We start from the raw sequence: 48,730 nt of genomic DNA, 5'->3' as shown, positions 1-48,730 counted from the left end.
CCACCACCGGCGCACTGTCCGCCAGCATGAACCGCAACCGCTCCACCGGGTACTCCGGATCCAGCGGCACATACGCCCCACCCGCCTTCAACACCGCCAGCACCGCCACCATCAGATCCAGACCACGCTCCAGGCACACCGCCACCCGCACATCCGGACCCACACCCACCGACCGCAGATACCGCGCCAGCCGGTTCGCCGCCGCATTCAACTCCCGATAACTCAGCTCACCACCCTCGGCAACCACCGCCACCGCATCCCCGCCCACAGCGACCCGGCGCTCAATCAACTCGTGCAGGCACACCTGGTCAGGGAACGCGACCGCCGTGTCGTTCCAGCCGCGCACCACCCGGTGCTCCTCCACCGCATCCAGCAACGGCACATCCCCCACCAACCGCCCCTCATCGGCCACCATCGCCGACAACACCGCACGGAAATACCCCGCGAACCGCTCCACCGTCGACGCGTCGAACAGCGCCGAGGCGAACTCAACGCCGCCGGCGACGGTGTCGCCCTCCTCGTAGAGGCGTAGCGACAGGTCGAACTGGGCGGTGGCGGCGGGGGTGGGAACCTCGCTCAGTTCGAGTCCGGGCAGGTGGGCGGTGCCTGCCGGGGTGTTCTGCCACGCGAACATCACCTGGAACACCGGCGTGTGCGCGAGACTTCGCGGCGGTTGCACGGCGTCCACGACCTGCTCGAAGGGGAGCAGTTGATGCTCCTGCGCGGCCAGTACGCGTGCCCCGACCCGGTGCAGCAGCTCACCCACCGTGACGGGTCCGCCGAGGTCGACGCGCACCGGGACGGTGTTGACGAACAGGCCGATCAGCGGCTCCAGTTCGTTCTGCATCCGGTTCGCCACCGGGGTGCCGATGACGATGTCCTGCGTGCCGGACAGCCGGGACAGCACCGCAGCCCATGCCGACAGCAGCGTGGTGAACACAGTCGTGTGGTGCCGCAACGCCAGTTCCCGGATGCCTTGCACGAGTTCGGCGTCGAGAGCGAACCGCACGACACCGCCGGCGTGGTCCTGCATCGGGGGGCGAGGACGGTCGGTCGGCAGTTCGAGCAACACCGGAGCGTCTCGCAGTTCCTCTCGCCAGTATCCGATCTCGCGCTCGACGCTGTCTCCGGTCAGCCGCTCCCGCTGCCACAGCGCGTAGTCGGCGTACTGGATGGTCAGTGGCGGCAGCGGGTCGGGCTCGCCTTTGCTGAAGGCCGCGTAGAGGGTGCTGAGTTCGGAGACGAACAGGCCGATCGACCAGCCGTCGGAGACGATGTGGTGCATCGTCACCAACAGCACGTGCTCATCGGCGGCGGACCGGATCAGCCGACCGCGGATCAGTGGGCCCGACCGCAGGTCGAAGGGCTGCTCGGCCTCGTGCTCGACCAGCTGTACGACGTCCGTGGCGCCCGTGCCCTCGTCCGTGGCCGTGTCATGCTCCACCAGCAGGAACGTGCTCTGCTCGGCGTCCAGGACGCGCTGCCGCGGCTCGCCGTCGATCAGCTCGAAGACCGTCCGCAGGACCGCGTGCCGGGCGACGATCCGGTCCAGTGCCGCCCGCAGTGCCGTGCGGTCCAGGTCTCCGCTCAGGCGCACCGCGAGGCGCAGGTGGTACGCGCGACTTGCCTCGGGGTTGAGTCGCGCCAGGAACCACAGGCGCTGCTGGGCGTACGACAGCGGCACGTCCGTGCCGGGATCGCGCGCCACCACGGCCGGTACGACGACGGCGCCGGCCGCCTCGATCTCCCGGGCCAGGTCTGCCAGCACCGGCCGGGAGAACACGGCCGCGAGCGGCAACTCGACGCGCAGCCTTACCCGTATGCGTGACACGACCCGCATCGCCAGGAGCGAGTGCCCGCCGAGCTCCCAGAAGTGGCTTCGACGGCCGACGTTTTCGGCGTCGAGCAGTTCCGTCCAGATCTCCGCCAGGGTCTGCTCCACCACGCCGACCGGTTCTTCGTACTCCTGGTGCGCGAGCGGCTCCGCCTCGGGAGCGGACGGCTCCCCGGGTTCGGTGTCCGGGTTCGCCCAGCGGTCCATTCGGCCGAGGAACTCGACGGTGCCGTCGTCCAGGCGCCGGCCTGCTGTTCCGGTCCGGTACATCCGGGTGCCCGGGTGGAGCGGATCCTCGACGAACCGTTCGGCAGTGAGGTCGGGACGGTCGAGGTAGCCGCGGGCGAGGTGCACCCCGGCTACATGGATCTCGCCGGTGGCGCCGACGGGCACCGGACGGCCCCGGTCGTCCAGCACGTGGATCCGCGTGGGTGCGACAGGGCGCCCGACCGGAGCGCGCTCCCCACCGGCGGCGCTCGTCCACGCGATCACGTCGGTCGTGGCCTCTGTCGGCCCGTAGGAAACATGCAACTCCACTGTGGGCAGCTGCTTTTCGAAGCGTCTCAGCAGGGTCGCCGGGAGGGGGTCACCGGTGGTGTGCACGCTGCGCAGACCGGCGCACCGGGCATCGGCGTGGTACAGGAAGAGCGAGAGCTCCGACGGTTCGAAGTGCGCCACCGTGACCCCGTGACGTGCGACAAGGTCGACGAGGAGGGAAGGATCCCGGTGCCCGTCCGGAGGAGCCATCACCGACCGGGCTCCGGCCAGGACCGGCCAGAGCAGTTGCCACACAGCCGTGGCATGGGCCACCGGCGCCTTCTGCAATACCGCGTCCGACGGGGACAGACCGTGGCTCTGCTGCGTCCACGTCAGCCGGTCGTTCACCGACCGGTGTTCGATCATGATGCCGGTGGGGGTGCCGGTCGGGTCGGAGGTGTACACGACGTAGGCGAGGTGACCGGGCGTCAGACCGTTCCGGTCGAGGTCGTCGGCCGCGTCGGCCGCGTCGGCCGCGTCGGCCGGGAGAGCGGCCCATGCCCCGCCGTCACGGTCCAGGCACACCACGTCCCCGCCCAGCAGACCGGCGAAGGAGCTGTGGGTCAGCACCACCACCGGTGAGCTGTCGGCGAGCATGAACCGCAGTCGTTCCTCCGGACGGCCGGGGTCCAACGGCACATACGCCCCACCCGCCTTCAGCACCGCCAGCACCGCCACCATCAGATCCAGACCACGCTCCAGGCACACCGCCACCCGCGCATCCGGCCCCACGCCCAGCGACCGCAGATACCGCGCCAGCCGGTTCGCCGCCGCATTCAACTCCCGATAGCTCAGCTCACCCCCCTCGGCGACCACCGCCACCGCGTCCCCACGCACCGCGACCTGCCGCTCGAACAACTCGGACACGCACGCGGACTGTTCCTCACCGGTGTCGGGCAACAGCGGTACCCGGCCGACCAGTCGGCGGTCATCGGTCACCATCGCCGCCAGCGCCGTCCGGAAGTACCCCGCGAACGCCTCGACGGTCGACCGGTCGAACAGCGCTGAGGCGAATTCGAGGGCTCCGGTGATGCGTCCGTCGTCCTCCGCCAGGTGGAGGGAGAGGTCGAACTGTGCGGTGTCGGAGGGGAGCGGGACCTGGCTCAGTTCCAGGCCCGGCAGGTCCACCGTGCCCGCCGGGGTGTTCTGCCAGGTGAACATCGTCTGGAAGACCGGCGCGTGGGCCAGGCTGCGAGGCGGCTGGACGATCTCCACGACCTGTTCGAAGGGAAGCTGCTGGTTCTCCTGCGCGGCCAGCACCCGCTCCCCCACGGAACGCAGCAGTTCGGCCACCGTCGCCGACGGGGGCACCTCGACGCGCAGAGCCACCGTGTTGACGAAGAAGCCGATCAGCGGCTCCACTTCGGCCTGCGAACGGTTGGCCACCGGCGTGCCCACCACGAGATCGTGGGCGCCGGACAGCCGGGACAGCACTGTGGCCCATGCCGACAGCAGTGCGGTGAACAGGGTCGTGTCGTGGTGCAGCGCGAGCTTCTTCAGGGCCGCTGCCAGGTCGGCGTCCACGTCGAACTCGACGACGTCACCGGCGTAGTCCTGGCGTGCCGGCCGCGGGCGGTCGGTCGGCAACTCCAGGAGGGGTGGAGCGTCGCGCAGGGTCTCGCGCCAGTACCGGCTCTCCCGCTCGGCCGCCTCGCCGGCGAGCCACCGCCGTTGCCAGGCCGCGTAGTCGGTGTAGCCGATCTCCAGGGACGGCAGGGGGTCCGGGTCGCCCCGGTGGAACGCCGCGTAGAGACCGCTGAGTTCGGACACCAGGACGCCTGTGGACCAGCCGTCGGAGACGATGTGGTGCATCGTCACGAGCAGCACGTGTTCGTCCGTGGCCGACCGGATCAGCCGGCCGCGGATGAGCGGGCCCGTCGACAGGTCGAAGGGCTGGTTCAGTTCCCGGTCCATCGCCGAGAACAGGGCCTCGGTGTCGCCGTCCTCGACGGTGTCCTCCGCGAGGGTGAACCGGGCCTGGGACGCGGGGAGGATCCTCGGCCTCGGCTCGCCGTCGACCTCGTCGAAGACCGTGCGCAGCGTCTCGTGCCGGGCCACGATCCGGTCGAGGGCCGCTCCCAACGCCCCCCGGTCCAGCCGGCCCTTCATCCGCACCGCCACCCGGACGTGGTAGGCGCGGCTCGCCCTGTTCTCCAACTGGGCCAGGAACCAGAGCCGTTGCTGGGCGAAGGAGACCGTCACCGGGCCCTGGCGGTCGCCCGCGACGATCGCCGGTGCGGCCCGGCCGCCGGACCGCGCCGCCACCTCCTGGGCCATGTCCAGCAGCGACGGCCGCGCGAACACCGCCGACAGGGGCAACTCGGCGCCGAACACGGACCGTACGCGGGAGACGACCTGCACCGCCGTCAGCGAGTGCCCGCCGAGTTCGAAGAAGTGGTCGCGGCGACCGACCTGCTCCACCCCGAGCACCTCGGCCCAGATGGCGGCCAGGCCCTGCTCCACCTCACCTTCGGGGGGCGCGTACGCCCGGTGCGCGTAGGCGTCGGCGTCCGGGGCGGGCAGCGCCTGACGGTCGACCTTGCCGTTGTGGCTCAGCGGCAGGGCGTCGAGCCGGACGAACGCCGCCGGCACCATGTAGTCCGGCAGGACCTGCCCGAGGTGGTCACGGAGCGCGTCGGCGTCCAGTTCCTCGTCGGTGCCACTGAAGTACGCGACCAGGCGCGGGGCTCCCGTGTCGCGCCGGTCGGCCACGACGGCCGCCTCACGGACTCCCGGCACGCGGGCCAGCCGGGCCTCGATCTCCTCCAGCTCGATGCGCAGGCCACGGACCTTGACCTGGAAGTCGTTGCGGCCCAGGAACTCGACCGAACCGTCCGGCAGCCACCGGCCCACGTCCCCCGAGCGGTACATGCGCGCGCCCGGCACGAACGGGTCGTCGAGGAACCGTTCCCGTGTCAGCTCCGGCCGGTTCAGATAGCCGCGGGCCACCTGGACGCCGGCGACGTGGATCTCGCCGGCGGCCCCGGCGGGCAGCGGGCGCCCCCACTGGTCGAGGACGTAGATCCGGGTGTTGGAGACGGGCCTGCCGAGGGAGGGCTGGTGGTGCCCGCCGTTCCACGCCCAGTACGTCACGTGCACGGTGGTCTCGGTCGGCCCGTAGAAGCTGCACAGCTCCACGCCGGGCAGCCGCTCGGCGAACTGCTCGACCAGGGTGCCCGGCAGGGCCTCCCCGCCGAGGAAGACGCGTCGCAGGCTCCCGCAGCGTTCCTGGTCGGCTTCGTCGAGGAACACCCGCAGCATCGACGGAACGAAGTGGATGGTCGTCACCTGATGGCGCCGGACCGTGTCGAGCAGGTACCCCGGGTCCCGGTGTCCCCCGGGACGGGCCATCACCAGCCGGGCCCCGGCGAGCAGCGGCCAGAACAGCTCCTCCACCGACGCGTCGAAGACGAGGGGCGCCTTGTGCAGGTAGACGTCCGCGGCCGTCAGCTCGTACGCCTTCTGCTGCCAGGCGAGCACGTTGACCACGGAGCGGTGCTCGACCATGACGCCCTTGGGGGTGCCGGTCGACCCGGAGGTGTACATGACGTAGGCGAGGTGACCGGGTGTCAGACCGTCCCGGTCGAGGTCGTCGGCCGCGTCGGCCGGGAGAGCGGCCCATGCCCCGCCGTCACGGTCCAGGCACACCACGTCCCCGCCCAGCAGACCGGCGAAGGAGCTGTGGGTCAGCACCACCACCGGTGAGCTGTCGGCGAGCATCAGCCGCAGCCGCTCCTCCGGATGGCCGGGGTCCAACGGCACATACGCCCCACCCGCCTTCAGCACCCCCAGCACCGCCACCATCAGATCCAGACCACGCTCCAGGCACACCGCCACCCGCGCATCCGGACCCACACCCAACGACCGCAGATACCGCGCCAGCCGATTCGCCGCCGCGTTCAACTCCCGATAACTCAGCTCACCACCCTCGGCGACCACCGCCACCGCGTCCCCACGCACCGCGACCTGCCGCTCGAACAACTCGTGCAGGCAGTCCTGGTCCGGAAAGGCGACCGTCGTGTCGTTCCAGCCGCTCACCACCTGGTGCCGGTGCCGCGGCGGAAGCACCTCAAGTCGCTGCAGCGGGGTCTGCGGGGCGTCCTCCAGCGCGTCGACCAGGCTCTCCAGCGCGGTGTGCATCATCGCGCACACCGCCTCGGGGTCCACCGCGTCGACGGTCTTGACGGTCAGGTGAAAGCCGGTGCCGAGGTCGTCGACGGAGAGCGTCAGCGGGTAGTTGGTGCGCTCGGAGTCGAGGACGACCTCGATCTCGTCGCTCCAGCGTGCGGTCTTGTCGCCCCGTGCGGTCTCGTCGTCGCCCCGTCCGGTCTCCTCGGCCACGGAGTGGCGGTAGTTGAGCAGTGAGGTGAACAGCGGCGAGGGGGCCTGGACCCCGCTGCGGCGCTGGGCCAGGGACAGGGGGGCGTGCTCGTGGCGGAGCAGGTCGGCGAGGAGGGCGTGGGTGCGCTCGACCGTGTCGCGTACGCCCTGGTCGGCCGTGGTGATCCTGACGGGGAGGGTGTTGATGAACATGCCCAGGGCGCGGTCGGAGCCGGCACCGGAGTTCATACGGCCGAAGAGCACCGTGCCGAACACGACGTCCGGGCGGTCGCAGATCCGGCCGAGGACCTGGGCCCACGCCACGTGGCAGAGTGCCGCGGCGCTGACTCCCGCGGCCCGTGCCCGTTCCCGGATCCGCCGGGCCAGCCCCTCGTCCACGGCCCGGTCCGTCTCCACGACCTGTGAGCCGTCGCCGTGCACGTCGACCAGCCCGAAGGGTGCCGTCGGCTCGGTGACGTCCCCCAGCAGTCCGGTGAAGAACTCCTCGTGCTCGGCCCGACCGATGCCGAGGCGGGCCTGTGCGACGAAGTTCCGGAAGGGCAGCGGCGGGGGCAGGGAGTCCGCCCTGCCGCCCAGGACGGCTCCGACCTCCTCCAGCAGCACGTCACGCGTGGTGTGGTCGAGGACCAGGTGGTGCGCCAGCAGAAGGAGCAGCCACCGGTCGTGGCGGGTGTCGGCCGTGACGGCCACCCGCATCAGGGGCGCCCGGGTGATGTCCATGCGATAGGTCGCAGGGTCGTACGAGGACTGCAGCCGTGCCACCGCGTCGGTGGCGCCGTCCGCTTCGATCTCGTCGACGGGAATCGCGGCCGTACGCCACACGACCTGCACGGGCTCGGGCACGCCCTGCCACACCACCGCGGTACGGAGGATGTCGTGGCGGTCGACCACCGCCTGAAGTGCCCCGACGAACGCGTCGAGTCGTGACCGGCTGTCGAAGGCGAGCAGCGCCGACTGGACGTACGGGTCGCCCTGGCCGTCCATCAGATGGTGGAAGAAGACGCCTTCCTGGAGCGGTGCGAGCGGATAGGCGTCCTGCACGTTGGCGGCGCCACCGGGGACCTGCGCGACCACCTCGTCGATCTCGCCCTGGTCGAGGTCGAGCAGCGGCAGCAGGTCCGCCGTGATCTCCGAGCAGCCGGGCGGTATCAGGTTCGGCGGTGCGGCGAGCTGTTCGTCGCCCGCGGTGGCCGCGGCGAAGTCGGCCAGCACGGGGTGTCTGAACAGGGCCCGTACGTCGGCGTTCAGTCCGGCCCGCCGCATGCGTTCGACGAGCGACACGGCGAGCAGCGAGTGCCCGCCGAGCGCGAAGAAGTGGTCCCGTCGGCCCACCCGGTCGACGGGCAGCAGGTCGGTCCAGATCTCCGCCAGGGTCTGCTCGGTCGCGCCTCGCGGGGCCTCGTACTCGCCGTGGGCGTATGCGTCGGCCCGCGGTGCGGGCAGCGCCTTCCGGTCGATCTTTCCGTTGGGGGTCAACGGCAGCTCGTCCAGCAGCAGGAATCCGGACGGGACCATGTGGTCGGGCAGCACGCGTCCCAGGTGCACTCGCGCGGTCTCGGCCGTGACCTCGTCGGTGGCGGTGCAGTAGGCGACCAGGCGCCGGTCACCGTCGTGGCCGTGGGCGACGACGACCGCCTCGCGGACGCCGGGGATCTCGCGGAGCCGGGCCTCGATCTCGCCGAGTTCCACGCGGAAGCCCCGGATCTTCACCTGGAAGTCGTCGCGTCCCAGGAACTCCAGCCGCCCGTCAGGCAGTCGTCGGCCCAGGTCGCCGGTGCGGTACATGCGGTCCCCGGGGACGAAGGGATCCTCGGTGAACCGCTCCCGCGTCAGCTCGGGCCGGTTCAGATAGCCGCGCGCGACTCCGGCGCCCGCGATGTGGATCTCGCCGGGGACGCCCACGGGGGCGGGACGGCCGCTGTCGTCCAGGAGGTGGATCCGGGTGTTGGCGACCGGCAGGCCGATCGGGGGATCGCTGTCCGCGCCGGGCGCACAACGGAAGACGGATGCCCACACGGTCGTCTCGGTGGGGCCGTACGCGTTGAAGACCTGCCGGCCCGCGCCGCCCCAGCGGTCGACCAGGGACTGCGGCACGGCCTCGCCCGCCAGGACCAGGGTGCGCAGCGGGGCGAGCGACGCGTGCTCGGGCACCGTCTCCAGGACCGCGGGGGGCAGCACGGCGTGCGTGACGGACCGCCGTACGACGGTCTCGGCCAGCGCCGCACCGGCCAGGACGGCGCCGGCCGGGGCGAGGCACAGGGTGGCGCCGTTGGCCAGCGCCATCACCATCTCGAAGGCGCACGCGTCGAAGCTGAGCGCGGCGAACTGGAGCACACGGTCGCCCGGCCCGGGCCGGAACACCGCCCGCTGGGCCTCGATCATGTTGGCGACACCGCGGTGCTCGATCATCACGCCCTTGGGCCGGCCGGTCGAGCCGGAGGTGTAGATGACGTAGGCCAGGTGTTCCGGGGTGAGGTCCTCGCGGTCGAGGTCGGTGTCGGCGAGGTCGGCCCACTGGTGGGCGTCCGTGTCCAGGCAGACGGCCGCGCCGTGGTCGCCGGCCAGGTGGACGAGCCGCTCCTGGGTGAGGACCACCGCGGGCGCGCTGTCCGCGAGCATGAACTCCAGCCGCTCCACCGGGTATTCGGGGTCCAGGGGCACATACGCCCCGCCCGCCTTGAGCACGGCCAGCGCGGCCGTCACCATGTCCGGTCCGCGTTCGAGGCAGATCGCGACCCGGGCGTCGGGGCGCACTCCCAGCGAACGCAGGTGCCGGGCCAGGCGGTTGGCCGCCGCGTTCAGCTCCCGATAGCTCAACTCCCGGTAGCTCAGCTCACCGTCCTCGGCCTCGACCGCCGTCGCCTCGCCGGACGCGGCGGCCTGCCGCTGGAACAGCTCGTGCACGCACTGCTGCTCCGGGAAGGGGGCCGTCGTGTCGTTCCAGCGGTGGACGACGAGTTCACGGTGAGCGGCCGGCAGTACGTCCAGCTTCGCGAGCGGCGTCTCGGGGGCCCGGTCGAGGGTGTCGACCAGTTCTTCGAGGGCGGTGTGCATGAGGGCGCAGACGAGTTCCGCGTCGGCCGCACCCGTGGTCTGGGCGGTGAGGGTGAAGCCGACACCCAGGTCGTCGACGGACAGGGCGACGGGGTAGTTGGACCGCTCCTGGCCTTCGACCACCTCCACGCCCTCCCACGGGCGCGCGCTCTCGGGCTCCTCCATGGGTGTGTGCCGGTAGTTGAGGAGGGAGGTGAACAGGGGTGCGGGGGCCTGAACGCCGCTGCAGCGCTGGGCCAGGGTGAGCGGGGCGTGCTCGTGCCGCAGCAGGTCCGTCAGCAGGGTGTGGGTGCCGTGTACGGCCTCGCGCGCGCCGCCGGTGACGTCCACGCGGACGGGCAGGGTGTTGATGAACATGCCAAGGGCCCGGTCGGACCCGGCCCCGGAGTTCATACGGCCGAACAACACCGTCCCGAACACCACGTCCGTGCGCCCGGACAACCGCGCCAGCACCTGCGCCCACGCCACATGGCACAGCGCCGCCGCGCTCACCCCGGCCGCACGGGAGCGGTCCCGCATGCGCTGGGCCAGCCCGGCGTCCACGGCCCGACTCGTCTCGACCACCTGGGAGCCGTCGCCGTGCACGTCCAGCAGCCCGAACGGCGCGGTCGGCTCGGTGACATCCCCCAGCAGCCCGGTGAAGAACTCCTCGTGCTCGGCCCGGCTCACCCCCAGCCGGGCCTGCGCCACGAAGTCCCGGAAGGGCATGCTCGGCGGGAGGGCGTCGGTGTCGCCGCGGACGATGCGGCGGACCTCGTCCAGCAGCACCTCCATGGTGGTGTGGTCGAGGACGAGGTGATGGGTCAGCAGGAGCAGCAGCCAACGATCCGAGGCCCGGTCCCGGGCGACCATCGCCCGTACCAGCGGAGCCTGCGAGACATCCATCCGGTACCGGGCCGGCCCGAAACGCTCCCGCAACCACGCCACCGGATCCCCGGCCGCCCCGTCCGGCTCGACCTCGACCACCGGAACCCGAACCGACCGCGACACCACCTGAACCGGCTCCCGAACCCCCTCCCACACCACCCCCGTCCGCAACACGTCATGCCGGTCCACCACCGCCTGCAACGCCGCCAGGAACCCGTCCAACCGAGCCCGCGAATCAAACGCCAACACCGCGGGCAGCACATACGGATCCCCCTCACCACCCGCCACGTGATGAAAGAAAACCCCCTCCTGCAACGGCGCCAGCGGATACACGTCCTGCACATTGCCGACGCCCCCCGTCACCCGGCCCACCACCGCGTCCACCTCACCCTGATCCAACTCGACCAGCGGCAGCATGTCGGGGGTGATCCGTTCGCAGCCCGCGGGGATCAGGTTGGGCGGCACCACGGCCCGCTCGTTCCGGTCGCCGGTGACAGCGGCGGCGAAGTCGGCCAGTACGGGATGCGTGAACAGGGTGCGCACGTCGGTGGGCAGGCCGGCCCGTCGCATGCGCTCGACGAGCGCCATGGCCAGCAGGGAGTGTCCGCCGAGTTCGAAGAAGTGGTCGTGGCGGCCGATCCGCTCCGCGGCGAGCAGGTCGGTCCAGACGGCCGCGACGGTCTGCTCCGTACCGTCCATGGGCGGCACGAACCCGCGGTGCGAGAAGGCGTTCCCGTCCGGGGTCGGCAGTGCCTTGCGGTCCACCTTGCCGTTCGGCGTCAGCGGAAGTTCCGCCAGCTCGACGAAGGCGGCGGGCACCATGTACTCGGGGAGAACGCCGGTCAGGTGCGCCCGGAGCGTTCCGGCGTCGACCTGCTCGCTGCCGGTCCGCGTGTAGTAGGCGAACAGGCGCTTGTCGCCGTCCTGCTCGACGGCGGCCACGACGGCGTCACCGACGCCCGGCACCTCGCCGAGGCGGGCCTCGATCTCGCCGAGTTCGATGCGGAAGCCCCGGACCTTGACCTGGAAGTCGTCGCGTCCCAGGAACTCGATCGTCCCGTCCGGCAGCCGGCGGCCCAGGTCACCGGTGCGGTACATCCGGCCGCCCGGCACGAAGGGGTCGGGGAGGAAGCGCTCCTCGGTCAGCTCCGGTCGGCCCCAGTAGCCGCGGGCGACGCCGGCGCCACCGATGTGGATCTCCCCGATGACGCCGACCGGCACCGGCCGGCCCCGTCCGTCGAGGAGGTGGACGCTGGTGTTCGCGAGCGGGCGGCCGATGTGCGCCGCGAAGCCCTCGTCCCGGGTCATGCGCACCCAGGTGGAGTAGGTGGTGGTCTCCGAGGGGGCGTACAGGTTGCAGACCGTCGTCACCTCGGTGTGTGCGAAGACGCGCTCCACCAGGGCGCGGGGCAGCGGCTCACCGGCCAGGTTGACGGTACGGACGGTCGGCGGCACGCGGTCCGCGGCGAGCAGCGCGCTCAGCGCCGGCGGCACGGTGTTGACCAGGGTGGGCTGCGCGGCGGACGCCTCGGGCACGCTGAGCACGTCGCGTGCCACGACGACCCTGGCTCCGACGGTCAGGGGGACCAGGCACTCGAAGACCGACAGGTCGAAGTTGAGTGACGTGGCGAAGAGCGTGCTTTCCAGTTCCGCGGCGGTGAAGGCCGACCGCGCCCATGCGAGGAGGTTGACCGCGTTGCGGTGCTCGATCATCACGCCCTTGGGCCGGCCGGTCGAGCCCGAGGTGTAGATGAGGTAGGCCAGGTTCTCGGCGGTGAGCGACCCGCGGTCGAGATGGTCGGCGGGCAGCGCGGACCATGAGGGGCGGTCGCTGTCCACGCACACCACCTGGTCACGGTCGCCGAACAGGTGGGCGAGCCGATCCTGTGTCAGGACGACCGTGGGCGCGCTGTCGGCGAGCATGAACTCCCGCCGCTCCGACGGGTATCCGGGGTCCAGGGGCACATACGCCCCACCGGCCTTGAGGACGGCCAGCACGGCGACCACCATGTCCAGTCCGCGTTCGAGGCAGATCGCCACCCGGGACTCCGGCTCGACGCCCAGGGAGCGCAGATGGCGGGCCAGGCGACTGGCCGCCGCGTCGAGCTCGCGGTAGGTCAGTTCGCCGTCCTCGGCGACCACGGCCGTGGCGTCCGGCGACGCCGCGACCTGCCGCTGGACCAGCTCGTGCACGCACGCCCGGTCGTCGTAGGTGACCGCGGTGTCGTTCCAGCCGTACAGCACCTGCTGTCGGTGCGAGGCCGGCAGCACGTCGACCTCGGCGGCGTCCAGGTCCGGGGTCTCCTCCAGGGCGCCCACCAGCCCGTCCAGGGCGGTGTGCATCAGGTCGCACAGCAGGGCCGGGTCGACCCCGGCCGCCACCTGCGCGGTCAGCTCGAACCGGTCGCCCAGGTCGTCGACGGAGAAGGTCAGCGGGTAGTTCGTGCGTTCCTCGTCGACCAGGACCTCGATCCCGTCGCGCCACATCAGGACCGGCTCGTCGACGGGCGTGTCGGCGGCGGAATGACGGTAGTTGAGGAGGGAGGTGAACAGGGGGGCGGGGGCGGGGACTCCGCTGCAGCGCTGGGCCAGGGAGAGCGGGGCGTGCTCGTGCCGCAGCAGGTCCGCCAGCAGGGCATGGGTGCCGCGTACGACCTCCTGTACCGGGCCGGTGACGTCCACGCGGACGGGCAGGGTGTTGATGAACATGCCCAGAGCCCGGTCGGACCCGGCCCCGGAGTTCATACGGCCGAACAACACCGTCCCGAACACCACGTCCGTGCGCCCGGACAACCGCGCCAGCACCTGCGCCCACGCCACATGGCACAGCGCCGCCGCACTCACCCCGACCGCACGGGAGCGCTCCCGAAGTCTCGCCGCCAGTCCCGCGTCGAGCCACCGCCGCGCCTCCACGACGTCCGCCCCGTCGCCGTGCACGTCCAGCAGCCCGAACGGCGCCGTCGGCTCGGTGACATCCCCCAGCAGCCCGGTGAAGAACTCCTCGTGCTCGGCCCGGCTCACCCCCAGCCGGGCCTGCGCCACATAGTCGCGGTACGGCAGCGGCCGGGGAAGACCGTCTTCTGTGCCGTCCAGGAAGGCGTGCACCTCGCCGAGCAGGACGTCACGGGTGGTGTGGTCGAGGACGAGGTGGTGGGTCAGCAGGAGCAGCAGCCACCGGTCGGACGCCGGGTCCCGGGCGACCATCGCCCGTACCAGCGGAGCCTGCGAGACATCCATCCGGTACCGGGCCGGCCCGAAACGATCCCGCAACCACGCCACCGCGTCCCCGGCCGCCGCGTCCGGCTCGACCTCGACCTCGACGACCGGAACCCGAACCGACCGCGACACCACCTGAACCGGCTCCCGAACCCCCTCCCACACCACCCCCGTCCGCAACACGTCATGCCGGTCCACCACCGCCTGCAACGCCGCCACGAACCCGTCCAACCGAGCCCGCGAATCAAACGCCAACACCGCGGGCAGCACATACGGATCCCCCTCACCACCCGCCACGTGATGGAAGAAAACCCCCTCCTGCAACGGCGCCAGCGGATACACGTCCTGCACATTGCCGACGCCCCCCGTCACCCGGCCCACCACCGCGTCCACCTCACCCTGATCCAACTCGACCAGCGGCAGGGTCTGATGGGTGGCCGCAGCCGACCGCAGGGCCGTGACCAGCGCGGGCTTGTTCTCCCGTACGGCGGTCACCAGCGCGGGATCGAGCGCGGTCCTGGTTCCCCGAAGGACAAGCTCGTCGCCGTCCACCGCGAGGGTGATGTGGGCCTGCGCCAGCTTGAGGTATACCGAGGTGAGATCCACGCCTGTCTCCGGCTGTGATGTGCGGTGAATGCAGGAAAAGCGGCGCGTGGGCGCGCGTCGGCACCCTTTCGCGGCGGAATTGTTTCAGGGAGCTGCCGGGAAGCAGTCAGGAAGCAGTCAGGAAGTCGTCTTCGCCAGACAGTCGTCCAGATGTGCCGCAAGAGCGCGGACACTGGGATGGTCGAAGAAGACGGGCGGATCGATGATAAGGCCCGTGATTTCCTCCAGGGCCTTGACGAGTCTGATTCCTGTCAGGGAATCGAGTCCCAGGTCATGAAAAGTGTCGTCGATGGAAACGTCCTGGGGACTGCGCGCGAGTTGTCGTGCGAGTTCCTCGCGCACCGTACTTTCCATAGGGGTCATCCCGGTGAACTCCTGCCAACGAATGGGAACGCGCACAGCTTTCTGGTGCGCATGACGACGCGGAAAGGGCCTGCTTCGAGAAGGCGCGTTCAGCGGTGTGCGGTCAGGCGGACGTCCCGACCCGGTCGGCCGGACATCGCGTCGAGGCGAGCATGACGTCGCCGATCCTGCCCACGGTGTCGCTCCACTCGTCCTGGGACATCGTGAGCGGGGGCAGGAACTTCAGCACGTGGCCTTGACCTGCGGTTTCCGCGATGACCGAGGCGTCGAACAGCCCGCTGCGGACCCGCTCGGCCAGGTCGGCGTCGGCGAACCGGAAACCGCTCAGCGTGCCCCGGCCGACGAGCCGCGCCACTCCGTCGGGCAGGGCCGTCAGGATCTCGCTCAGCGTGGCCCTGACGGCCTCGCCGAGGTCGGCCACGTGGGTGGCGAAGTGCGGATCGGCCCAGTGGTCCAGGGCGGCCTCGCCGGCCACGAAGGCGAGGTTGTGGCCACGGAAGGTGCCGTTGTGCTCCCCCGGCGTCCACTGGTCGAACTCCGGGCGGATGAGCAGGGCGGCCATCGGCAGGCCCATCCCGCTCAGCGACTTGGACAGGCAGACCAGGTCGGGCCGCAGCTCGGGAACGTCGTCGAAGCTGAAGAAGGTCCCGGTGCGTCCGCACCCGGCCTGGATGTCGTCGACGATCACCAGAGCCCCCACGGCGTCGGCCGCGCGCCGCACCCGGGCCAGCCACGACCGGCCGGCGGTGTTGAGCCCGCCTTCCGCCTGGACCGTCTCCAGCAGGATCGCCGCCGGCCGGGTGCGGGCCGCCGCCGCGGCGACCGCGGCCTCGAGAACCGCCGGGGAGTCCTGCCCGCCGTCGTCGTAGGGCAGGAAGGTGACGTCCCGCAGCTCGGTTCCGGCCGCTCCGCGCAGCAGCGGGGACGTCGTCGCCGCCAGCGACCCGAGGGACGCCCCGTGGAAGCCGCCGCGGAACGCCAGGACATCGCTGCGCCCCGTCACCTTGCGCGCGAGCTTCAGGGCCGCCTCGACGGCCAGCGTCCCCGCCGGTCCCGGGAACTGGACCCGGTAGTCGCCGAGTCCGCGAGGAGACAGCACGACGTCGGCGAACCGGGCGAGGAACGCCGCCTTGGCCGTGGTGTGCAGGTCGAGCGACTGCACGGGGCCGGCGTCGGAGAGGTAGCCGATGACCCGCTCGACGATCTTCGGGGGGTTGTGTCCGTAGTTGAGGGCGCCCGCGCCGCACAGCAGGTCGACATAGCGCCGTCCGTCGACGTCCCACAGATGGGACCCGCGGGCGCGCTGGAAGACGACGGGAAATGCGCGGCAGTAACTGCGCACCTGTGACTCGTGGCGCTCGAACACCGCGGCCAACTCCTGGTCAGCCATTCGGAAAGTACCTCTCACTTACTACGGTCAGGCGTAAGCTAGCGGACGCCGGCCGGGTACGGCCGAGTAACAAAGCGGGAAGCAGGAAATTCACAGAACGATCACGACCGTTCGCCAGGGATTCACCCGGCGTTTACCGGACAATTTCCGAGGCCGATCGCCGCGCTCAGAATGACTGAAAAGAGCCCGTCATGCCATGTGGCTTACGCCACAGAATTACGGCTACATGGTGATGCTCAGCCGGTGCTAGCGTTTTTCGAGTCGCCGCTCTTCTCTGCTGTCGACATAGCTTGATTCATCTTTTTTCCTCCCCCTGTAGTCGTGCGTTCGCACCCGCCGAAAGCGGTGACTTCACGTTGAGCCACACGACGCTCGTCTGCCTGCCTTTCGCGGGCTCCGGCGCCTCCTTCTTCCGTCCCTGGCGCGATCTCGCACCTTCGGCCCTCCACGTCGTGGCGCCGCAACTGCCCGGCCGGGAGTGGCGCATCGGCGAGGAACCGGCCAAGGACGTCGACTCGGCCGTCACGGCACTGCTCGACGACGTCCTCGACCAGGGCGTCGAGGGACGTGTCGCGCTGTTCGGGCACAGTTTCGGCGGCGTCCTCGCCTTCGAGCTGGCGCGCAGACTGCTGACCGTGGGAGATCTGGAACTCGTCCATCTGTTCCCCAGCGGCTCCCCCGACCCCTGGACCCCCAGGACCCGGCGAGCCGCCGGCCTCGCCGACGAGGACTTCCTGCGCAGGGTCGAGGAGTTCGCCGGCTACAGCCATGAGGCGCTCGCCGCCCCGGAGATGCGGGAGCTCATCCTCCCGACGCTGCGGGGCGACGTGGAGATGCACGAGAGCTACGTCGCCGACACCGCGCAACCCCTCCCCGTCCCGGTCACCGCACTGCGCGGCCGTACGGACCATCTGGTGAGCGCGGCCGAGACCGCCGGCTGGTCACGCGCGACGACCGCGGAGTTCACCGTGACCGAGTTCGACGGCGGCCACATGTACGTCACCGACGGGGCCGGGCAGTTGCTCACCCTGATCGAGCACGTCACGGCCCCTTCCTGACCGGCCCGCAGCCCACTTGGACGACGACCACCAGGAGTTCCCATGCGACTGGCCGACAAGACGGCCGTCATCACCGGCGCCGCCCGAGGGCTCGGCCGGGCATGTGCCGTGGCCTTCGCCCGCGAGGGCGCGGATCTCCTGCTCGTCGACATCTGCGGGGACACTCCCGGTGTCCCCTACCCGCTCGGGACGGCAAGCCAGTTGGCGCACACGGAGCGGCTGTGCCGTGACCTCGGTGCGGCCGTGTCCGTCTCCGAGGCCGACGTCCGCGACCCGGCGTCCGTCGCTGCGGCCGTGGACCTCGCTCAGGAACGGTTCGGCCGGATCGACGTACTGGTGAACAACGCGGGGATCGTGGCCCCGTCGGGCAAGTCCGCCGACCGACTCAGCGAGGCGGAATGGTCGTTGATGATCGACGTCAACCTGACCGGTGCCTGGCGGGTGATGCGGGCCGTGGCCCCGCGGATGGTCGGGAGGCGGGCGGGCAGCATCATCAACATCGCCTCCACGGCGGGCCTGGTCGGCTACCGGCACTTCGCCGGATACGTCGCCTCCAAGCACGGTCTGATCGGGCTGACCAAGGCCGCCGCCCTCGACTACGCACCGTCAGGCGTCCGGGTCAACGCGGTGTGCCCCGGGTCGGTCCGCGACGACGAGGCGGCCGAGGGCCGGATGCTCGCCGAGATCAGCCGCGCGCTGGACATACCGGTGGAGGGCCACGAGGAGGTCTTCCGGCAGCAGCAGCCGATGGACCGACTGATCGAGCCGGACGATGTCGCCGCCGCCGCACTCTGGTTCGCCTCCGACGAGTCGCGCCACGTCACCGGTTCCCTCCTCACGGTCGACGCGGGCTTCACCGCACGCTGACCTGCCCGACGGCCCTTTCGGAGATGACCTCGGCATGACGACCCCGCCCCCCGGCACCCCACTCCACCGCGAGGACGAGCGCGCCCTCTGCCACGCCCTGTGCGTACGGACGGCCACGCCCCTCGACGCCGGCACGCTGCGACGACGGCTGACCGACGCGGTCGGCTCCGACGAACGGGTGTGGGAGGAACACGTACCCGCCCCGGCCGCCGACTCCGAGCGCCACCGGACGCGCGAGGCGACCAGGCCGCTCGCTCCCGGACAGTCCCTACGGACGGTCCTTCTCCGTTACGGCGACGGGCTGCACGACCTGATACTCGTCACGCGCCGGACGGTCCTCGACCGTGCCGGGCTGCACCGACTGGCAGCGGTACTACTCGGCGACTCTCCCAGCGCACCCGTCTCCCTCGTGGCCCGGGACGGGACGGCCCACGGAAAGCCCGGCTCCACCGACTTCCCGGCACCCGTGAGCACCGAGCCCGCGCCCTGGTGGGTGAGCGACTCCTCCGCACCCCCCGGCCTGATCGCAGAACAGACCATGACCGGCGCCATGACCGGCGCCACGACCGGTTCGCCGGCCCAAGCCAACGTCCGGGACCTCGCGGCCAGTTGGCTCGCTGCGACAGCCGTCACGCTGGCGCGTCACGGCGTCCGCCGGCCCGCGCTCGCTGTCCTGGACGCTCCCGGCGCCGCGTCAGGCGGGACGGGCCCGGCTGCCGCGAGACTCGTCGAGACCGAGCCGGCCTCGTCGGCGACCCTGGCGGACCTCACCACCCGTGTCGGCGCGACGCTGGCGGAAGCGCACGCGGTGGAGCGCCAGGTGGACGCGGCTGTCGTCCTGGACATGGGGATGCCTGAAGCACCGCCGTCCGACGCGACCCTCGTCGAGTACGTTCCGTACCAGACCCCACCGTGCCCTCTGACGTTCTCGGTGCAGGCGTCCGCCGACGGCACGTGCACGGTCCGTCTGCGGCACCGGCCGTACGATCTGGCACCGGCGTCGGCCCGCGCACTCCTCGAACGGGTCGTAGGTGTGCACGAGCGGCTGCTCGCCGAGCCGTCCAGCGATCCGGACACGGTCGACGTTCTCGACGAGGCCGGCCGTCAGGACCTTCTGCGGATCGGCCGCACCGAACGCCTCCGCCCCCGACGGCACTTGCGTATCGAGCAGCTCTTCGCCCAGTGGGTCGCCGCACAACCGGACGCCGTGGCGCTGACGTCACAGGGCAAGCGGTTGAGCTATCGCGACCTGGACCGCTGGTCCGACGTACTGGCGCAAGGCCTGCGCGAACGGGGCGTGCGCCCGGGTGACCGCGTCGGGGTCTGCTGCGAGCGGTCCGCCGAACTCGTGGCGGTCCTGATCTCGGTCCTCAAGGCGGGCGCCTGCCATGTACCCGTCGACGTACGGCATCCGGTGGACCGGCGGGCGTACGTGGCCGCCGACGCGGAGCTCGCCCTGGTGGTCACCACGCTGACGGACTTCGGTGCCGGGCCGGACGTCCGGACGCTGACGCCCGGCGAACTGGAGGAGGCGGGACGGAACTCCACAGCGTCGCCCGGGTCGGCCACCACCACGGGTCAGGCCGCCGACCCCGCGTACGTCATCTACACCTCCGGCACCACCGGCCGGCCGAAGGGCGTGACCGTCCCGCACCAGAACGTCGTCGACCTGGTCGACGCCACCGCCCCGCTCTTCGGGCTGGGGCCGGCCGACGTGTGGACGCTGTTCCATTCCAGCGCCTTCGACTTCTCCGTCTGGGAGATCTGGGGCTGCCTGCTGACGGGCGGCCACCTGGTCGTGGTGCCGTACTGGGGCACCCGGTCGCCGGAGCAGTTCCACGACGTGCTGCGCGCCGAGCGGGTCACTGTCCTGAGCCAGACTCCGTCGGCCTTCGGACAGTTGGTGGAGGCTCAGCGTGAGCGTGCCGAGGACCTGTCGGTCAGGCTCGTCGTACTCGGCGGTGAGTCCCTGGACGCGCGCCTGCTCCTGCCGTGGTTCGACCGGTACCCGGAGACCGTCTGCCGGGTGGTCAACATGTTCGGCATCACCGAGACGACGGTGCATGTGACCGCCGAGGGCATGACCCGCGCCGCGGCCCTGGCCCGCTCCAGGGTGGTGGGCAGGGCCCTGCCCGGGTGGTCCGTCCGCGTGCTCGACGAACACGGGCGGATGGTGCCGGCGGGTGTGCCCGGCGAGATTCACGTGGCCGGAGCCGGAGTCACGCTGGGCTACCTCCACCGGCCGGAGCTGACCGGGCAGCGATTCCTGCCCGACCCCTACGGCGAAGACCGCCTGTATCGCAGCGGCGATCGCGGACGGCTGCTCCCGGACGGCCGGCTGGAGCACCTCGGCCGCCTCGACGACCAGGTCAAAGTGCGCGGCTTCCGCATCGAACTCGGCGAGATCCGGGCGGTCCTGCTGGAGGCACCGGGGGTGGTCGCCGCTGCCGCGGTGGTCTCGACACCGCCCGGGCAGACGGCCGATTCCCGGATCGACGCCTACGTCGTGCTCGAACCCACCGCGTCGGAGACCGGCCTGCGCGACCGGGTCGCCCGCGTACTCCCGGACTACATGGTGCCCGCCACCATCACCCGCCTTCCGGCGCTGCCCCTGACCGTCAACGGCAAGCTCGACGTGGCCGCGCTGCCCGCGCCGGCGGCGCGGCCCACCGCCGTGGCCGAGGGCGGCACCGGCGACGACGCCCTCGACGATCTCCTCACCGTGTGGCGTGAGGTGCTCGGTGCGGCTGTCGGACCGGACGACGACTTCTTCGAACAGGGCGGCAACTCGCTCGTGGCGGTCCGGCTCGGGGCGGCGCTGCGCGAACGCGGCTATCCGCCCCTGCATCCCCGCACGCTGTATCTCAACCCGACACCCCGGCGGGTCGTACGGGCCCTGCTGCCGGACGGCCGGTGAGCGCCGTGAGCGCCCCTTCACCCTCCACTCCGCCCGGGCCGGCGCAGGCACCGCCCGAGGCGGAACGCCCCGCACGGTCGGACATCCCGAACGGACCCACAGCAATGGCCGTGCCCCCCGCACGTCGTGAAACCCGGCCCATGGTGGAGGTCCGGGACCTGGCGAAGACGTACCGCCACAACCCGGCCCTGGCAGGAGTCGACCTCGACATCGCCGCCGGCGAGATCCACGCGCTGCTCGGCCCGAACGGTGCCGGCAAGACCACCTTGGTGCACGTGCTGGCGACGCTCCTTCGACCCGACTCCGGTCGCGCCGTGGTCAACGGTTTCGACGTGGCGGCCGAACCGGACAGGGTGCGCTCCGCCCTCGGCCTGGCCGGCCAGTACTCCACGGTGGACGGCATGCTCACGGGATACGAGAACATCCGCCTCATCGCCAGGTTGCGCGGCATGGACCGCGGAACGGCACGCACCGTCGCCGACGAACTTCTCTCCCGTTTCCGCCTCACCGGCGCCGCCTCCCGGCTGGCACGCACGTACTCCGGTGGCATGCGCCGTCGTCTCGACCTGGCGGCCGCGCTGGTCGGCTCCCCGCCCCTGGTCATCCTGGACGAGCCCACCACCGGTCTGGACCCGGAGAGCCGCTTCGACACCTGGGACGCGGTCAGCGAGCTGGCGGCCGGCGGCACCACGATCCTGCTGACGACGCAGTACCTGGAGGAGGCGGACCGGCTGGCCGACCGGATCACCGTGATCGACCGGGGAAGAGTCGTCGCGGCCGGTACGGGCGACGAGCTCAAGGCCTCCGCGGGAGCGAGCAGGCTGGTCCTCCGGGTGGCCGAGGACCAGCATCTCGACGCCGCCGCCCGTGCCGCGACAGACGCCGGCGATGCGACACCGACGGTCGATCGGCGGGCCCGTCGCATCGAGGTCCCCGTCACCGACGGCCCCATGGCACTGAGGAAGGTGCTCTCGGCCCTGGAGCGCGAGGGAGTCGAAGTCCTCGACCTCAGCCTGAGCCGGGCGACCCTCGACGACGTCTTCCTGGATCTGACCGCACGAGCGCGCGGAGCCGCCGCATGAACGCGACCCTCCGTATCGCCGGTGAGAGCGCCGAACTGGCCCGCCGCAACCTGCTCTACCTGAAGCGCACGCCCAGCCTGCTGGTGTCGAGCCTCGTCGAGCCGGTCCTGCTGGCCATGCTCATCGGCTACGTGTTCGGTGGCAGCCTGGGCGGGGCGGTGTACCGCGAGTACCTGGTGGCCGGACTGCTGTCCCAGACCGTCGCCTTCACCGCGTCGTTCACCGCCATCGGACTGTCCAGGGACCTGCAGGAGGGCATGGTCGACCGGCTGCGCACGCTGCCGATCTCCCGCGTCGCCCTGCTGATCGCCCGGACCACCTCGGACCTGTCCGGCTGCGTGGCGAGCGTCTCGGTCACGACCGTCTGCGGGCTGGTGCTGGGCTGGCGGCCGCACACCGGCCCCGCCGACGTCGTCGCCGGCTACCTGCTCCTCCTGCTGTTCGCCTTCGCGATGTCGTGGATCGGCGCGTTCGTCGCCCTCGTCACTCCGAACGTCCAGGTGGCGGCCAGTGTCGGAATGATCTGGCTCTTCCCCGCGACCTTCGTCTCCTCCGCGTTCGTCTCCCCCGCGACCCTGCCCGGCCCGCTGTCCGCCATCGCGGAATGGAACCCGCTCAGCGCCCTGGCCAACGCCCTGCGCGCCCTGTACGGCAACACCGCACCGCGAAACTTCCCCGCACAGCACGGCTGGGCCTCAGCGCATCCGGTGTCCTACGCGGTGGCGTGCGCCGTACTCCTTGTCGCCGTCTTCACCACGCTTTCCACCTGGCGCTACCGCACTCGGACCACGCGGTGACCGTGGGCCGGCCCGTCCCTCGTTCGTGCTGGGCGTCGCCTTCACATGGTCTTCGAGGGTGACTCACGGTCGGGTGACAGGTCACCGTGAACTGTCCCCGAATCGTTGCGGGGCGCACGCAGTTGGACAACCGGATGGCCCTCAACGAGTTCGCGTCGCCGCCGGACGCCGATGCGACGCCCCCACGCCCGGGGCCCTGGACGCGTGGAGCGCGAAGTTTCCTCCAAGCCCGGTAGTCGAGCGGCAGATCTCGCCTACGATGCCCGGCCTTGGACGTTGGGATGGTGTCCGGTGACATGTACGGGATGAGTTCCCGGCTGACGGCGTATCACGCCGGGCCATAGTGGGCGCCAGTGCAGCGGTTGGTGTTCTTCGACCTGGACAACACCCTGGTGGACCGGCAGTCGGTGTTCGCGGCGTGTGCGACGGAGTTCGCCGAGGAAGGCGGGCTCGGATGCGAGGCGGTGCCCTGGTTGACGGCCGCTGACGGCCAAGGCCACGGACCTCGTGATCAGTTCTTCCGTGCGGTCACTTTGGGCCGGCAGAGCCCGCCGAGGAGTTGTGGGCGGGATTCCGGGCCCGGCTGCCGGAACTCGTTCGGTGTGCCCCGGCGCTGCTGGAGGGTCTGTCCCAGCTCCGGACGTCGGACTGGCGGGTGAGTATCGTCAGCAACGGGATGCCCGACAACCAGCTGGCGAAGATCGAGCGGGCGGGTGTGGGCGAGAGGGTGGACGCCTGCTGCACCTCCGGCGAGGTCGGCATCCGCAAGCCCGACGTCCGGATCTTCGAGCTGGCCGCCGAACGGTGTGGGGCGGATCTGGCTGCTGGGGGATGGATGATCGGCGACAGTCCCGAGCACGACGTCGCGGATGGACGGGCGGCCGGGCTGCGGACGGTATGGATCGGCAGGCAACAGGCGTGGCCGAGAGCCGAGCCGCAGGCCGTTCGGACGGTTCCCGATGCCGTTCGAGTCTACGTAGACCTGCCGACCGCGATCGCGGCTGCGACGGCCACCCGACTGACGACACTCCGAACAATCCAGCCCGCGCCAACGTCTATGGCTGTCACAAAACCACAACCAGGACGACGCCCACCCTCCTCCCCCGGCCGCTGAAGCTCCCGGCGCAGGCTGGGAGTCATTGGTGCACTCCTGACAGAGCATCAAGCACGCCCGTCCACCGGCTGTCCACCGGGGCCACGGAAAACAAGACCAACCCGACAACGCAATGTACCAAACCAGCAGGTCAAAGCCTTGCGATGGGCCGCTGGCGACAGATGGTGAACCTGCGACCCACGCATTGCGATGCGTAGACCACGAGTGTCCGAATAGCCCGGATTCCAAGGTCAACGATACAAAGAAACCCCAGGTCAGAGGCCCGACCTGGGGTTCACCACAGAGCCGCCTTCGGGATTCGAACCCGAGACCTACGCATTACGAGTGCGTTGCTCTGGCCATCTGAGCTAAGGCGGCGCGCCGTCCGCACCATGGTGCGATCAGCAACGACGGTAAGTCTACACAGTTTCGGAGGGTGCTCCGTACCGGCCCCGGAGGCGGGCCTTCCGGGGCCGGTGACCGGGCTATGAGCAGCGCTTTCCCTGCGTGGGAGGGGTGCCGCGCAGGAGATAGGCGTTGATCGTCCTGTCGATGCAGGAGCTGCCGCGGCCGAAGGCGGTGTGGCCGTCGCCCTCGTAGGTGAGCAGGCGCGCCGAGGACAGCTGGCCGGCCAGGGCCCGTGCCCAGCGATAGGGGGTCGCCGGGTCCCGGGTGGTGCCGACCACGACGATGGGCGCCGCGCCCTTCGCCTCGATGCGGTGCGGCTCACCCGTGGCGTGCACCGGCCAGTAGGCGCAGTTCAGGGAAGCCCAGGCGAGGCCCTCGCCGAAGACCGGCGACGCCTTCTCGAACTCGGGCAGGGCCGCGCGCACCTGTTCCGGGGTGTCGAAGGCAGCCGGCAGGTCCAGGCAGTTCACCGCCGCGTTGGCGAACATCAGGTTGCTGTAGGCGCCGTCGGCGTCGCGTTCGTAGTAGCTGTCGGACAGTACGAGGAGTCCGGATCCGTCGTTCTGCTTCATCGCGGACGCCAGCGCCTCGCGCAGCTGCTCCCAGGAGCCCTCGTCGTACATCGCGGCGATCACACCGGTCGTGGCGAGCGACTCGGTGAGCCTGCGGCCACCTGCGTCCCCGGTGCGCAGGGGCCGAGTGTCCAGCTCCTCGAAGAACGACTTGAGGTTCGCGCCCACCCGCTCGGGCGACGTGCCCTTGTCGCCCAGCGGGCAATCGGCCTGCTGCACGCAGTCCTTCGCGAACGACCGGAACGCCGTCTCGAAGCCCGCCGTCTGTTCCAGGTTCAGCCGCCGGGCAGGCAGCGACGGGTCCATCGCGCCGTCCAGCACCAGCCGGCCCGCCCGCTCGGGGAACAGCCCGGCGTACGTCGCCCCGAGGAACGTGCCGTACGAGGCCCCGACGAAGTTCAGCTTCTCGTCGCCGAGCGCCGCCCGCACGATGTCCATGTCCCGGGCCGCCTCCACGGTGGACACATGACGCAGCAGCCGGGGCGCGTCCGCGCCGCAGCCCTCGGCGAACGTCCGGTACGCCGCGACCAGCCCGCCCGTCTCCCTCGCGTCGTCGGGCGTGGTGTCCGTCCGCGTGTACCTGTCCATCCCCGGCCCGTCCAGGCACTTCACGGGCTCGCTGCGGGCCACGCCGCGCGGGTCGACCGCCACCATGTCGTAGCGGGCCCGCACCTCGGCCGGGTAGCCGATGCCCGCGTACTGCTGCACGTAGCCGATCGCCGAGCCGCCCGGCCCGCCCGGGTTCACGAGCAGCGAGCCCAGCCGCTTGCCCGGGCCGGTGGCCTTCTTGCGGGTGAGGGCGAGCCGGACATCGCCGGCGGACGGCTCGGCGTAGTCGAGCGGCGCCTTGAGGGTGGCGCACTCGAAACCGGCACCGCAGGCGCGCCAGGCCGGCTTCTGCCCGTAGTACGACGTAAGCGCCGCGGGCGTGGCCTTCGGCAGCGCGGCCAGGGCCGCCTCCTGCGCCGCGGAGGCGGAGGTCGTCGCGCTCCCGGAGGAGCAGGCGGAGACGAGCAGCGCGGCCGTGGCGAGGAGACCGGCGGCGGTCTCGGCCCGGTTGCGTGTCCTGCGGTGGAGACCCCCGGAGACGGAGGCGGAACGGGGGGTACGCCGTGTGTCCATCCAGCGATCGTAACTCTGGGCGACGAGATGGGTGCCCTGTGTGCACGTCGTGCCTCGTACGAGTTACGACGCCGACGGCCTGCCCGACCCGGGTGGTCCTGCCGGTCTCTCAGCCCGCTCTGAGCGCCATCGTCATCGCCTCCACCGCGAGCAGCGGCGCCACGTTGCGGTCGAGGGCGTCACGGCAGGCCGCGATCGCCTCGATACGGCGGAGCGTGGCCTCCGGGGAGCTGCCGCGGGCGAGGCGCTCCAGGGCGTCCTCGGCGTCCGCGTTGGCGATGGCCACGCGCGAGCCGAGCTGGAGGGCGAGGACGTCGCGGTAGAAGGCCGTGAGGTCGGTGAGGGCGAGGTCGAGGCTGTCACGCTGCGTGCGCGTCCTGCGGCGCTTCTGCTTGTCCTCCAGGTCCTTCATCACGCCGGCGGTGCCGCGCGGCATGCGGCCGCCCTGGGCGGCGCCGAGAGCGGCCTTCAGCTCCTCGGTCTCCTTGGCGTCCGTCTCCTCCGCGAGCTGCTTGGCGTCCTCTGCGGCCGCGTCGACGAGCTCCTGGGCGGCCCTCAGCGCGGCGCCGATCTCCTCGACGCGCAGCGGCAGCCGGAGCACGGCGGCGCGGCGTTCACGCGCGGCCGGGTCGGTGGCCAGGCGGCGCGCCCGGTCGACGTGGCCCTGGGTGGCGCGGGCCGCCGCGGCGGCGACGTCCGGCTCGATGCCCTCGCGGCGCACGAGCATGTCTGCGATGGCGTCGACCCTCGGCGTGCTCAGGTTCAGGTGGCGGCAGCGGGAGCGGATGGTCGGCAGGACGTCCTCGATGGAGGGGGCGCACAGCAGCCAGACCGTACGCGGGGCGGGTTCCTCCACGGCCTTGAGGACGGCGTTGGCCGATTTCTCGTTCAGCCGCTCGGCGTCCTCGACGAGGATGATCTGCCAGCGGCCGTTCGCCGGCGACGTGAACGACTTGCGGACGGTGTCGCGCATGTCGTCGGCGAGGATCTGCGTGCCGACGGCGGCGACGGTGGTGACGTCGGCGTGCGTGCCGACGAGTGCCGTGTGGCATCCGTCGCAGAAGCCGCAGCCCGGGGAGCCGCCGAGGGCCCGGTCGGGGCTGACGCATTGCAGCGCCGCCGCGAACGCACGCGCCGCCTGGTTCCGTCCGGCCCCGGGCGGGCCCGTGAACAGCCAGGCGTGCGTCATCTTCGACGCCTCGGGCGGCGGGGCGCCGGTGGCGGCCGCGGTGACCAGCGCGTCGGCGTCCCGGGCGGCAGCGGCCAGCTGCTCGCTCACCCTCTCCTGCCCGACGAGGTCGTCCCACACGGTCATGGGTCACGCCGCCCTTCCGTCACGTTCCGCTTTGCGAGACCCATTGTGGGGGCGACCACTGACAACGCCCGCCGCCCCGTCCGGTGCACCCCAGGCTCCCGCGCCGGTCCGACGGAGGCCCCAGCACCCCGGCCGAAACCACAACCCCGGGCTCCCACATCCGCCCGCCGGAGGCCCCAGCACCCCGGCCGAAACCACAACCCCGGGCTCCCGTATCGGCCCGCCGGAGGCCTCAGCGCCCCCGGCCGCCCCTCCCCCGGCGTCCGCGGCCCTGGTCCGGCTCGTCGTCGTGCGGTCCCAGCAGCTCGTCCGCGAGCGAGGGCAGGTCGTCGAGCGGCGTCTCCTCGGCCCACTCGGACCGGCGACGGCGTGGCGTCTCCTCGGCGTCGATCCGGGGCATCTCCCGCGTACGGTCCTCGGTGCCGTCGGGCCGGGCGGCCGGGGCGTCCTCCCGGAAGTACCCGGGCGGAACCCGGTCCGCCGGTCCGTCCCGGCGCACCGGCGGGAGCACGGCCGTCTCCTCGGCGTCCTCGGACCGGACGGGAGGCAGCACGGCCGTCTCCTCGCCATCCCCGGGCCGGACCGGAGGCAGCACCGCCGTCTCGTCGGCTGCGCCGAAGGCGTCGGCTTCGCGTACCTGCGGCAGCACCTCGGTCTCGTCCCCGGCTCGGGGCGAGAACGGCGGCAGGGCGTTGGTCTCCTCCCCGGCCACGGGCGGAACCGGCGGCTTCGGCAGCTCGGCCGTCACCTCGGCGTCGGATTCACCGGAGGTCCGGCCCAGGTCCGAAGGCGGCTCCTCGTCCCGCACGGGGCGCAGCACGGTCGTGTCGTCGGCCGCACCGCCCGGTGTCACCACCGGCGTGGGCACGGTCGCCGCGTCCTGAGCGGCCGCCGATCCCGCGGCACTCCGCTTCGGGGCGGAGCTCTTCGGGCCGACCTCGGCCGCCGCGGCAGCCGCCTCCGCGAGCCGCCGGGCCTCCTCGGCCCGCAGCAGCGCCGCCTCGGCCTTGCGCTGCTTCTCCAGGCGGAGCGCCTCGGCCTCGGCACGCAGTCGCGCCTCCTCCTCGGCCTGCTTGCGGCGCCGCTCCTCGTCGGCCTTGCGGCGGGCCTCCTCCTCGGCGCGGGCCTTCTCCTCCGCGAGAAGCCGGGCCCGCTCCTCCTCGGCCTTCCTGCGCGCTTCCTCGGCCCGTCGCCGGGCCTCCTCCGCCTGCCGTTCGGCCTCGCGGCGCTGCGCCTCCTCCAGCTCCCGGCGCTTGCGCTCCTCCTCCTCGGCGCGCAGCTTGGCGAGCTGCTCCTGGCGCTCACGCTCCAGGCGCTCCTCCTCGGCCTTGCGGGCGGCCTCTTCCTCGGCCTTGCGGCGGGCCTCCTCCTCGGCCTTCTTCCGTGCCTCCTCCTGGGCCTTGATCTCGGCCTCGGAGAGCGGCAGCACCTGGTCGAGGCGGTGCCGGATGACGGTCGTGACGGCCTCGGGCTCCTGGCCGGCGTCCACCACCAGGTACCGCCCGGCGTCGGCCGCGGCCAGGGTCAGGAAACCGGCCCGCACGCGCGCGTGGAACTCGGCGGGCTCCGACTCCAGCCGGTCCGGCGCCTCGGTGAACCGCTCGCGCGCGGTCTCCGGGGCGACGTCGAGCAGCACGGTCAGATGCGGCACCAGTCCGTTCGTCGCCCAGCGGTTGATCCGGGCGATCTCGGTCGGCGACAGGTCGCGGCCGGCGCCCTGGTAGGCGACCGACGAGTCGATGTACCGGTCGGAGATGACGACCGCGCCGCGCTCCAGGGCGGGGCGTACGACGGTGTCGATGTGCTCGGCCCGGTCGGCGGCGTACAGCAGCGCCTCGGCGCGGTGCGACAGGCCCGCGCTCGACACGTCCAGCAGGATCGACCGCAGCCGCTTGCCCACGGGCGTGGCGCCCGGCTCGCGCGTCAGCACCACCTCGTGGCCCTTGGCGCGGATCCACTCGGCGAGCGCCTCGGCCTGGGTGGACTTCCCGGCCCCGTCGCCGCCCTCCAGGGCGATGAAGAAGCCGGAGGCCGCGGCCCCCTGCTCCGGGTCGTCGCCGCCGAGCAGCGCGTCCCTCAGGTCCTGCCGCAGCGGCACACCGGAACGGTCGTCGACCTTCGCCAGCACGAGCGCGGCGACGGGCAGCAGCAGGGCGCCGGTGAGCATCAGCGTGAAGGCCGCGCCGCCGTGCGCGAAGACGAACTTGCCGCTCTCCAGCCGGTGCGGTCCGATCGCCGCCGCCACCAGCGGGGCGATCACCGCGCCGAGCGCGACACAGACCCGGACGACCGCGTGCAGGTGCTCCGTGGTGCGGGCGCGACGGCTCTCCTCGGTCTCCTGGTCGAGCAGGGTGTGCCCGATGTTGGCGGACAGGCCCGCGCCGACACCGGCCAGCGCGAGGATCAGCAGCACGCTGGTGACGTCCGGGACCAGGCCGGCGGCCAGCAGGGCGACACCGGTGAAGGCGATCGTCAGCGCGAGCAGCCGGCGACGCGACAGGGCGGGCACGAGGGCGGGCGCCGTACGGATGCCGACGACCACGCCGCCGGTGAGCGCGGCCACGAACAGGCCGTAGAGCACCGGGCCGCCGCCCAGGTCCTTGGCGTGCAGCACGGCCACGGCGACAGCGGCCGACACCGCCGCGGCGACGGCCGCGCAGGACAGGACCAGCAGCGGCAGCGCGCCGGTGCGGCCCTTGTCGGCGCCGGTGGTGGTCTTCGGGCGGCGCAGTCCCTCCAGCGGCGACCGCGCGCGGGGGGTGCGTGTGCCGGGCAGTTCCAGGAAGGTCAGCACGGACAGGGACGCGGCGAACAGTCCGGCGGCCACGTAGGAGGCGAGGGCCGCCTGGTGCTGGCCGAACCAGTCGATGCCGGCGCCCAGCAGGTTGTTGAACAGGGACGCGACGACGAGCACGACGGCCGCCAGGGGGATCGCCGCGAAGCCGGTGCGCAGCGAGAGGCGGCGCAGGGCGTCCATGTGGTCGGGCAGCGGCCGGACCGTCGCCCCCTCCGGCGGCGGGGCGGGGAGCAGCGCGGGGGCCGCGCTCTCGCGGCACACCGTCCAGAACCGCTCGGCGACTCCCGTCACGAACGCCGTGACGAGGAGGAGGGCCGGTGCGTTGCCGGGTGTCCAGTCGATCCACAGGGGCGCGACGATGAGCAGCGCCGCGCGCAGCCCGTCGGCACCCACCATGGTCCAGCGGCGGTCGAGGGGGCCGTCCTGCGAGGTGAGGGCGGTGAGCGGGCCGAGCAGAACGGCGCCGAACAGGAGCGTCGCGAGGATGCGCACCCCGAAAACGGTCGCCACTGCGAACGCCACGCCCCGGTAGCCGCCCCCGAAAGTACCTTCGGCGACGGCCGCCTGGAGTGCCAGCAGGACCAGCACGAGAAGGGCGAGGGTGTCTCCCACTCCGCCCACGAGCTGTGCGCTCCACAACCGCTTCAGCTGCGGTCGTCGCAGCAGGGCGCGGACGGCACGCTCGCGGGAGTCCGCGACCAGGGCGTCGTCGGGGGCGGGCTGAGGGGCCGTTGAGTGGTCGGCTCGCGTCATGCGTTCAGCCTATCGGGAGCCACCGACACCCCGGAGGGCGCGGGCTGGCATGCGCACGCCCCGACACCGAAGTGTTGCCGGGGCGTTCGCTTTCCGAACCCTGGGCGAATAACCGGACGCGACGGTCCGGTTTCCGGACAGGCTCGAACGGCCTCAGTCCTTGGCGGACTTGGCGGCGAATCCGTCGCCCACTCCTTCGCCGACTCGGCGGCGATCCGCCGCTCAGTCCTCCGTGGACTGGGCGGCGGTCGCCGTCTTGGCGGCCGTCTTCTTCGCGGTGGTGGTCTTCTTCGCCGTCGTCTTCTTCGCGGTGGTGGTCTTCTTCGCCGCGGTCTTCTTGGCCGTCGTCGTCTTCTTGGCCGGCGCCTTCTTGGCCGCCTTCTTCGCGGTCTTCTTCGCCGGCCCCTTGGCGCGCTTCTCGGCGAGCAGCTCGAAACCGCGCTCCGGGGTGATCTCCTCGACGCTGTCGCCGGAGCGCAGGGTCGCGTTGGTCTCCCCGTCGGTGACGTACGGGCCGAAGCGGCCGTCCTTGACCACGACCGGCTTCTCGCTCACCGGGTCGTTGCCGAGCTCCTTCAGCGGCGGCTTGGCGGCCGCCCGGCCACGCTGCTTGGGCTGGGCGTAGATCGCCAGCGCCTCCTCCAGCGTGATCGTGAAGAGCTGCTCCTCGGCCTGCAGCGAGCGCGAGTCCGTGCCCTTCTTCAGGTACGGGCCGTAGCGGCCGTTCTGCGCGGTGATCTCCTGGCCCTCGGCGTCGGCGCCGACGACACGGGGCAGCGACATCAGCTTCAGGGCCTCGTCGAGGGTGACCGTGTCCAGGGACATCGTCTTGAACAGGGACGCGGTGCGCGGCTTGACCGCGTTCTTGCCCGTCTTCGGGGTGCCCTCGGGAAGGACCTCCGTCACATACGGGCCGTAGCGGCCGTCCTTGGCGACGATCGTGCGGCCGGTGGCCGGGTCCGTGCCCAGCTCGAAGTCGCCGCTCGGCTTGGCGAGCAGCTCCTCCGCGAGGTCGACGGTCAGCTCGTCGGGCGCCAGGTCGTCGGGGATGTCGGCGCGCTGGTGCTGCTCGGTGTCCTTCTCGCCGCGCTCGATGTACGGCCCGTAGCGGCCGACCCGCAGCACGATGTCGTTGGCCACCGGGAACGACGACACCTCGCGCGCGTCGATCGCGCCCAGGTCCGTCACCAGCTCCTTGAGGCCGCCGAGGTGGTCCCCGTCGCCGTTGCCCGCGTCGGCCGCGGCTCCGCTGACTCCCGCGGCGGAGCCGCTGTCGGGCCCTGTCTCACCGAAGTAGAACCGCTTCAGCCACGGCACGGACTGCGCCTCGCCGCGGGCGATGCGGTCGAGGTCGTCCTCCATCTTGGCGGTGAAGTCGTAGTCGACGAGCCGCCCGAAGTGCTTCTCCAGGAGGTTGACCACGGCGAAGGACAGGAAGGACGGCACCAGGGCCGTGCCCTTCTTGAACACGTAGCCGCGGTCGAGGATCGTGCCGATGATCGAGGCGTAGGTCGACGGGCGGCCGATCTCGCGCTCTTCCAGCTCCTTGACCAGGGAGGCCTCGGTGTAGCGGGCCGGGGGCTTGGTGGCGTGCCCGTCGACCGTGATCTCCTGGGCGCTCAGGGCGTCGCCCTCGGAGACCTGCGGCAGCCGGCGCTCGCGGTCGTCCAGCTCGGCGTTCGGGTCGTCGGCACCCTCGACGTAGGCCTTGAGGAAGCCGTGGAAGGTGATCGTCTTGCCGGACGCGCTGAACTCGACGTCCCGGCCGTCGGCCGCCGTGCCGCCGATCTTCACCGTGACGCTGTTGCCGGTCGCGTCCTTCATCTGGGAGGCGACGGTCCGCTTCCAGATCAGCTCGTACAGCTTGAACTGGTCACCGGTCAGTCCGGTCTCGGCGGGAGTGCGGAAACGATCACCCGAGGGGCGGATCGCCTCGTGGGCCTCCTGCGCGTTCTTGACCTTCCCGGCGTACGTCCTCGGCTGCGGCGGCAGGTAGTCGGCGCCGTACAGCTGGGTGACCTGGGCGCGGGCGGCGGAGACCGCCGTGTCGCTCAGGGTCGTGGAGTCCGTACGCATGTAGGTGATGTAGCCGTTCTCGTACAGCTTCTGCGCGACCTGCATCGTGGCCTTCGCACCGAAGCCGAGCTTGCGGCTGGCCTCCTGCTGCATCGTCGTCGTACGGAACGGGGCGTACGGCGAGCGGCGGTACGGCTTGGACTCGACGGAGCGCACCGCGAACCGCGTGTCCTCGAGGGCGGCGGCCAGGGCGCGGGCGTTCGCCTCGTCGAGGTGGAGGGTGTTCGCGCTCTTCAGTTGTCCCAGGGAGTCGAAGTCGCGGCCCTGCGCGACCCGCCTGCCGTCGACGGTCTGCAGGCGCGCGACCAGCGACGACGGGTCCGACGAGTCTCCCGCGCGGCCGGTCGCGAAGGTGCCCGTCAGGTCCCAGTACTCGGCAGAACGAAAGGCGATGCGCTCGCGTTCCCGCTCCACCACGAGTCGTGTGGCGACCGACTGGACGCGGCCCGCGGACAGCCGCGGCATGACCTTCTTCCACAGGACCGGCGAGACCTCGTAGCCGTAGAGGCGGTCGAGGATGCGGCGGGTCTCCTGGGCGTCCACGAGCTTCTGGTTGAGCTGGCGCGGATTGGCCACGGCGGCCTGGATCGCGGCCTTGGTGATCTCGTGGAAGACCATCCGCTTGACCGGGACCTTGGGCTTCAGCACTTCCTGGAGGTGCCAGGCGATGGCCTCGCCCTCGCGGTCCTCATCGGTGGCGAGGAAGAGTTCGTCGGACTCCTTCAGCAGGTCCTTGAGCTTCTTGACCTGCGCCTTCTTGTCGGCGTTGACCACATAGATCGGCGCGAAGTCGTGTTCGACGTCCACACCGAGGCGGCGGACCTCGCCGGTGTACTTCTCGGGCACCTCGGCGGCACCGTTGGGAAGGTCGCGGATGTGCCCGACGCTCGCCTCGACGATGTATCCGGGGCCGAGATAGCCCTTGATCGTCTTCGCCTTGGCGGGCGACTCGACGATGACGAGTCGGCGGCCGCCCTCTGCGGTCTCGCTGGTCGGGGACAACTTCGCTCTTCTCTCCGGTCGACGCTGGGGCCTCCCCGGAGTCGCTTACCGGGGCTGGGTACGTGGTGACGCTGCGGAGTGTGACGGTACATCCCGCCCCCGTGTCAAACGGGAAAAGCCCGCAACGGCCACTCGAACGGTAACCCGACTACCACCGATCCTGCCGCCCGGAGTGCCGGGGGCAGGCCCGGCCCTGTGCGGAGCGCGACGTACCGGTCACCGGCAGCTGTGCCGCGGGCGTGGGCCTCAGAGGCGGCTGAAGCACCACGCCCCGAGCGCCAGGGCGACCACCGCGACGATGCTCGCGAGGGTCGCCGAGGAGACCGGCCGCACCCCCTCGGCGACGGGCAGGTGCCGACGCACGCGCATCACGGTCCAGGCCAGCAGTGCGCCTCCGAACAGGGAGAACACCGCTCCCGCGAAGATCGCCGGTTCGCTCTCCATGACCCGTCGTGCCCCTTTTCCCCTGTCGCGCATCCCCAGCGACGGGAGGCTGACACGCGTGGGCGGCGGGCAGGCGAACCCGAGGTGAACGCCGGGGCGACACGACGGTGGATCAAGGGCGTCCGCTCCCTTGTGACCCGTTTCGGTCGAGGTGTTCAAATCGACTCGAATTTATTGGCTGATCACCTCGACGCCCCCTGCGCTCGCCCCTTGGCGGTCCGCTCAGCGGACCGGTTCCAGGAACCCCTGCTCGACCAGCAGCCGGATCTGGGCCGGGGTGCGGTCGCGCAGCAGCACCGGGTCCTCGCCGATCAGCTGGGCGATGGCGTCGAGGATGCGGCCGGCGCTCATCGTGCCGTCGCAGACGCCCGCGAAGCCGGCGCCCACCGTGTCCACCCGGGTCGCCCGGCGCATGCCGCGGTTCTGGCGCAGCACGACGTGCTCGGGGTCCTCCGCGCCGGGCAGCCCGACCTGCTCCTGCACGATCTCGGCGGCGAGCCGGAAATGCCCTTCGAGCAGCGCGGCGTCGTCGTGGTCGCGCAGGTGGTCGAGCCGGTCGAAATGGGCCCGGATCGTGTCGCCGAGCGGCTGCTCGACCGGGTGCGGCCACTCCTCCACCGTGAGCGAGGGCACGGCGGCGTCCGTCCTGCGCAGGGTGATCCAGCCGAAGCCGACGGCCTTCACCTTGCGCGCCTCGAACTCGTCGAGCCATGCGTCGTACCGCGCCTGGTACTCCGCCGCGTCGCCCTGGTGGTCACCGGCGTCCCGCAGCCACAGCTCGGCGTACTGATTGATGTCCTGCACCTCGCGCTGCACGATCCACGCGTCGCACCCGCGGGGCACCCATGACCTCAGCCTGTCCTGCCAGTCCTCCCCTTCCACGTGCTGCCAGTTGGCGAGGAACTGCGCGAACCCGCCCTGGTTCAGGCGCTCCCCCGCCTCCTGAACGAGCGTGCGGCACAGATCGTCCCCGCCCATCCCGCCGTCGCGGTAGGTGAGCCGGGCGCCGGGCGAGATCACGAACGGCGGGTTGGAGACGATCAGGTCGTAGGTCTCGTCGCCGCGGACCGGTGCGAAGAGGGAGCCCTCGCGCAGGTCGGCGGCCGCGGTGCCGGACAGCGCCAGCGTGAGGCCGGTGATGTGCAGGGCGCGCGGATTGAGGTCGGTGGCCACCACGCGCGTCGCGTGCTGCGCGGCGTGCAGGGCCTGGATGCCGGAACCGGTGCCGAGGTCCAGCGCGGCGGAGACGGGCGCGCGGACGGTGATGCCGGCGAGGGTCGTGGAGGCGCCGCCGACTCCGAGGACGACGCCTTCGTCCCGCCGGCCGACACCGCCTGCGCCGCCGACCGCGCAGCCGAGGTCCGACACGATGTACCAGTCCTCACCGCCGGGACCGCCGTAGGGCCGGACATCGACCGTCGCGGAGATGCCGTCGCCGCCGGTCCGGGTCAGCCAGCCGGTCTCCAGGCAGGCGTCCACGGGCAGGACCGCCGCCACGCGCGCGTGCGGCACGGGCTGCTGGAGCAGGAACAGCCGGACGAGCATCTCCAGCGGCGTGTCCCCGCGGGTCGCCCGGAGCGCGGGCACGGTCTCGCTCCGGGCGAGCGCCGCGTACGCGGGGGCGCCGAGCAGTTCGAGCAGTCCGTCGGCGGTGAAGGAGGCCGCGAGCAGGGCGTCCCTGAGCCGGGCGGCGACATCGGGACGGTCGGAGGAGGGCAGCGGGGGCAGGGATGACTGGCTGGCGTTACTCACGCCCCCCATTGTGGCCGCCGGGACGGATGTCGCACGTGCCCGTGCAGGGGCCGGCTGCCCCTGCGGCTCGTTTTCCCTCAGCTCTGGGTGGCCCCCGCCGACGCCGTGGCCGCCTTGCAGCTGGACTGCTGGGCCATCGCCTGGCCGACCTCGCCCTCCTCCAGGTTCCTGAGGGCGTCGTTCCCGCTCTGGCTCAGCTTGTCCAGCTCGGTGGCGATGTCCTTCAGACCGTCGGCGAACTTGCCCTGGTCCTTGGTGTCGAGCTCGTCGACCTGCTTCTTGAGGGAGGCGTACGAGGCGGAGATCGCGTTGAGCTCCTTGACCGCGTCCTGCTGCTTCTTCTCGCCGTTCTCGACGTCGGGCGCCCCGGCCTTGTTCACAGCGGTACCGATCGCCTTGTAGGCGTCGGACATGTCCTGGAAGGCCTGTGCGTCGGTCTTCTGGACGTCCTTCGGCGTGCTGTTGTCCGAGGTCTCCTTCTGGATCGCGGCATTGGCCGACTCGATCTTCTTGGCCTGCGGCTGTACGGCGTCACAGACCTGCTTGGCCCAGGAGTCCAGCTTGTCGTTGCCGTCGTCGCCGCCGCAGCCCGACAGCGCCAGTACCAGTACCGCACCGCCGGACAGTGCGGCCGCGAGCTTCTTGTTCACCGGATTGGTCCCTTCCATGGCTCTCGGCCCCGGAACATACACGCCAGATGCACGACAACCGCACGCCAGGCGTCTATTAAGACCGTTTTGTAACCTTTTGCACCAAGCGAGAGAAGGCTCACGCTTGATCTTGTACCCACACAGCGCGGGCGGACGACACGCCAACGCGTGCCGCCCGCCCGCACCTTGAGCTGGGGCTGGAGAAACCTCCCTACGAAACCACCGCCGGATCGGCCGACTTGGGCTGCGAGTCGGCGTTGTCTTCGTCACCCATGGCGATTCCGCGCCGCTTTGAGACGTACACCGCTCCGGCGATCACGAGGAACGCGAGGACGGCGACCAGGATCCGCACCCCGATGCTCCGGTCCGGACCGTAGGAGAACTTGATCACCGCGGGCGCGATGAGCAGCGACACCAGGTTCATGACCTTCAGCAGCGGGTTGATCGCGGGGCCCGCGGTGTCCTTGAAGGGGTCGCCGACCGTGTCTCCGATCACGGTCGCGGCATGGGCCTCGCCGCCCTTGCCACCGTGGTGACCGTCCTCGACGAGTTTCTTGGCGTTGTCCCAGGCGCCACCGGAGTTGGCGAGGAACACCGCCATCAGCGTGCCCGCGCCGATCGCGCCCGCGAGGAACGCGCCGAGCGCTCCGACGCCGAGCGTGAACCCGATGAAGATGGGCGCCGTCACCGCCAGCAGACCGGGCGTGGCGAGCTCGCGCAGGGCGTCCTTGGTGCAGATGTCGACGACCTTGCCGTACTCCGGCTGCTCGCTGTAGTCCATGATCCCGGGCTTCTCACGGAACTGCCGGCGCACCTCGTAGACCACGGAACCCGCCGACCGCGACACGGCGTTGATCGCCAGCCCCGAGAAGAGGAAGACGACCGCCGCGCCGGCGATGAGGCCCACGAGGTTGTTGGGCTGCGAGATGTCCATCATCAGACTCATCGGGGCGCCGTCCCCGCTGAGTTTCTCGCCCACGTCCCGCGCGCCGGTGATGATCGCGTCGCGGTACGACCCGAACAGCGCCGCCGCCGCGAGCACGGCCGTGGCGATCGCGATGCCCTTGGTGATCGCCTTGGTGGTGTTGCCGACCGCGTCCAGGTTGGTGAGCACCTGCGCGCCCGCGCCCTCGACGTCGCCGGACATCTCCGCGATGCCCTGCGCGTTGTCGGAGACCGGCCCGAAGGTGTCCATCGCGACGATCACACCGACCGTGGTGAGCAGGCCGGTGCCGGCCAGTGCCACCGCGAACAGCGCCAGCATGATCGACGTGCCGCCGAGCAGGAACGCCCCGTACACACCGAGTCCGATCAACAGGGCGGTGTAGACGGCCGATTCGAGACCGACGGAGATTCCGGCGAGGACGACGGTGGCCGGGCCGGTGAGCGAGGTCTTGCCGATGTCCCTGACGGGCCGGCGGGTGGTCTCGGTGAAGTAGCCGGTCAGTTGCTGGATGAGAGCGGCGAGCACGATGCCGATGGCCACCGCGACCAGCGCGAGGACCCGCGGATCGCCGTCCTTGTCCAGGATCGTGGTGTCGGTGACGCCGTCGAGCTCCGAGTACTTCCCCGGCAGGTAGACGAAGACGGCCACCGCCACCAGCACGAGCGAGATCGCCGCGGAGATGAAGAAACCGCGGTTGATGGCGCTCATGCCGCTGCGGTCGGTGCGCCGGGGCGCCACCGCGAAGATGCCGATCATGGCGGTGATCACACCGATCGCCGGCACGAGCAGTGGGAAGCCGAGCCCTGCGTTCCCGAAGGCCGCCGAGCCCAGGATGAGCGCGGCGACCAGGGTCACGGCGTACGACTCGAAGAGGTCGGCCGCCATGCCCGCGCAGTCGCCGACGTTGTCGCCCACGTTGTCGGCGATGGTCGCGGCATTGCGCGGATCGTCCTCCGGAATGCCCTGTTCGACCTTGCCGACCAGGTCGGCGCCGACGTCGGCGGCCTTGGTGAAGATGCCGCCGCCGACCCGCATGAACATCGCGATCAGCGCGGCCCCGAGGCCGAAGCCCTCGAGCACCTTGGGCGCGTCGGCCGCGTACACCAGCACCACACAGGAGGCGCCGAGCAGGCCGAGGCCCACTGTGAACATGCCGACCACGCCACCCGTACGGAAAGCGATCTTCATCGCCTTGTGCGAGACCGCGGTCAGATCCTTTTCCGGCTCGCCTTGAGCCGGAGTGGCTTCACGCGCCGCCGCGGCGACACGCACATTGCTGCGCACGGCGAGCCACATGCCGATATAGCCCGTGGCTGCCGAGAACGCCGCTCCGATCAGAAAGAACACCGACCGTCCGGCACGCTGACTCCAGTCGTCCGCGGGCAGCAGCATGAGCAGGAAGAACACGACCACGGCGAATACGCCGAGCGTGCGCAGCTGACGGGCCAGATAGGCGTTGGCGCCTTCCTGGACCGCCGCCGCGATCTTCTTCATGCTGTCGGTGCCCTCGCCGGCCGCGAGCACCTGGCGCACCAGGACGCCCGCGACCGCCAGCGCCGCCAGTGCGACGACCGCGATGACCACGATGAGAACGCGGTTGCCATCGGTCAGTACGGCGGCTGCGAGGTCTGTGGGATGGCCCGACTGTTGTGAGAGAGAAAGCCCCGCCATTCGTCCTCCTTGACGCTTGGGCTGAGCTCAAGATGTGGACGGGATTGTAGGTACCGGAACCTGATCAAAACAGAGCGCGATAAACGGAATTGGCCTTCCGGGGTAATACCCTGAAAGCATTCTTGGGTTGCCGGGAGCACGCGAATGATCGTGAACGAATTCACGCGATGAACAGCACAGGAACTACTGTAAAGGCGAGCACTGACACCCGCACACGACGAAGGGCCCCACGGGTGGTGGGGCCCTTCGGAAGAACGGGTGTGCGCGGCGGCGGGGTCAGACCAGAATCGTCGGCGGCGGCGTGGTCGGCCAGGTCATCTTGATCAGTCCGCCGTGCTCGCCCGCACTGACCTCGACGTCGTCGACGAGTCCGCTGATGACCGCGAGGCCCATCTCGTCCTCGTCGGCCTCACCGTCGGGATCGCCGGGTCCCGCGCCGGGAGCGCGCTCGCCGGCCACCGCGTGCGGGGCCTCGTCGCCGACCTCGATGGAGAACTGCTTCTCCTCCTCGATCAGCAGCACCTTCACAGGTGCCGAGATCCCGACGGTCTGGTGCAGCCCGACAGCCCGGGTGCATGCCTCGCCGACGGCGAGCCTGACCTCGTCGAGGACGGCCTCGTCCACTCCGGCCCTGCGCGCCACCGCTGCCGCCACCAGCCGGGCGGTCCGGACGTGCTCGGGCAGCGCGCTGAAGCGGAGCTCAACGGTGGCCATGCATCCCCCTCGCAACTTCGGGCGTGCTGTCGAGAGGCGCCGGGCCGCCGAAGCCCGGGCCCCCTCGGTCTTCTTTCGCCGACCATCGGCCGACCCGGGCACACGGCCCGGGACCGGCGTCAGTCGGTGGCCGCAACCGCTTCCTCGACCGAGGTGTGAATCGGGAACACCTTGGTGAGGCCGGTGATACGGAAGATCTTCAGAATGCGCTCCTGGTTGCAGACCAGGCGCAGGGAGCCCTCATGGGCCCGCACGCGCTTCAGGCCGCCGACCAGTACGCCGAGTCCGGTGGAGTCGAGGAAGTCCACGCCCTCCATGTCGACGACAAGGTGGAAACTGCCGTCGTTCACCAGCTCGACCAACTGCTCGCGCAGCTTGGGCGCGGTATATACGTCGATTTCGCCACCGACCCTGACGATCGTGCGATCGCCCATGGTTTCGGTCGACAGGGACAGGTCCACGGATCCTCCAGCACCTTGCTATCGAGCGGTCGCCCTAGGGGCATTCGGCTTCAGCCCCTGGACGCTTCGCCAGCCGCGATGGCATTCAATCACTTACCGGCAGGCGTGCACGACGCCTTGGCTCCATTGTCCGTCACTCCAGTGACACACTCGGTGCCGATGGCCAAGAATCATCGATCCGATCGAACCCCGACGGACCCCGCCTCCCGGCCCGCGCCAGGCGCGGTCCTGGACCGGCTCGCGTCCGGTCCGAGCAGGGCTTCGCGCATTACTCATACGGAGCACTTGCCCCCGCGTGAGGGTCGGCATGCCGTCTGGCCCGACCGGATCCGCGCGGAGGTCGTGGCGGCCGTGCGAGCCGCGGGCATCGAGCATCCCTGGGCCCACCAGGCACGGGCGGCCGAACACGCCCTGGACGGCGAGTCCGTCGTGGTCGCCACCGGCACGGCCTCCGGCAAGTCCCTGGCCTACCTCGTGCCGGTCCTGTCCACCCTTCTGGAGGGCGCGGAGGCCCCGAACGGCCGGGGCGCCACCGCCCTCTACCTGGCTCCGACCAAGGCACTCGCGGCGGACCAGTGCCGGTCGGTGAAGGAACTTTCACACCCTCTGGGCCATTCGGTGCGCGCAGCCGTGTACGACGGCGATACTCCGTTCGAGGAACGCGAGTGGATCCGCCAGTACGGCAACTACGTCCTGACCAACCCGGACATGCTGCACCGGGGCATCCTGCCGTCCCATCCCCGCTGGTCCTCCTTCCTGAAGTCGCTGAAGTACGTCGTCATCGACGAGTGCCACACCTACCGCGGCGTCTTCGGCTCGCACGTCGCCCAGGTGCTGCGCCGGCTGCGCCGCCTGTGTGCCCGCTACGGCGCGTCGCCCGTGTTCCTGCTGGCCTCGGCGACGGCCGCGGAGCCCTCGGTGGCCGCCCGCCGCCTCACCGGCCTGCCGGTGCTGGAAGTGGCCGACGACGCCTCCCCCCGCGGTGAACTGGTGTTCGCGCTCTGGGAACCGCCGCTGACCGAGCTGCACGGCGAGAAGGGCGCCCCCGTCCGCCGCACGGCCACGGCCGAGGCCGCCGACCTGCTGACCGACCTCACGGTGCAGGGCGTGCGTTCGGTCGCCTTCGTCCGCTCCCGGCGCGGCGCCGAGCTGATCTCGGTCATCTCCCAGGAGCGGCTGGGCGAGGTCGACCGGTCGCTGGCCCGGCGTGTCGCGGCGTACCGGGGCGGCTATCTCCCGGAAGAGCGCCGCGCTCTCGAACAAGCCCTCCATTCGGGTGAACTCCTGGGCCTCGCCGCGACGAACGCCCTCGAACTCGGCATCGACATCTCCGGCCTCGACGCGGTCGTCATCGCCGGCTACCCGGGCACCCGGGCCTCCCTCTGGCAGCAGGCGGGCCGGGCCGGACGGTCCGGGCAGGGGGCCCTGGCCGTCCTGGTCGCCCGCGACGACCCGCTGGACACCTTCCTCGTCCATCACCCCGAGGCCCTGTTCGACCAGCCCGTCGAATCGACCGTCCTCGACCCCGACAACCCCTACGTGCTGGCACCGCACCTGTGCGCGGCCGCGGCGGAGCTGCCCCTGACGGACGAGGACCTGGCCCTGTTCGGCCCGGCGAGCGAGGGCCTGCTGCCCCAGCTGGAGGCCGCGAAGCTGCTGCGCCGCCGCACCAGGGCCTGGCACTGGACCCGCCGCGAGCGCGCCGCCGACCTGACGGACATCCGCGGCGAGGGCGGGCGCCCGGTCCAGGTCGTCGAGACCGGCACGGGCCGGCTGCTCGGCACGGTCGACGCCGGTGCCGCGCACTCGACGGTGCACGAGGGAGCGGTCCACCTCCACCAGGGCCGCACGTACCTGGTGCGGTCGCTGGACCTGGAGGACTCCGTCGCCCTCGTCGGGGAGGCCGCCCCGCCGTACTCCACGGTCGCCCGGGACACCACGTCCATCTCCGTCCTGGAGACGGACGTGGAGATCCCCTGGGGCGACGGCCGCCTCTGCTACGGCTCCGTCGAGGTCACCAACCAGGTCGTCTCCTTCCTGCGTCGCCGGCTCATCACGGGTGAGGTCCTGGGCGAGACGAAACTCGACCTCCCTCCTCGTACGCTGCGCACCCGCGCCGTGTGGTGGACCGTCACCGAGGACCAGCTGGACCGCGCCCGGATCAACCCGGAGATCCTCGGCGGCTCCCTGCACGCCGCCGAGCACGCGTCGATCGGCCTGCTGCCCCTGTTCGCGACCTGTGACCGCTGGGACATCGGCGGCGTCTCGATCCCGCTCCACCCCGACACGCTCCTGCCGACGGTCTTCGTCTACGACGGCCATCCGGGTGGCGCGGGCTTCGCGGAGCGTGCCTTCCACACCGCCCGCACCTGGCTGACCGCCACCCGCCAGGCCATCGCCTCCTGCGAGTGCGACGCCGGCTGCCCTTCCTGCATCCAGTCCCCCAAGTGCGGCAACGGCAACGACCCGCTGCACAAGAGAGGGGCGGTGCGGCTCCTCACGGTGCTGCTGGAGGGGGCGCCGGAGGAGAAGGAGCCGGAGGACGGGGTGCCTCCTCCTCCGGCTCCGCCGGGAGGTCCAGCGGAGCCGTCGGAGGCCCCGCCCGCGCCCTGACCTCCGCCGTGAACGGGCCCCGGCCCGCCGCCGCCGTCACGTCGGAGACATCGCCGGCGACCTCGCAGCGCACCAGCCGTACGCCCTGCGCCCGGGCCACCCGTCCGGCCCGGGCGCAAGCCGTCGTGCCGCCCTCGGCCCAGTGGTCCGCCGCGGCGAGCGCCGCGAGGTCGGCACCGCCCGCCGCACGATGCCGGACCACGACGGCCTGCCCGAGCGCGAGAACGACTCCGAACACCACACACAGAGCGGCGATCGCCCCGACACTCCACACGGTGGCGGAGCCCCGGTCCGAGCCCACCACCGCGCGGCCCCCTCTCATGTGCCCACCGCCTCCTCCACCGACGCCACGGCCTCCTCGCGCACGGCGAAGGACAGTCCCCGCAACACCGGCGGCTCAGCCACGACGGTCACCCGGACGTGCTCCGCGTCCCGGCTGACCGTCACCTTCGCGCCGGGCGGCGCCGCCTCGCGGGTCAGCCTCACGACCGCGCCGGGCGGGTCCTGGCGGGCCGCCGCACGCGCGCCCGTCCGAGCCGCGTCCACGCACTGGATCTGCGCGGCCACGACCAGCAGCCCCCACACCAGCGCCATCGCGAACATCACCAGCACCGGCAGCACCACGGCCGACTCCGCGGTGACGAACCCCCGGTCCGCTCCCCGCTCACATCCGCGCACTGAGGGCGTCCTTCACGATCTTCTGCAGTTCCGCGCTGACGGCGCCGCTCGTGACGACCTTGTAGAGCACCACGGCGAACGCCACCGCCGCGACGATTCCCATCGCGTACTCGGAGGTGACCATTCCTCCGTCCCGCCGCGCCGCACGCATCCCGCACACCAGGGCACGCAGCCGTGCCCGTACCGCCTTGTACATCTCAACCCCCGTAGGAAAGAGTCCGAACCATCACTGCTTGTCGCTCACTTGCTCCGGGTCCGTCGCCGCGTCACCCACCACCCCCTCCGAGCACCCCGCCCGCGAGTCCGATCACCACGGGCAGCACACCGACCGCGATGAAGGCGGGCAGGAAGCACAGACCGACCGGGGCGCTGACCATCACTCCCGCTCGACGGGCCCGGGCCGTGGCGGCGCGGCCCCAGTCGGCCCGGGCCTCGGCGGCGAGCCGTGCGACCGGCACCGCCGCGGGCAGCCCGGACACATCGGCCCGTTCGAGCAGCCGGGCCAGCCCCTCGGCGCCCGGCACGGCACCCAACCGCCGCCAGGCCGAGCCCGGTTCGCCGCCCAACCGCATCTCCGCCGCACCCCGGGCGAGGGCATCGCCGACAGGGCCGCCCAAGGCCTCACCCACCGCCTGGGCCGCGATCACCGGGCCGGCGCCCGCCGCGATGCAGGCCGCCAGCAGGTCGGCGGCGAGGGGCAGTTGCCGCGCCGCCTCCGCCAGGCCGGGGGCGTCCGGCTCCGCGCCGGCCGTCTCCTGGCCCGATCGCCACCGCCGCAGCCCCACCGCCCCGGCCAGTCCCACGGCGGCCCCGGCGAAGCCTCCGATCAGCATCCAGCCGGCGCACGCCACGCCCACCGGGGCCAGCCACGTCCGTGCGGCCTCACGCCATGCCGTCCGCGGGACAGGAACAGTCGCTCCCCGTACCCCTGACAGCTCCGTCAGGCGCCGGCGCATCCTCCGAAGGCGCCTCGCCCGTACCAGTCGGCGGGCCAGCCATCCGGCGGCCAGCGCGATCCCCACGGCCACCCACAGCCTGTGGACGACGTCCCCGCTCATGCCGCGGCCTCCGCGCCCCGCACGATCCGCCGCACCCACCACAGCCCCAGGCCCTCCAGCACCCCGCCGGCCGCCAGACAGCCCAGACCCGCTCCGGTGTGCAACAGGACGTGGAGGGGATCGGCGCCCAGGGCGGTCCCGATGCCAAGCCCCAGGGCAGGCAACCCGGCGAGCATCACCGCCGTGGCCCGGGCTCCCGCCAACTGAGCTCGCAGATCACACTGTTGGTCGCGTTCGGCGCGCAGGGCAGCGGCGAGCCGGTCGAGTCCGTCGGCGAGCCCCGCGCCCTGGTCCACGGCCACCCGCCAGCACGCCGCCAGTCCGCGCAGGCCCTCGGCGCCCGGTTGCCGTGCCGCCGTGGCGAGCGTGTCCGGCACGTCACCGCCGAACCGCGCCGCTGCCAGCACCGTGGACCGCGCGTCGGCGAGTCCGCCGCAGTCCCGGGCGGCCCGCAGCAGCGCCTCACCCGGCTGACGTCCCGCGCGCACCTCGCCGCCGAGTGCCCCGCACAACGCGATCACCGCGTCGGTCCGGCGCTCCCGGTCCCGCCGCGCCCGTCCGGCCAGCCGGGCCCGCCGCAGCAACGGCACCCCGGCCGCCCCCAGGACGACCGGCAGCACCGACGCCCCGAGCACCGCCAGCACCAGCCCGGCCACCGCCGACCACCACTCGGCCCGCAACCGCCCACGGACGCGCCGCAGCTCACCGGCCGTGCGCCGCCACCCCGGGGATCCCCTCCCCATGGGGCCGCCCTCCGCGAGCAGCAACCGCGCCCGCCGTGCCGTCGCATCACGCTCGGCCAGCAGCCAGACAGCCGCCCCCGTGCACGCCGCGACCGCACCCACCGTCATCCCAGGAGCCCCCGTCATGACTCTCCCCTCTCGTCCACGCCCGGCTCGATCCCACTCGTCCCGCCCCGCAGCAGACCCCTCAGCCGCTCCCATCCGCGCTCGCGCACGAACGCCTCCGCTCCCCACCGCAGTGCCGGGACCGTCCGCACCAGTCCGGACGCGTCCCGCTCCAGCACGTGCACCTCGGCGATCCGCCGCCGCCCGGCCCGGTCGCGCACCAGGTGCAGCACCACGGAGAGGGCGGCCGCCAACTGGCTGTGCAGTGCTGCCCGATCGAGTCCCGCGGCTGTCCCGAGCGCTTCGAGCCGGGCCGGTACATCGGCGGCGGCGTTGGCGTGGACGGTCCCGCAACCGCCCTCGTGGCCGGTGTTCAAAGCGGCCAGCAGGTGCACCACTTCGGGCCCGCGCACCTCGCCCACGACCAGCCGGTCGGGCCTCATGCGCAGCGCTTGGCGCACCAGGTCCTCCAGGGTGACGAGGCCGGCGCCCTCCTGGTTGGCGGGTCTGGTCTCCAGTCGCACGACGTGCGGGTGGTCGGGCCGCAGCTCCGCCGAGTCCTCGGCGAGGACGATCCGTTCCCCAGGCCCCACCAGCCCCAGGAGGGCACTCAGCAACGTGGTCTTGCCGGTGCCGGTGCCGCCGCTGACGAGGAAGGACAGCCTGGCGTCGAGCAGGGCGCGCAACACGCGGTCCCCGCCCGGCGGCACGGTGCCCGCCGCGACCAGCTCGCCGAGTGTGAAGGCACGCGGCCTCACGACCCGCAGCGACAGACAGGCGCAGCCCACGGCCACCGGCGGCAGCACCGCGTGCAGCCGCGTCCCGTCGGGCAGCCGGGCGTCGGCCCAGGGCCGGGCGTCGTCCAGGCGGCGTCCGGCCACGGCGGCGAGACGCTGGGCGAGCCGTCGCACGGCCGCGGCGTCCGCGAACCGCACCTGTGTCAGTTCCAGTCCGCCGCCCCGGTCCACCCAGATCCGGTCCGGGGCCGACACCAGTACGTCCGTCACCGACGGATCGGCGAGGAGCGGCTCCAGCGGCCCGCTGCCGACCAGCTCGGACCGCAACTGCGCGGCGGCTCCGAGGACTTCGGCGTCCCCGAGGACCCGCCCTTGCTCGCGCAGGGCCTGCGCCACGCGCGCGGGAGTCGGCTCGGCCCCGCTCTCGGCCAGCCACCGCCGCACCCCGTCGAGCAGCGCCGCGCCCTCGAGTCCGGCCAGGGTGCTCATGCCGTACCCGCCTCGACGAGCGCACGCTCCCAGAACTCCTTGCAGAACCGGGCCAGCGGTCCCCGCGGGGCGGCGCCCGGGGGTGCCGTGCCCGCGGCCGGGCGTGACAGCCCCGGGTCCACCGGCACCTCGCCGACCAGGGGCAGTCCGAGCAGCCGGGCCACCTCGCGGTCGTCGAGCCCCGGCGGGTACGGCCCGCGGACCGCCACCCGCAGGTCCCGGAGAACCATGCCGACCGCCGAGGCGACCCGCCCCGCGGCCGCGACGGCCCGCAGCTCCGCCGGCACCACCAGCACGCCCACATCCAGCTGGGAGAGGACCTCGGCGACGCCGTCGTCGATCCGGCGCGGAAGGTCGACCACGACGGTGCCGCCCCGGCGTCGGGCCGCCGCGAGGACCGCGCGCACCGCCTGCGGCGGGACCGCGATCCGGTCGCCGCGGTCCCAGCTGAGCACCCGCAGCGCGTGCAGCTCGGGCAGCGACTCCTCCAGGGCTCCGCCGCCGACCCGTCCGCGTGAGGACGCGAAGGCGGGCCAGCGCAGCCCTGCGGCCGTCTCACCGCCGAGGAGTACGTCGAGTCCGCCGCCCAGCGGATCGGCGTCCACCAGGAGGGTGCGCAGTCCCTCCCGCGCGGAGGTGACGGCAAGGGCGCACGCGAGCGTGGACGCTCCTGCTCCGCCCCGGCCGCCGATGACGCCGACGGTGAGGGCGGGCCGGCCGACGCCCTCGGCCACGTCGGCGATCCGGTCGACCAGCCACTGCTCGCCGTCGGGCAGCATCAGAACGTGCTCGGCACCGATCTCGACGGCCCGCCGCCACACCCCGGAGTCGTCCTGGTCCCGGCCCACGAGGACGACACCCCTTCTGCGCGCGGCCCCGCGCACCCGCCGAGCCGCGTCGTCGCCGACCAGGACCAGCGGTGCGGCCTCCCAGCTGCCTCTGCGCTCCGGCACCCCGTGGTGCACTTCGGGTGTGGCGCCGGCTGCCGCGCACAGGCGCAGCAGATCGTCGAGGAGCTCGGTGTCCTCTGTGACGATCAGCGGTCCTCCCTGCCGCCCTCCGGCGGCCGGCGGCGGATCGTGTGTGACGGTTCCGGCCACGGTTTCCAACCCCCTTCGCTGCACGACTCGCGTGGCCCCTGTGGCCCCGCGATTCCCATACGTGGGAAGAACCGGCAAGCGGCCTCCCTGTGAACGGCCGACAGAAACCGGCCAAACGCCCCCAGGTACTCGGAACCGGCCATGAACTCGCCGCGAGCGGGACGCGTTGGAATCACGGTGCAGCGATCCCGGAAATCGTGTGGATCTTGGTGGATAACTGTGGACGTCCCGGGAGTTGTGAATATCGCCATCACCCATACCGGTGAGCCACTCAGGCCCTGTGCACGACCCTCACAGAGCAGCCCGACGGCTACACACCGTGATAGAGCATGGGCATGACAAGGTGCTGGGGAAAGCCGCATCAGAGCGGCCATCAGGCCGCGAGAAGAAGGAAAAAACCCACCCGGACATGCGACGACCCCCGCCGGGGGGGAGAGCGGGGGTCGTCCCCACGGCCGACTCGGGGGGGGAGGAGTCGGGCCGGGTTAGCACGGTCGCGAAC

The 48,730-nt window shown here is 71.8% G+C and carries 27 protein-coding genes and 1 tRNA gene; 7 read left to right on the top strand and 21 right to left on the bottom strand.

The genetic code is table 11. The features are described from left to right. The 3 genes from ACFCXS_RS25140 to ACFCXS_RS25130 all read right to left on the bottom strand — a co-directional run. On the bottom strand, positions 1-14,455 hold a 14,455-nt coding region (locus tag ACFCXS_RS25140), incomplete at its 3' end, for an amino acid adenylation domain-containing protein (RefSeq protein ID WP_376645575.1). Positions 14,456-14,572: 117 nt separating this feature from the next. Next, on the bottom strand, positions 14,573-14,797 hold the full coding sequence (locus ACFCXS_RS25135) for an acyl carrier protein (protein WP_376645574.1): 225 nt from the start codon (positions 14,795-14,797) through the stop codon (positions 14,573-14,575). Between the two features lie 124 nt (positions 14,798-14,921). Continuing rightward, on the bottom strand, positions 14,922-16,208 hold the full coding sequence (locus ACFCXS_RS25130; protein WP_376645573.1) for a diaminobutyrate--2-oxoglutarate transaminase: 1,287 nt from the start codon (positions 16,206-16,208) through the stop codon (positions 14,922-14,924). A gap of 356 nt (positions 16,209-16,564) precedes the next feature. Here ACFCXS_RS25130 and ACFCXS_RS25125 point away from each other — a divergent pair, with 356 nt between their 5' ends. The 6 genes from ACFCXS_RS25125 to ACFCXS_RS25100 all read left to right on the top strand — a co-directional run bounded on the left by ACFCXS_RS25125 (position 16,565) and on the right by ACFCXS_RS25100 (position 24,043). Continuing rightward, complete coding sequence (locus ACFCXS_RS25125) at positions 16,565-17,266, top strand: thioesterase II family protein (protein WP_376645572.1); 702 nt, start codon at positions 16,565-16,567, stop codon at positions 17,264-17,266. A gap of 42 nt (positions 17,267-17,308) precedes the next feature. Then, entirely contained in the window at positions 17,309-18,133 is an 825-nt protein-coding gene (locus ACFCXS_RS25120) for a mycofactocin-coupled SDR family oxidoreductase (protein ID WP_376645571.1), read from the top strand. Between the two features lie 34 nt (positions 18,134-18,167). Further along, on the top strand, positions 18,168-21,050 hold the full coding sequence (locus ACFCXS_RS25115; protein WP_376645570.1) for an amino acid adenylation domain-containing protein: 2,883 nt from the start codon (positions 18,168-18,170) through the stop codon (positions 21,048-21,050). A gap of 140 nt (positions 21,051-21,190) precedes the next feature. Continuing rightward, positions 21,191-22,132, top strand: coding sequence for an ATP-binding cassette domain-containing protein (locus ACFCXS_RS25110; RefSeq protein ID WP_376645569.1), 942 nt, complete (start codon positions 21,191-21,193; stop codon positions 22,130-22,132). Further along, positions 22,129-22,929, top strand: a complete 801-nt coding sequence (locus ACFCXS_RS25105; RefSeq protein WP_376645568.1) for an ABC transporter permease — start codon at positions 22,129-22,131, stop codon at positions 22,927-22,929. The genes ACFCXS_RS25110 and ACFCXS_RS25105 overlap by 4 nt, the downstream gene beginning before the upstream one ends. A 559-nt stretch (positions 22,930-23,488) precedes the next feature. Next, positions 23,489-24,043 carry an HAD family hydrolase gene (locus ACFCXS_RS25100; protein ID WP_376645567.1) on the top strand — a complete coding sequence of 185 codons (555 nt, stop codon included), beginning with the start codon at positions 23,489-23,491 and terminating at the stop codon, positions 24,041-24,043. 283 nt (positions 24,044-24,326) lie between these two features. Here the strand turns inward: ACFCXS_RS25100 and ACFCXS_RS25095 are convergent. From ACFCXS_RS25095 to bldG, 11 genes are all read right to left on the bottom strand, one after another. Continuing rightward, positions 24,327-24,400, bottom strand: a tRNA-Thr gene (locus tag ACFCXS_RS25095). 107 nt (positions 24,401-24,507) lie between these two features. Next, complete coding sequence (locus ACFCXS_RS25090) at positions 24,508-26,124, bottom strand: alpha/beta hydrolase (RefSeq protein WP_376645566.1); 1,617 nt, start codon at positions 26,122-26,124, stop codon at positions 24,508-24,510. Between the two features lie 109 nt (positions 26,125-26,233). After that, entirely contained in the window at positions 26,234-27,439 is a 1,206-nt protein-coding gene (locus ACFCXS_RS25085; protein ID WP_376645565.1) for a DNA polymerase III subunit delta', read from the bottom strand. A 232-nt stretch (positions 27,440-27,671) separates the two neighbouring features. Further along, complete coding sequence (tmk, locus tag ACFCXS_RS25080; RefSeq protein ID WP_376645564.1) at positions 27,672-30,989, bottom strand: dTMP kinase; 3,318 nt, start codon at positions 30,987-30,989, stop codon at positions 27,672-27,674. 222 nt (positions 30,990-31,211) lie between these two features. Continuing rightward, entirely contained in the window at positions 31,212-34,067 is a 2,856-nt protein-coding gene (gene topA, locus ACFCXS_RS25075; protein WP_376645563.1) for a type I DNA topoisomerase, read from the bottom strand. A 246-nt stretch (positions 34,068-34,313) separates the two neighbouring features. After that, a complete protein-coding gene (locus tag ACFCXS_RS25070; RefSeq protein ID WP_376645562.1) occupies positions 34,314-34,511 on the bottom strand; it encodes a hypothetical protein in 198 nt (65 codons plus the stop codon). Between the two features lie 222 nt (positions 34,512-34,733). After that, positions 34,734-36,272 carry a methyltransferase gene (locus ACFCXS_RS25065; RefSeq protein ID WP_376645561.1) on the bottom strand — a complete coding sequence of 513 codons (1,539 nt, stop codon included), beginning with the start codon at positions 36,270-36,272 and terminating at the stop codon, positions 34,734-34,736. A 68-nt stretch (positions 36,273-36,340) separates the two neighbouring features. Next, positions 36,341-36,931 carry a small secreted protein gene (locus ACFCXS_RS25060; RefSeq protein WP_376645560.1) on the bottom strand — a complete coding sequence of 197 codons (591 nt, stop codon included), beginning with the start codon at positions 36,929-36,931 and terminating at the stop codon, positions 36,341-36,343. A 193-nt stretch (positions 36,932-37,124) separates the two neighbouring features. Further along, positions 37,125-39,530, bottom strand: a complete 2,406-nt coding sequence (locus ACFCXS_RS25055; protein WP_376645559.1) for a sodium-translocating pyrophosphatase — start codon at positions 39,528-39,530, stop codon at positions 37,125-37,127. A gap of 276 nt (positions 39,531-39,806) precedes the next feature. Continuing rightward, positions 39,807-40,244 carry an ATP-binding protein gene (locus ACFCXS_RS25050; RefSeq protein ID WP_344461094.1) on the bottom strand — a complete coding sequence of 146 codons (438 nt, stop codon included), beginning with the start codon at positions 40,242-40,244 and terminating at the stop codon, positions 39,807-39,809. Between the two features lie 119 nt (positions 40,245-40,363). After that, positions 40,364-40,705 carry an anti-sigma factor antagonist BldG gene (gene bldG, locus ACFCXS_RS25045; RefSeq protein ID WP_003991900.1) on the bottom strand — a complete coding sequence of 114 codons (342 nt, stop codon included), beginning with the start codon at positions 40,703-40,705 and terminating at the stop codon, positions 40,364-40,366. Between the two features lie 78 nt (positions 40,706-40,783). Between bldG and ACFCXS_RS25040 the strand changes: the two genes are divergently transcribed. Beyond that, positions 40,784-43,318: a DEAD/DEAH box helicase gene (locus ACFCXS_RS25040; protein ID WP_376645558.1), complete on the top strand. Its 2,535-nt coding sequence runs from the start codon at positions 40,784-40,786 to the stop codon at positions 43,316-43,318. Here the strand turns inward: ACFCXS_RS25040 and ACFCXS_RS25035 are convergent. The 7 genes from ACFCXS_RS25035 to ssd form a co-directional block, all read right to left on the bottom strand. Next, complete coding sequence (locus tag ACFCXS_RS25035) at positions 43,203-43,640, bottom strand: Rv3654c family TadE-like protein (RefSeq protein WP_376645557.1); 438 nt, start codon at positions 43,638-43,640, stop codon at positions 43,203-43,205. The two genes, ACFCXS_RS25040 and ACFCXS_RS25035, sit on opposite strands and share 116 nt — an antisense overlap. Continuing rightward, on the bottom strand, positions 43,637-43,996 hold the full coding sequence (locus ACFCXS_RS25030; RefSeq protein WP_362044069.1) for a TadE family type IV pilus minor pilin: 360 nt from the start codon (positions 43,994-43,996) through the stop codon (positions 43,637-43,639). Before ACFCXS_RS25030 ends, ACFCXS_RS25035 begins: the two co-directional genes overlap by 4 nt. Further along, the gene (locus ACFCXS_RS25025) at positions 43,983-44,192 is read right to left on the bottom strand and encodes a DUF4244 domain-containing protein (protein ID WP_376645556.1); all 210 of its coding nucleotides are present in this window, start codon (positions 44,190-44,192) and stop codon (positions 43,983-43,985) included. The genes ACFCXS_RS25030 and ACFCXS_RS25025 overlap by 14 nt, the downstream gene beginning before the upstream one ends. Before the next feature lie 70 nt (positions 44,193-44,262). Then, positions 44,263-45,054, bottom strand: a complete 792-nt coding sequence (locus ACFCXS_RS25020) for a type II secretion system F family protein (protein WP_376645555.1) — start codon at positions 45,052-45,054, stop codon at positions 44,263-44,265. Then, positions 45,051-45,923 (bottom strand): type II secretion system F family protein, encoded by an 873-nt coding sequence (locus ACFCXS_RS25015; RefSeq protein WP_376645554.1) that lies wholly within the window; start codon positions 45,921-45,923, stop codon positions 45,051-45,053. Before ACFCXS_RS25015 ends, ACFCXS_RS25020 begins: the two co-directional genes overlap by 4 nt. Next, complete coding sequence (locus ACFCXS_RS25010; RefSeq protein ID WP_376645553.1) at positions 45,920-47,128, bottom strand: TadA family conjugal transfer-associated ATPase; 1,209 nt, start codon at positions 47,126-47,128, stop codon at positions 45,920-45,922. The genes ACFCXS_RS25015 and ACFCXS_RS25010 overlap by 4 nt, the downstream gene beginning before the upstream one ends. Next, complete coding sequence (gene ssd / locus ACFCXS_RS25005; protein WP_376645552.1) at positions 47,125-48,228, bottom strand: septum site-determining protein Ssd; 1,104 nt, start codon at positions 48,226-48,228, stop codon at positions 47,125-47,127. The genes ACFCXS_RS25010 and ssd overlap by 4 nt, the downstream gene beginning before the upstream one ends. Positions 48,229-48,730 lie beyond the last annotated feature (502 nt).

It is taken from the genome of Streptomyces sp. NPDC056373 (assembly GCF_042262425.1).
Classification (GTDB): domain Bacteria; phylum Actinomycetota; class Actinomycetes; order Streptomycetales; family Streptomycetaceae; genus Streptomyces.
Note: the sequence above shows the minus strand (reverse complement) of the source record. Positions and strands in the feature narration are given on the sequence as shown.

Coding starts and splice junctions, on each gene's coding strand:
- ACFCXS_RS25040 (WP_376645558.1), top strand. CDS start 40,784: ATGGCATTCAATCACTTACCGGCAGGCGTGCACGACGCCTTGGCTCCA.
- ACFCXS_RS25015 (WP_376645554.1), bottom strand. CDS start 45,923: ATGACGGGGGCTCCTGGGATGACGGTGGGTGCGGTCGCGGCGTGCACG.
- ACFCXS_RS25110 (WP_376645569.1), top strand. CDS start 21,191: ATGGTGGAGGTCCGGGACCTGGCGAAGACGTACCGCCACAACCCGGCC.
- ACFCXS_RS25105 (WP_376645568.1), top strand. CDS start 22,129: ATGAACGCGACCCTCCGTATCGCCGGTGAGAGCGCCGAACTGGCCCGC.
- ACFCXS_RS25085 (WP_376645565.1), bottom strand. CDS start 27,439: ATGACCGTGTGGGACGACCTCGTCGGGCAGGAGAGGGTGAGCGAGCAG.
- ACFCXS_RS25090 (WP_376645566.1), bottom strand. CDS start 26,124: ATGGACACACGGCGTACCCCCCGTTCCGCCTCCGTCTCCGGGGGTCTC.
- ACFCXS_RS25060 (WP_376645560.1), bottom strand. CDS start 36,931: ATGGAAGGGACCAATCCGGTGAACAAGAAGCTCGCGGCCGCACTGTCC.
- ACFCXS_RS25025 (WP_376645556.1), bottom strand. CDS start 44,192: ATGTACAAGGCGGTACGGGCACGGCTGCGTGCCCTGGTGTGCGGGATG.
- tmk (WP_376645564.1), bottom strand. CDS start 30,989: ATGACGCGAGCCGACCACTCAACGGCCCCTCAGCCCGCCCCCGACGAC.
- ACFCXS_RS25035 (WP_376645557.1), bottom strand. CDS start 43,640: ATGAGAGGGGGCCGCGCGGTGGTGGGCTCGGACCGGGGCTCCGCCACC.
- ACFCXS_RS25070 (WP_376645562.1), bottom strand. CDS start 34,511: ATGGAGAGCGAACCGGCGATCTTCGCGGGAGCGGTGTTCTCCCTGTTC.
- ACFCXS_RS25120 (WP_376645571.1), top strand. CDS start 17,309: ATGCGACTGGCCGACAAGACGGCCGTCATCACCGGCGCCGCCCGAGGG.
- ACFCXS_RS25020 (WP_376645555.1), bottom strand. CDS start 45,054: ATGAGCGGGGACGTCGTCCACAGGCTGTGGGTGGCCGTGGGGATCGCG.
- ACFCXS_RS25055 (WP_376645559.1), bottom strand. CDS start 39,530: ATGGCGGGGCTTTCTCTCTCACAACAGTCGGGCCATCCCACAGACCTC.
- ACFCXS_RS25130 (WP_376645573.1), bottom strand. CDS start 16,208: ATGGCTGACCAGGAGTTGGCCGCGGTGTTCGAGCGCCACGAGTCACAG.
- ACFCXS_RS25065 (WP_376645561.1), bottom strand. CDS start 36,272: ATGGGGGGCGTGAGTAACGCCAGCCAGTCATCCCTGCCCCCGCTGCCC.
- ACFCXS_RS25115 (WP_376645570.1), top strand. CDS start 18,168: ATGACGACCCCGCCCCCCGGCACCCCACTCCACCGCGAGGACGAGCGC.
- ACFCXS_RS25050 (WP_344461094.1), bottom strand. CDS start 40,244: ATGGCCACCGTTGAGCTCCGCTTCAGCGCGCTGCCCGAGCACGTCCGG.
- ACFCXS_RS25010 (WP_376645553.1), bottom strand. CDS start 47,128: ATGAGCACCCTGGCCGGACTCGAGGGCGCGGCGCTGCTCGACGGGGTG.